This window comes from Streptomyces sp. 796.1 (assembly GCF_047525675.1).
Classification (GTDB): Bacteria; Actinomycetota; Actinomycetes; order Streptomycetales; family Streptomycetaceae; genus Streptomyces.
Map to the genome: position 1 here is coordinate 1 of NZ_JBLIWA010000027.1, position 57,671 is coordinate 57,671.

Here is a 57,671-nt window from a genome sequence, read left to right on the forward strand (position 1 = left end):
CGGATCAGCACGGGAACGTGGTGGTGGTTTCCACGCGTGACTGCTCGCTCCAGCGGCGGCATCAGAAGCTCGTGGAGGAGGCTCCGGCGCCGTTTTTGACGGAGGCGCAGAACGCGGAGCTCTACCGTGCTTCGAAGGCGATTTTGCGTGAGGCGGGGTATGTGGGGGCGGGGACGTGTGAGTTCCTGGTGGGTCAGGACGGCACGATTTCCTTCCTTGAGGTGAACACCCGGCTTCAGGTGGAGCACCCGGTGACCGAGGAGGTCACCGGCATCGACCTGGTCCGGGAGATGTTCCGTATCGCCGATGGTGAGGAGCTGGGTTACGAGGATCCGGCGGTGCGTGGGCATTCGTTGGAGTTTCGGATCAATGGTGAGGATCCGGGGCGTGGGTTCTTGCCGGCGCCGGGGACGGTGACGCGGTTTGCTGGGCCGTCGGGGCCTGGGGTGCGGTTGGATGCGGGCGTTGAGTCGGGGTCGGTGATCGGTCCGGCGTGGGACTCGTTGTTGGCGAAGTTGGTCGTGACGGGTGCGACGCGGCAGCAGGCGTTGGAGCGGGCTGCGCGGGCGTTGGGTGAGTTTGAGGTGGAGGGGATGGCGACGGCGATTCCGTTCCATCGTGCGGTGGTGCAGGATGCGGCGTTCGCTCCGGAGCGGCATGGTCAGGCTGGTCCGTTTGCGGTGCACACGCGGTGGATCGAGACCGAGTTCGTGAATGAGATTCCGCCGTTCACCGCGGGTGAGGTGGCGGACGAGGACGGCGAGGGCGGGGCGCGGGAGACCGTGGTCGTCGAGGTCGGCGGCAAGCGCCTCGAAGTCTCCCTCCCGGCGACGCTCGGCTTCGCCGCCGCCCCCGCGGCCGGCGGCCAGGCCAAGAAGCCCAAGCGCAAGGCGTCCAAGAAGTCCGGCTCCGCCGCGTCGGGCGACGCGCTGGCCTCGCCGATGCAGGGCACCATCGTCAAGGTCGCCGTCGAGGAGGGCCAGGTCGTCGAGGAAGGCGAACTGGTCGTCGTCCTTGAGGCGATGAAGATGGAACAGCCGCTCAACGCGCACCGCGCCGGCACCGTCAAGGACCTCGCGGCCGAGGTGGGCGCCTCCGTCTCGTCCGGCGCCGTCATCTGCGAGATCAAGGACTGACGCAGGTCCTCCCCAGCACCGCTGGGCAGCACCGGAACACCACTGGGGCGCGCGCCCGAGCGCGCCCACGGGGGAGATCCTCCCAGCACGCAAAGGGGCGGGCCCCGGCCGAACGACGGCCGGGGCCCGCCCCTTTGCCCCTTCCCCCGTGCTCTCCCCCCATCGGCCACACCAACGCCACGCCTCCCCCGCGCCACACCGGCACCGCGTACGCACCCGCCCCGTCAGCCACCCCCGTCACGGCGTTCGACCACCCGAACCGGTGGCCCCCCGACCCCGCAAACATCCGGCAACGTCCGGCCGACGCGCTCGCGAATGCGATGCTGGTGGTGGGTCCGCGCCCATTGGTGCGCGGACCCACGCACACCGTCGACACCGGTCCGTACGACGACGCGGCAGCACGTCCGCGCGCCGACCGCACCGGTGCGGCGCCGGCCCGGCGCCATGGCGGGCAGTACGACGACGTACGGACGACACCGGTGCCGCCGGGCACGGCGCGCACGGTGGCCACGGGTGGGAGGACCATGATGGCGAGCGGTACGGCGGGGGTCGCCGAGGGGCGGCCGATGCGTGCTGACGCGCGCCGCAACTACGAACGGCTGCTGGCCGAGGCGCGGACGGCGTTCACCGAGCGCGGCACCGACGCCTCGCTTGAGGAGATCGCACGGCGGGCGGGGGTGGGCATCGGCACCCTCTACCGCCACTTCCCGCACCGCACGGCCCTGATGAGCGCGGTCTTCAAGGACGAGGTCGAAGCGCTGCTGGCCCGCTCCCGCGAACTGCTCGCCGCGCCCCAGCCGTGCACGGCCCTGCTGGAGTGGCTGCGCGCGATCGTCACCCACGCCAGCACCTACCGCGGCCTGTCCCGGGCGCTGATGGCCGCCCAGAGCGACGACGGCTCGGCGCTCTCCCGGTGCAGCATGCCGATGCTCGCGGCCGGCAGCCAACTGCTCGACCGGGCGCAGCGGGCCGGGGTCGTACGGGCCGGGGTCGACATCGGCGACCTGATGCAACTCACCAACGCCATCGCGCTGGCCGTCGAACAGTCCCCCGACGACCCCGAGTTGGCGGACCGGCTGCTCACCCTCACGCTGCGCGGCATCAGGGCGCACCCCGCCGACCCCGGCACCACGCGGCCGGCCGGCCCGACGGCCCCGGCGTAACCGGAGCACCCGGCCGCGGGCGCCCCGTCGGGCTGCCCGCGGCCGGCCACGCCGTGCGCTCCCTGGCGCCCGGCCACCGCACTGGGCGCCCCCAGGCATCCGCACGCCCCCACGGCACTTCCAGCGCCGCCGGCCACCCCACTGCTCCCACCCGGCCCCGGCGCCGCCCAGCGCTCCCGCGACACGGCTCCCGTACGCCGTTCCGCTCGACCGCCCGCCCGGCAGAGGCACTTCGGCGCCTGCGGGCACCCGCTCCCCGGCGCGTACCGGCATCACGAACCACCCGCTCAGGCGACGCCCCAGGCACCGAAACCCGCCCCGCTCGCCCACGGCGCTCACCCGAACTCCCGTCAGAACCCTTACGGAGGAGAGACCAGCGGTAAGGCCAGGACCAGCCGCATCACGCCCGGTCAGAGCGGCGGTTCGGGCATGGTGCCGTCCCGTGGGCGTCGTGTCGCCCACGGGTCGGTGGCCCGCCCCGGGCGGTCGCCCGGGGCAGGGGTCAGCGTCGGCGCGGTGCCAGGTCGGCGACCCGGCCGCCGATCTGCTGGTCGGACAGGGAGACCGGGCCGCGCAGGCCCGGGCCGCCGGGGGCGGTGGGCGGATGCGTACGGCGCGGCCCCGGCAACGGCATGTCGCGTCGGGGCGGCCGTCCCGCGGGGCCCGGGCCCTCGGGTCGGCCCGGCCCCGGGCCGGCAGCCGCCGCGCCCTGCCCCGGCGCGGGCGCCTGTTGGCCCACCCCGGCGACCGTGATCTGCACGCCCTGATCGGCGAGGGCCTGGAGCTCGATGGCGGAGCGGTCCTCACGGCTCGGCGGCTCGTCCGTCACCAGCCGGGTGATGACGTCCGTGGGCACGGTCTGGAACATCGTGTCCGTACCCAGCTTCGAGTGGTCGGCGAGCACCACCACCTCGGCCGCCGCCTGCACCAACGCCCGATCCACGCTCGCGGAGAGCATGTTGGACGTGGACAGGCCGCGCTCGGCGGTGAGCCCGCTGCCCGACAGGAAGGCGCGGGAGACGCGCAGGCCCTGGAGGGACTGCTCGGCACCGCTGCCCACCAGGGCGTAGTTGGACCCGCGGAGGGTGCCGCCGGTCATCACGACCTCGACCCGGTTGGCATGGGCCAGGGCCTGGGCGACGAGCAGGGAGTTGGTGACCACGGTCAGACCGGGGACGCGGGCGAGCCGGCGGGCCAGCTCCTGCGTCGTCGTCCCCGCGCCGACCACCACGGCCTCGCCCTCTTCGACGAGACCGGCGGCGACGTCGGCGATGGCCGTCTTCTCCGCGGTTGCTAGATGGGACTTTTGCGGAAAGCCGGACTCCCTGGTGAAACCACCCGGCAATACCGCACCGCCGTGCCGGCGGTCGAGCAGTCCTTCCGCCTCCAGCGCCCGCACGTCCCGCCGTACGGTCACTTCGGAGGTCTGGACGACACGGGCGAGCTCACGGAGCGAGACGGCTCCGTTCGCGCGCACCATTTCAAGGATCAATTGGCGACGTTCTGCAGCGAACACGAAACTGACAGTAACGCCAACGACCGTCTGCTTTCAGCCGGTTGCGCCAATTAGCAGAAGTTGTTCGCTGAGGGGTGTCGCAAGTGATATAGGAGCGCGTTAGAGCTCGTTTTGGGTCTTGCGGGTCTGGAGCTGCCGGGCGACCTCGGCGATCGAACCCGAGAGCGACGGGTAGACCGTGAAGGTGTTCGCGATCTGTGCGACGGTCAGATTGTTGTCCACGGCGACCGAGATCGGGTGGATCAGCTCGCTGGCGCGCGGGGCGACGACCACGCCGCCGACCACGATGCCGGTGCCCGGCCGGCAGAAGAGCTTCACGAAGCCGTCCCTGATGCCCTGCATCTTCGCCCGCGCGTTCCGCAGCAGCGGCAGCTTCACCACCCGGGCGTCGATCTTGCCGCTGTCCACGTCGGCCTGGGTGTAGCCGACGGTGGCGATCTCCGGGTCGGTGAAGACGTTCGCGGAGACCGCCTTCAGGTTCAGCGGGGCCACCGCGTCGCCGAGGAAGTGGTACATCGCGATGCGCCCCTGCATGGCGGCGACCGAGGCCAGCGCGAAGACGCCGGTGCAGTCACCGGCCGCGTACACGCCGGGCGCGCTGGTCCGGGAGACCTTGTCGGTCCAGATGTGCCCGGACTCCTGGAGCCTGACCCCGGCCTCCTCCAGACCCATCCGGGCGGTGTTGGGGATCGAGCCGACCGCCATCAGGCAGTGCGTGCCGGAGATGACGCGGCCGTCGGCGAGCGTGACCTCCACCCGGTCGCCGACCCGCTTGGCGGACTGGGCACGCGAGCGAGCCATCACATGCATGCCACGGCGGCGGAAGACGTCTTCCAGTACGGCCGCCGCGTCCGGGTCCTCGCCCGGCAGCACCCGGTCCCGCGAGGAGACGAGGGTGACCTTGGAGCCCAGCGCCTGGTACGCGCCGGCGAACTCGGCGCCGGTGACGCCCGAGCCGACCACGATCAGCTCGGCCGGCAGCTCGTCGAGGTCGTAGACCTGGGTCCAGTTCAGGATGCGTTCGCCGTCCGGCAGCGCGTCCGGGATCTCCCGGGGGTGGGCGCCGGTGGCGATCAGCACCGCGTCCGCCGCCAGCGTCTCCTCCGTACCGTCGGCCGCCTGCACGGTGACGGTGCGCGAGCCGTCCGGCGACTGGGCCGGCTCGATGCGTCCTCGGCCGCGCATCACCCGGGCACCCGCACGGGTGACGGAGGCGGTGATGTCGTGCGACTGGGCCAGCGCGAGCCGCTTCACCCTGCGGTTGACCTTGCCGAGGTCCACGCCGACCACGCGGGCCGCCTGCTCCAGGGGCGGCGTGTCGTCGGCGACGATGATCCCCAGCTCCTCGTACGAGGAGTCGAAGGTCGTCATCACCTCCGCCGTCGCGATCAGGGTCTTCGACGGTACGCAGTCGGTCAGCACCGAGGCGCCGCCGAGGCCGTCACAGTCCACGACGGTCACTTCCGCGCCGAGCTGCGCTGCGACCAGCGCCGCCTCGTAGCCGCCAGGTCCGCCGCCAATGATCACGATTCGGGTCACTGAAGTTCGCCTCGCGTATTCGTCTCGGTCGGCCCGGGATGCCCGACCGCGCCGCGGAGGCGGCCGGTTGCCACCGCCGGCCGGTCCGGGGGTCGCCCCCAGGGGGATGCAGTACGTGCCCCATTGTCCCGCACCCATCAAAACCGCCGCCTCTTGGGTCCCTCCGCACGGCCCCGCGCACGGCGCCGCCCCCGCCGCACCACCCTGCGCCGCCCCCGCCGCACCGCCCCGCCCCCGCCGCACCGCCCCGCCCCCGCGGGCCGTCGCCCGGCGCCCGCTCGCCCCAGACGGCCGCACGCTGCACTCCCGTACCCTCGGAGCCATGTCGCTCTACGCCGCGTACGCCGGCAACCTCGACGCGCGGCTGATGTCCCGCCGCGCCCCGCACTCGCCGCTGCGCGGCACCGGCTGGCTCTCCGGCTGGCGGCTGACCTTCGGCGGCGAGCAGATGGGGTGGGAGGGCGCGCTGGCCACGCTGGCCGAGGCGCCCGGCTCGCAGGTCTTCGTCGCGCTGTACGACATCGCCCCGATGGACGAGGCCGGGATGGACGGCTGGGAGGGCGTGGGGCTCGGCATCTACCGGCGCACGCGGATGCGGGTGCACACCCTGGACGGCGACGTGACCGCGTGGCTGTACGTGCTCAACGGATACGAGGGCGGGCTGCCGTCGGCCCGCTACCTCGGTGAGGTGGCCGACGCCGCCGAGTCCGCCGGCGCCCCGCACGACTACGTGATGGAACTGCGCAAGCGGCCCTGCTGAGGCCCCGGACACGACGCCGCTGAGGCCCTGGACACCACACCAGCACGGGCGCTTGTAAGGACCGCAATGCGCCATGGGCCCACACATCGTCGCAAACGCATCTACGCGCGTAGGGGATTACCGGTTACCCTCGTCCGCGTGAACGCATCTGCTTCTTCGGACATCCAGGGCGGCCCGCTCCACGCCGGCGGCCGAAGCCCCTACGACGCCGCCGACGGCGCCGCCGCCCGGCTGCGCGAGCTCACCGGCGCCGAGACCCACGACGTGGCGCTCGTGATGGGCTCCGGCTGGGTGCCCGCCACCGACGCGCTCGGCACCCCGGAGTGTGAGTTCCCGGTCACCGAGCTGCCCGGCTTCCCCGCCCCGGCGGTCGCAGGACATGCGGGCACCGTGCGCTCGTACCGCATCGGCAGCAAGCGCGCGCTGGTCTTCCTCGGGCGTACGCACTACTACGAGAACCGCGACGTGGCGGCCGTGGCGCACGGGGTGCGCACTGCCGTCGCCGCCGGCTGCAAGACCGTGGTGCTCACCAACGGCTGCGGCGGGCTGCGGGTGGGGATGCGGGTGGGGCAGCCGGTGCTCATCAGCGACCACATCAACCTCACGGCCACCTCGCCGATCGTGGGCCCCAACTTCGTGGACCTCACCGATCTGTACTCGCCGCGGCTGCGCGCGCTGTGCCAGCAGGTGGACGCGAGCCTGGAGGAGGGCGTGTACGCCCAGTTCCCCGGGCCGCACTACGAGACGCCCGCCGAGATCGCGATGATCCGCACCATGGGCGCCGACCTGGTCGGCATGTCCACCACGCTGGAGGCGATCGCCGCCCGCGAGGCCGGTGCCGAGGTGCTCGGCATCTCGCTGGTGACCAACCTGGCCGCCGGCATGACCGGTGAACCCCTCAACCACGAAGAGGTCCTCCAGGCCGGCCGCGACTCGGCGGCCCGGATGGGCAGCCTGTTGAGCCAGGTGTTGGGCAAGCTCTGATCGGTGCCCCGGGCCGGGCCCGCCCGGCCCCGGTCCCCACGGCGCCGGAGCCGCCCGTCGGCGCCGGCGTCGGCACCGCGCAGTACGCGACCCCCACGCGAGAGGCAGAACCACCGTGCAGCAGGACCAGCAGGACGCGCAGCAGGAACTGATCGCCCGGGCCAGGGCCTGGCTCGCGGACGACCCCGACCCGCAGACGCGTGCGGAGCTCGCAGCGCTCGTCGACACCGCGGCGGCCGACCCCAGCACCGACAAGGGAGCTGCGGCCCTCGACGAGCTGGCCGCGCGCTTCGCCGGCACCCTCCAGTTCGGCACCGCGGGGCTCCGCGCCGAACTGGGCGCGGGCCCCATGCGGATGAACCGCGCGGTGGTCATCAAGACCGCCGCCGGCCTCGCCAGCTACCTCACCCGACGGCACCAGCCGGCCGGCGCCGGGCAGCGGCCCGGCCTGGTGGTCATCGGCTACGACGCCCGGCACCGCAGCGCCGACTTCGCCCGCGACACCGCGGCCGTCATGACCGGCGCCGGACTGCGCGCGGTGCTGCTGCCGCGCCCGCTACCGACCCCGGTGCTGGCCTTCGCCATACGGCACCTGGGCGCGATCGCCGGCGTCGAGGTCACCGCGAGCCACAACCCGCCGCGCGACAACGGCTACAAGGTGTACCTGGGCGACGGCGTCGCCGGCACCGCATCGCGCGGCGGCGCCCAGATCGTGCCGCCGGCGGACGCCGAGATCGCCGCCGAGATCGCCGCGGTGGCCGGCGTGCGCGAGGTGCCGCGGCCGGAGTCCGGTTGGGAGATCGCCGGCGAAGAGGTCATCGACGCGTACCTGGAGCGCGCCACCGGCGTCCTCGCGCCCGACTCGGCCCGCGCGGTGCAGGTGGTCTACACGCCGCTGCACGGCGTCGGCCTGGCCACGGTCAGTGCCGCCTTCGCCCGCGCCGGCTTCCCGGCCCCGCTCGTCGTCACCGAGCAGGCCGAGCCCGACCCGGACTTCCCCACGGTCGCCTTCCCCAACCCGGAGGAACCGGGCGCGATGGACCTGGCGTTCGCCACCGCCCGCGCCGCGGCAGCCGCCACGACGGGCACCGCCGCCCCCGGCGCCCCGGCCAACGCCCCGACCAGCCCGGACATCGTCCTCGCCAACGACCCGGACGCCGACCGCTGTGCCGTGGCCGTGCCCGACCCGGCGGCGCCGGCCGGCTGGCGGATGCTGCGCGGCGACGAGGTCGGCGCGCTGCTCGCGGCGCACCTGGTGCGCTCCGGCCGGGTCGGCCAGGGCAGCGCCGGCACGTTCGCCACCACCATCGTCTCCTCCTCGCTGCTGTCCCAGATCGCGGCCACCGCGGGCGTCCCGTACGCGGAGACGCTGACCGGCTTCAAGTGGCTGGCCCGGGTGGACGGCCTGCGCTACGCGTACGAGGAGGCCCTCGGCTACTGCACGGACCCGGCCGGCGTGCGCGACAAGGACGGCATCACCGCCGCACTGCTCATCGCGGAACTCGCGGCCGGGCTGAAGGCCGACGGCAGCTCGCTGCCCGCGCTCCTGGGCGAACTCGCGGTGGCGCACGGGCTGCACGCGACCGACCAGCTCTCGGTACGGGTCGACGACCTGTCGGTGATCGCGGCGGCCATGCAGCGGCTGCGCGCCCAGCCGCCCACCGCGCTGGCCGGTCTGCCGGTGACCTCGGCCCAGGACCTGTCGCTCGGCTCCGACGCGCTGCCGCCCACCGACGGGCTGCGCTACCACCTGGCGGGCGACGCCACCTCCGGCGTCCGGTCGGCCCGCGTCATCGTGCGCCCCAGCGGCACCGAGCCCAAGCTCAAGTGCTACCTGGAGGTCGTGCTGCCAGTCGAGGCGCCCGACGCGCTGCCGGCGGCCCGCACCAGGGCGGCCGACGTGCTCACCGCCGTCAAGCACGACCTGGCGGACGCAGCCGGCATCTGAGCGCCGAACGGCCCGTGACACGACGGCGGGGGCTGGCGCGTACCGGACGTACGGCACGCACCAGCCCCCGCTCGGCCCTGGGCGCTAGCACTCGACCAGTGCCGGCCAGCGCTCGTACTCAACCAGTGCCGGCCAGCGCTAGCGCTCAACCAGTGCTGGCCAGCACGGTGAGTAGCACCACTCCCACCGCAGACGGCGCCAGCACCTCCCACGCCCAGCGCACCACCGGCGCGCCCTGGGCGCCCTCCCGCTTCGCGTACCGCTCGGCGAGCTCGCGGATGTCGTCGATGGCCTGGTCGGACGGGGCGCGGCCGGCCTCGCCAAGAGGTTCGGGGCGGCGGCTGCGCTGCTGGAAGCGGGCGGGGGCCTCGTCGGCCGCCGCGGCCTGCGACTGCCGCCGTGAGGCGCGCTTGCGCTGGCGCAGCGACACCGGGATGGCCCAGAGCTGGTACGTGCGCCCGCCGGCCAGCACCTCGCTGCTGTAGCCGGCGCGGGCCCCGTCGACCGAGGCCCAGGGCAGCGTGATCGTACGGAACGGGTTGCGCACCAGGAGTCGGTCGGCCCCCGCGAACACCGCGGGCCGCACCGTGAACGCCACCACCAGGGGCACCACGGCGAGCAGCCCGGCCAGCGCCAGCCACGGGGTGCGCCCCTCGCCGCGGACCAGCGCGTCGCCGCCGAGCCAGGCGCCGAGCGCGAACAGCAGCACGCCGGTGGCCATCGCGCCGGTGGAGCGGTAGACGCGGTCCTGGTACAGCTCCTCGTCGCCGGCGGCGTCCCGGGCCGGGTCGATGGGCCGGGCTCCGGCGCCGCCCGCCGGCCGCCGGCCCGCGGCACGGTTCGCCTTCGTACCGGCGCCGTCCGCAGCGCCCGCGCCCGCGGCGGGCTCGGTGGCCCCGGCCGACTCGGCGGACCCAGCGGCCCCGTCCGTCCCCGAAGCCTTCGTCGCGCCCGCCCGGGCCCGCTTGGTCAGCTCGGTGCGCCGGCCGGCAGCGGCGGAGCCGGCCCGGCCCGCGGCGGCGTCGGAGGCGGCCCCGGCGGACTCGGCAGCCCCACCGGTTCCAGCGGCCCCGGCCTCCTCGGCTCCTCCATCAGGCGCAGCGGCCTCGGCAGCCCCACCGGGCCCAGCCGCCCCATCGGCCTCGGCAGCCCCCACGGCCTCACCGGTCTCAGCGGCCAGCGCGGCCGAATCGCCCCGCTCACCCTGGTCAGCGGCCTGCTCGGCCCGATCAGCCTGCTCGGCCTGCTCTACCTGGTCGGCCGCGTCGCCCCGGCCGTTCTGCTCGGGCGACGGCTGCTGCGGCTGCTGCCGCGCCGGCGACTGCGCGCGGGAGGAGGAGGGGTCCGGACTCGTCATGGGCCCGATTGTGCCCGACGCTCCGCATTCCGGACGTTGCGGTACGGCATCGAAAAACCGCACTGCTTCCCGGGGGTGACATGCTGCTACGCGCGTAGATATGCTCGCCTTGTGACCATGCCCACCACAGTTCCCGCATACGGCAACGAGGCCGCCGAGCGACTGGCCTCGCTGGCGGACGTGACCGCGAGCGAGGGCGCGCTGCGCCGCTTCCTGCACGGCCTGCCCGGCGTCGACGCGGTCGGCCTCGACGCCCGCGCCGCGACCCTCGGCACCCGTTCGATCAAGACGACGGCCAAGGCGTACGCCATCGACCTGGCCATCTCGATGGTCGACCTGACGACGCTGGAAGGCGCGGACACCCCCGGCAAGGTCCGGGCGCTGTCCGCCAAGGGGGTGCAGCCGGGCGACGGCGCGCCGCCGGTCGCCGCCATCTGCGTCTACCCGGACATGGTCGCCACCGCCCGCGCGGCCGTCGCCGGCTCCACGGTGCGCGTGGCCTCGGTCGCCACCGCCTTCCCGGCCGGCCGGGCCGCGCTGCCCGTCAAGCTGGCCGACACCCGGGACGCGGTCGCCGCCGGCGCGGACGAGATCGACATGGTGATCGACCGCGGCGCCTTCCTCTCCGGCCGCTACCTGTCGGTCTTCGAGGAGATCCGGGCCGTCAAGGAAGCGTGCGCACGGCCGGCCGGCGACCCGCGCGGCGGCGCCGCCCACCTCAAGGTCATCTTCGAGACCGGCGAGCTCCAGACGTACGACAACGTGCGCCGCGCCTCCTGGCTGGCGATGCTCGCCGGCGCGGACTTCATCAAGACCTCGACCGGCAAGGTCGCGGTCAACGCCACGCCCCCGGTCACCCTGCTGATGCTGGAGGCGGTGCGCGACTTCCACGCCAGCACCGGCGTGCAGGTCGGCGTGAAGCCGGCGGGCGGCATCCGCACCACCAAGGACGCGATCAAGTACCTGGTGATGGTCAACGAGACGCTGGGCGAGGACTGGCTGTCCGCCCACTGGTTCCGCTTCGGCGCCTCCAGCCTCCTCAACGACCTGCTGATGCAGCGCCAGAAGCTGACCACCGGGCGTTACTCCGGCCCCGACTACGTGAGCGTGGACTGAGACAGATGGCATTCGACTACGCACCGGCCCCCGAGTCCCGCGCGGTGGTGGACATCGCGCCGTCCTACGGGCTCTTCATCGACGGCGAGTTCCGCGAGGCCGCGGACGGCGCCGTCTTCAAGACGCTCTCGCCCGCATCCGAAGAGGTGCTCTCCGAGGTCGCGCAGGCCAGCGCCGAGGACGTGGACCAGGCCGTACGGGCGGCCCGCAAGGCGTTCGCGAGCTGGTCGGCGCTGCCGGGCGGCGAGCGCGCCAAGTACCTGTTCCGCATCGCTCGCATCATCCAGGAGCGCTCGCGCGAGCTGGCCGTCCTGGAGTCGCTGGACAACGGCAAGCCCATCCGCGAGTCCAGGGACGCGGACCTGCCGCAGGTCGCCGCGCACTTCTTCTACTACGCGGGCTGGGCCGACAAGCTCGACCACGCGGGCTTCGGCCCGGCGCCCCGCCCGCTCGGCGTGGCCGGCCAGGTCATCCCGTGGAACTTCCCGCTGCTGATGCTCGCCTGGAAGGTCGCCCCGGCGCTGGCCACCGGCAACACGGTGGTGCTCAAGCCGGCCGAGACGACGCCGCTGTCCGCGCTGTTCTTCGCGGACATCTGCCGGCAGGCGGGGCTGCCGCGCGGCGTGGTGAACATCCTCACCGGCGACGGCTCCACCGGCGCCGCGCTGGTCGCCCACCCGGACGTGGACAAGGTCGCCTTCACCGGCTCCACCGAGGTCGGCAAGGCCATCGCCCGCGCGGTGGCCGGCACCGACAAGCGCCTCACGCTCGAACTCGGCGGCAAGGCGGCCAACATCGTCTTCGACGACGCCCCGCTGGACCAGGCCGTGGAGGGCGTGGTCAACGGCATCTTCTTCAACCAGGGCCACGTCTGCTGCGCCGGCTCGCGGCTGCTGGTCCAGGAGTCGATCGCGGACGAGCTGCTGGCCGCGCTCAAGCGCCGGATGGCCACGCTGCGGGTCGGCGACCCGCTGGACAAGAACACCGACATCGGCGCCATCAACTCGGCCGAACAGCTCGCCCGGATCACGGCCCTGGCCGACGCCGGCGACGCGGAAGGCGCCGAGCGCTGGTCCCCGGCGTGCGAACTGCCCACGGCCGGCTACTGGTTCGCGCCCACCCTGTTCACCGGCGTCACCCAGGCGCACCGCATCGCGCGCGAGGAGATCTTCGGCCCGGTGCTGTCCGTACTGACCTTCCGCACCCCCGGCGAGGCGGTCGAGAAGGCCAACAACACGCCGTACGGGCTCTCGGCCGGCATCTGGACCGAGAAGGGCAGCCGCAGCCTGTGGATGGCGAGCAAGCTGCGCGCGGGCGTCGTCTGGTCCAACACGTTCAACAAGTTCGACCCGACGTCGCCGTTCGGCGGCTACCAGGAGTCGGGGTACGGGCGCGAGGGCGGCCGGCACGGCCTGGCCGCCTACCTGACCCCCGCGAGCCCGCAGCAGGCAGCACCGACGAGCCCGAAGGGCGAGCGCGCATGACCACCGTTGACCGCTTGAGCGTGCTCAAGACCTACAAGCTGTTCGTCGGGGGCGCCTTCCCCCGGTCCGAGAGCGGGCGGGTGTACGAGGTGACCGACGCACAGGGCGCATGGCTGGCGAACGCCCCGCTCTCCTCCCGCAAGGACGCCAGGGACGCGGTGGTCGCGGCCCGCAAGGCGTTCCCGCGCTGGTCGGGCGCCACCGCGTACAACCGCGGCCAGGTCCTCTACCGCATCGCCGAGATGCTGGAGGGCCGCCGCGAGCAGTTCGCCGCCGAGGTCGCCGCGGCCCAGGGCCTGCCGGCGAAGAAGGCGGCGGCCCAGGTGGACGCCGCGATCGACCGCTGGGTGTGGTACGCGGGCTGGTCCGACAAGGTGGCCCAGGTGGCCGGCGCCGCGAACCCGGTCGCCGGGCCGTACTTCAACCTCTCCACGCCCGAACCGACCGGCGTGGTCGCGGTGCTGGCACCGACCGACTCGGCCTTCCTCGGGTTGGTCTCGGTGATCGCCCCGGCGATCACCACGGGCAACACGGTGGTGGTGGTCGCCAGCGAGCAGGCGCCGCTGCCCGCGCTCTCCCTGGGCGAGGTGCTGGCCACCTCCGACCTGCCGGGCGGCGTGGTCAACGTCCTCTCCGGCCGGGCCGCCGAACTCGGCCCGCCGCTCGCCGCCCACCAGGACGTCAACGCCATCGACCTGACGGGCAGCACGGGGGAGCTCGCGGTGGAGTTGGAACGCGCCGCGGCCGACAACCTCAAGCGGGTGCTCCGTCCACAGCCTGGGGACAAGTCCAAGGGCGCCCACTGGACGGCCGACCCCGGCACCGGCCGCATGCTGGCCCTCCTGGAGACCAAGACCGTCTGGCACCCGATGGGCAGCTAGCTCCCGCACCACCTCTCGTACGGGCCCGGGCGCGGCCCGGGGACCCGCCGAAGCGCCCGGACGACTAGCCCGAGCGCAGGCGCTGGCAACCGGCACGGCACCGCGCCACGACGACGGCAACGGCAACACGGCGGACCGTACGGACGAGGGCGGGGCCGGGGACATCCCCCGGCCCCGCCCTCCTGCGCGTACGACCAGCTCGGCGTACGACCGACTGCACATGCGACCGGCTTTGCGCACGACCGACCGCGCGTACGGCCGGCTCAGCCGGCGCCGGGTCAGCCCGGCAGCGCGCCCAGCACCTGGCTTGCCAGCGGCAGTTCCCCGATCGAGTCGCCGCGGGTCAGCGGCGCGGTCAGGTCCGCGGTGCTGACCGCGGGGAAGTCGGCGATCTGGGTGCCGATGGCGTTGGCCAGCGGGTCGGCGCCGGTGCCCGCGAACGGGTCGACCTGGAGGTGCTTGACCGGCCCCACCACCCCGCCGACGACGGCGGGCAGCGTCTTCGCCATCGCCTCCTGCGGGCTGGGGCCCCGACCGGCCTCGGTCTCGGCCGCAAGGTCCTGCGCGTTCGTCAGGGCGTGGTTGACGAGGTCGTCCGCCGGCGCCGCCTGCGCGCCGGCCGCGCCGCCCGCCGCCAGGGCCGCACCGGCCGCCGACACCACCAGCCCCGCGCGCAGCAGCGCACGCGCGGCGAAGGGCTGCTTGTTACCCGGGCGTGAGGCCATGAGCACCTACCAGATTCCTAGAAATGGGTCACCGATCGGACACGCACGGTAGTTGACGGGGCCGGTGGCCAACCACTCTCCCGCCCAGGGGGTCCCTCATTCGGCGCAATGCCGCAGACTGGTGTCCCGTGACAGCGCCTCCCCCTTCCGCCCGCGTGATCCTGTTGACCGGCCCTTCGGGTTCGGGCAAGTCCTCCCTCGCGGCCCGCACCGGGCTGCCCGTCCTCAACCTGGACGACTTCTACAAGGAGGCCACCGACCCGTCGCTGCCCGCCCTCGCCGACGGCGGCGGCACCGACTGGGACTCGCCGCTGTCCTGGGACGCGGAGGTGGCGGTCGCGGCCATCGACACGCTGTGCCGCACCGGCCGCACCGAGGTGCCGCTGTACGACATCCCCACCAGCGCGCGCACCGGCACCACCAGCCTCGCCCTGGACGGCGCTCCGCTCGTGGTGGCCGAGGGCATCTTCGCCGCGGAGATCGTCGACCGCTGCCGGGAACTCGGCCTGCTGGCCGACGCGCTGTGCCTGGCCGGCCGCCCGCTGACCACCTTCCGCCGCCGGCTCGTACGCGACCTGCGCGAGGCCCGCAAGCCGGTGCCCTACCTGCTGCGCCGCGGGCTGCGGCTGCTGCGGGCCGAGCGCGGCATCGTGGCCCGGCAGACCGGCCTCGGCGCGTACCGCTGCGACGGCGCCACGGCCCTGCGCCGGATCTCCACCGCGACGACCGCCGCCGGAACCGAACTGGTCGCCTGACCGGCCCTCACCCGGCCAGTCCGACCTGACCTGGCCCAACCGGGCCCACCGGTCCGGTGCGGTGCGGCCCGGTGCGGTGCGGTCCGGCCAGCTCCTCCGGTCTTCGCCCACCCGCCGCGTCCGACGCCGGACGCGCCGCGGCCACGCCGCCCGATGGACGACGTGGCCGCGGTGGTGCGGGATGCGCAGCGGGGCGGGACCGACGCACCCCCCGCGCGCCGCTCCCGCCCCGCTGCTTCCCCCGTACACCCCGGCGGTCAACCCGGCCTCCCCCCAGAGACCGGCCGCCGAGGCTCCCCCCTCAGGTGCTTCCCGTCTTCCCCCCAGAAGACGGCCCCCGTGCTTTCCCCCCGTGCTTCCGGGTGCCGTCCCTCCCCCGAGGAGACGGCCCCGTGTTCCCCCAGCCTTCAGGCCACCAGCTCGCCGAAGGACTCCTCTTCGTCCCGCCCGAAGGCGAGCGTGTCGTCGCTGCGCAGGCGGCGCAGCGAACGCCAGATGCTGGACTTCACGGTGCCGACGCTGATGTCGAGTATGTCGGCGATCTCCGGGTCGGTCCGGCCCTCGTAGTAGCGCAGCACCAGCATGGTGCGCTGGATCTCGGGCAGCCGGGCGAGCGCCTGCCACAGCACGGCGCGCAGCTCGGTGCCGCGCATCGCGTCGTGGTCGCCGACGGTCTCCGGCAACTCCTCGGTCGGGTATTCGTTCAGCTTGCGTCGGCGCCAGGCACTGATGTGCAGATTGGTCATGGTGCGGCGGAGGTAACCGCCGACCGCCGCCTTGTCACTGATGCGGTCCCAGGCACGGTAGGTGGAGAACAGTGCGCTCTGGAGCAGGTCCTCCGCCTCGTAACGGTCCCCCGTCAGGTGGTAGGCGGTGGCGAACAGGGAGGCGCGGCGCTCCTGGACGTAGGCGGTGAACTCCGCCTCGGCCCGACTGCCGCGCTGCTCCTCCCCACCCGCTTCTCCCCCGTATTCCTGCTGGCCTACGGCGACCGCGGTGCCCCCGCGGGCTTCCGTGGCCGCGTCAACGGCTGCCACGTACATGATCGACGGCCGCTGACGTCCGGTGCTGCGAGCGCACCCCCGCCCGCTCACAGCACCGGACTTCTCTCCCCCAGACTCGGTCTGGGAGCCTGTCCGACTCCAACCGGCGTGTAGGCGCGTTCGAATACCTGCGCTGGTTGCCGTGCCGTGCAAGGTGTTCATGCCGCGCCCCCCGTCTTGGAGCCTGCTGAGTCCGTTGCCACCGGGTGGGTTCCGCCCGGTGACCAAAAGATTGGCAAGCCAGTTTCATCACGTTGTCCGTCGACTGTCACAGCCCTGTCACAGGGGCCGGGGGGTCGGCGAGCCGTCCGGCTATCGGACGCTCGGAGTCCGACGGGCCGGCCGCACGGCCCCGGAGGTCGAACTCCAGCCCACCTGTAGGCCAGAATGACCAATGTGCCTTTCCTGTTGCTGATCGAGGACGACGACGCCATCCGCACGGCCCTCGAACTCTCTCTGTCCCGCCAGGGCCACCGTGTGGCGACCGCGGCGTCGGGAGAGGACGGCCTGCAACTGCTGCGCGAGCAGCGGCCAGATCTGATCGTGCTGGATGTGATGCTGCCCGGTATCGACGGCTTTGAGGTGTGTCGCCGCATCAGGCGCACCGATCAGCTACCGATCATCTTGTTGACCGCGCGCAACGACGACATCGACGTCGTGGTGGGCCTTGAGTCCGGCGCGGACGACTACGTGGTCAAACCGGTGCAGGGGCGAGTGCTCGACGCCCGCATCCGTGCCGTGCTGCGCCGCGGTGAGCGGGAGGCGAACGACTCGGCGTCCTTCGGTTCGCTGGTGATCGACCGCTCCGCGATGACCGTCACCAAGAACGGCGAGGACCTCCAGCTCACCCCCACCGAACTGCGGCTCCTGCTGGAGCTCAGCCGCCGCCCGGGGCAGGCGCTGTCCCGGCAGCAGTTGCTGCGCCTGGTGTGGGAGCACGACTACCTCGGTGACTCGCGGCTGGTCGACGCCTGTGTGCAGCGGCTGCGCGCCAAGGTCGAGGACGTGCCGTCGTCGCCGACGCTGATCCGCACGGTGCGTGGGGTCGGGTACCGACTGGATGCTCCCCAGTGACGGATGAGCCCAGTCGAGTACGGGGCTGGGCTGCGGGGCTGTTGCGCTGGATGAGCCTGCGGGTGCGGCTGATGCTGGTGTTCGCCGTGGTGGCCCTGGTCGCCGCCGCGTCCGCGTCCGGCATCGCGTACTGGCTCAACCGCGACGCCGTGCTGAACCGGACGCAGAACGCCGCGCTCGACGACTTCAACAAGTCCCTCGAAGACATCACCCGTACCCTGCCGCGCCAACCTGACTGTCATGACCTGGACGTGGCCGCCCAGCAGATGGCGAGCAGTTCGCAGAAGTACGAGGTACTGCTGCTGACCGACCGGAACGGCCGGCCCGGCTGCGCCGCGTACTCCGACGAGAAGACGTTCCACCGCGGGATCGTGCCGGAGGCGCTGGAGAAGGCGGTCAACAAGCGGCGCGAGCTCGACAGCTCCAACGCGTACGAGTACCACCTGTACTGGCAGCGGATCTCGCTGGACGGCGAGCCCTACCTGGTGGGCGGCGCCAAGGTGATCGGCGGCGGGCCGACCGGCTACATGCTCAAGTCGCTCGACACCGAGCGGATGGACCTCAACTCGCTGGCCTGGTCGCTGGGGATCGCCACCGGGCTCGCGCTGATCGGCTCCGCGCTGCTGGCGCAGGCCGCGGCGGCCACGGTGCTGCGTCCGGTGCGAAGGCTCGCGGACGCCGCGCGCAAGCTGGGCGAGGGCAAGTTGGACACCCGGCTGCGCGTCTCGGGCACGGACGAGTTGGCCGATCTGTCCCGTACGTTCAACCGCACCGCCGAGTCGTTGCAGAAGCGGGTCGAGGACCTGAGCTCGCGGGAGGCGTCCAGCCGGCGGTTCGTCGCCGACATGTCGCACGAGTTGCGGACGCCGCTGACCGCGATCACCGCCGTGACGGAGGTGCTCGAAGAAGAGGTGGACTCGCTCGACCCGATGATCGCGCCCGCCGTGCAGCTCGTGGTCTCCGAGACCCGGCGGCTGAACGACCTGGTGGAGAACCTGATGGAGGTGACCCGCTTCGACGCGGGCACCGCCCGGCTGGTCCTGGACGACGTGGACGTGGCCGACCAGGTGACCGCCTGCATCGACGCCAGGGCGTGGCTGGACGCGGTGGAGCTGGACGCCGAGCGGGGCATCGTGGCCCGGCTCGACCCCCGACGGCTCGACGTGATCCTGGCCAACCTGATCGGCAACGCGCTCAAGCACGGCGGCTCGCCGGTCCGGGTGTCGATCCGGCCCGCCGCCGACGACCTGCTGATCGAGGTGCACGACCACGGCCCCGGCATCCCCGAAGAGGTGCTGCCGCACGTCTTCGACCGCTTCTACAAGGCCAGCGCCTCCCGACCGCGCTCGGAGGGCAGCGGGCTCGGCCTGTCCATCGCGCTGGAGAACGCGCACATCCACGGCGGCGAGATCACCGCGGCCAACTCGTCCGAGGGCGGCGCCGTCTTCACGCTGCGGCTGCCGATGGACGCCTCCCGGGTGATCGAGGGCGCGGACAAGGCGGAGCGGGCCGGCAAGAAGGACTGCAAGAAGGACCGCGACCGCAAGGACAAGAGGAGCGAGCGATGAACCCCCAGGCCGCGGGGGCGTCTTCAGGGGCGCGATCGGTGGCGCTGCCGATGGTGGCGGGGTCCGGTGGCGGGCCTGGCCGGCGGGCGGCGGGCGGGCGGCGCGCCCGGACGGCCACGCTCGGGGCCTTCGGACTGGTGGCCGCACTCCTGGTGGCCGGGTGTGGCATCCGCGGCACCTCGGTACCGGTGGACGCGGGCGGCGCGCCCTCGCAGGCCTCCTGCGACACCCAGGCCAGCAGCGCGCCCGCCCGGCCGCGTACCGACGTCGCCGTCACCGTGCAGTTGCTGTGCGCCGCGCGCCTGGAGCCCGTACCGCGGGCGCTGCAACTGCCCAAGGGCGACGAGAACCCGCGCCCGGCCGAGTTCGCGAAGGCGCTGCTCGGCCAGTTGCAGCGGCAGCCCTCGCAGCCCGAGCGGGAGGCGGGCTTCAGCACCGCGGTCCCGTCGAGCGTGCAGGTCGCCGCGGCAGCCGCGGGCGATCCAGCCGGCACGCTGCGGCTGAACCAGGAGCCGGCCGAACTGCCCCCGGAGGCGCTCGCCCAGGTCGTGTGCACCTTCGCGCAGACCGCCGCGGTACGCGGGGCGCGCACGGTGGTGCTCGGCGGCCCGGCCGCGGCGGGCGACGAGGCGGCGGCTGGCCGGGGCCGCCTCATGCGCTACGAGTGCGGGACGGACCTGCGGGAGCACCCCGCGAGCGCACAGAGCTCGGGCACGTTGCTGGCCGAGTGAGCGGGGCCCCTGCTGAGCGTGCCTGGGTGGTCGTGTGGGGTGGCCGTGTGGGGTGGGTGGTGGCTGAGGTGGGTGGGTGGCTGTTGGGGTGGGGGCTGGGTGGGGCGGGAGTGCCGGTTGAGTGCGGGTGGCCGTGGGGCGGGGAGCGTGAGGGTCGTCACCGTGGGGGGTGCGGAACCGGGACGCCGGGGGGCCGCGTCCTGACTTGCGTGCAGGGACATGGTTCCGGCCGCACGGCCGACATCCGCTTCCGCGTCGCGGGCATCCTCCTCCTCGTGGCGCAGCTCGCCTTCATCGGCTGGGTTTCCCTGCGCCCGCTGACCGCCCCATGGGTGACGGCCGGCAATCTGGAGCCGCTGGCGTCGATCCGCGGCGACCTGGAGATCGGCTTCGCGGAGGCCGCCCGCCGCATCGGGCGCGAGCTGCTGCTCTACGCCCCGCTCGGCGTACTGTTCCCGCTGGTCGGGGGCCGGATCGACGCCCACAAGTTGGCCTCGCTGGTACGCACCGTACTGGCCAGCGCCCTGATCTCCTGCCTGGTCGAACTGGCACAGGGCAGCATCGCGGGCCAGGTCATGGACGTGGACACGGTCCTGATCAACACCGCCGGGGTCGCGCTGGCGCACCTCGCCGTGGTCCCCGCCGTACGCGGTCACCTCCGCCGCAGGGCGGGGCGCGCGCACGCGCCGGCACCGCCGCGGGAGGACGCGGCCTCGGGGTTGACCCCGACGCTGCCAAGGGTCGGGATCGCACCGTAGGCCGAGGCCACCTGCGGCGGGCGCGCCTAGCGTGGAGTCATGGCTGGTCCCCGGTCCGACCGGGGACGCCACGACGACTCCCAGGAGGCCCCCATGTCCACGCCGCTCGTACGCCGCCAGGACAACAAGATGATCGCCGGTGTCTGTGCGGGACTGGCCGACCGGTTCGGAACGTCCGCACGCACCATGCGGCTGATCTTCCTCGCCTCGTGCCTGCTGCCCGGGCCGCAGTTCCTGCTCTACCTCGCGCTGTGGGTGCTCCTACCTGCCGACGACAAGTACCGGCGGCACGCCTGGTGACGCCCGCGGCGACCACTCGGCGGCCGGGCCCGCGCCGGGACAGGTGGGTGAAGGTACGGGACGCGCGGGGTGCTGGGTTACGGGACGCGCGGGGCGCTGAGGTACGGCCCGCGCCTGGGGCGGGGCGGCTGCGGTGGGGAAACGCTGATGGGCCGCACCCCCGTCTCCGGTGGTGCGGCCCATCCTGGACTGCGCGGTGCGGCCCGCCCGAACCGTGCACGGGCCGCGCGGCTGCCCCGTGGCCGGGCCGGACCCGCCCGGTGTGACCCGGTCGGTCCGGTCCGGCCGTGGTGGTGCGGGGTCAGCCCCCGATCGGGAGCCCGCCGAGCAGCGCCTGCACCGGGTCCTGGCCCTCCGCGGCCGTGGGCTGCGGGAGGGTCTTGGTGTCCTTCGGCAGCGTCTTGACCGCGTTCTTGGCGGGGCCGGTCAGCGGCTCCAGGCCGGAACCGGCGGCCGATGCCGTACCGGCGGCGGTGGCGGCGAAGGCGATGCCCACGGCGGCGACGCCGAGGGTCTTGATCGTTCCCTGCTTCATGAGAAATCTTCCCTTGGTACGGGGTTCTTGAGCGGCACTGCAACGTAGCCAGCCGCTCCGACGGCCCGCAAACACCAGACATGAGGCGGGATGTCGGTTGTGCCGGAAGTGATCCGCGCTGCCGCCACACCCCCGACCGCACCCGGACAGCAGGGCAGCGGTGCAGGTCAGGGCCTAGCCGACGGTGGACTGACGGAACAGCCACTCCGCCTTCAACTCGGCGTAACCGGGCTTGATCACATCATTGATCATCGCCAGACGTTCATCGAAAGGGATGAACGCCGACTTCATCGCATTGACGGTGAACCACTGCATGTCGTCGAGCGTGTACCGGAAGGTCGACACGAGGTGCTCGAACTCGCGGCTCATGCTCGTACCGCTCATCAGCCTGTTGTCCGTGTTCACCGTGGCCCGGAAGTGCAGCCTGCGCAGCAGGCCGATGGGGTGCTCGGCGTACGAAGAGGCGGCGCCGGTCTGGAGGTTGGAGGTCGGGCAGAGCTCCAGCGGGATGCGCTTGTCACGTACGTAACTGGCGAGCCGACCGAGCCTGACGGTGCCGTCGTCGGCGATCTGGATGTCGTCGATGATGCGCACGCCGTGGCCGAGCCGGTCGGCGCCGCACCACTGGAGCGCCTGCCAGATCGACGGCAGCCCGAACGCCTCGCCGGCGTGGATGGTGAAGTGGTTGTTCTCGCGCTTGAGGTACTCGAAGGCGTCCAGGTGCCGGGTGGGTGGGAAACCCGCTTCGGCGCCCGCGATGTCGAAGCCGACGACGCCCAGGTCGCGGTAGCGGTTGGCGAGTTCGGCGATCTCCAGGGAGCGGGCCGCGTGCCGCATCGCGGTGAGCAGGGCGCCCACCCGGATGCGGTGGCCGGCGGCGCGCGCCCGGCGCTCGCCCTCGCGGAAGCCGTCGTTCACCGCCTCGACCACCTGCTCCAGCGTCAGGCCGCGCTCCAGGTGCTGTTCGGGGGCGTAGCGCACCTCGGCGTAGACGACACCGTCGGCCGCCAGGTCCTCGGCACACTCGGCCGCCACCCGGCGCAGCGCGTCAGCGGTCTGCATGACGGCACAGGTGTGCGCGAAGGTCTCCAGGTAACGTTCGAGCGAACCGGAATCGGCCGCCTCGCGGAACCAGGTGCCGAGCGCGGCGGACTCGGTCTCGGGCAGGCCCTCGTATCCGATGTCCCCGGCCAGTTCGACGACGGTGGCCGGGCGGAGCCCACCGTCGAGGTGGTCGTGCAGCAGTGCCTTGGGCGCGCGCCGGATCTGCTCCGGGGTCGGTTGCTGGATGTTCTCGCTCGTCATCTGCGCACCATAGCCCCTACGCGCGTAGAACACCTGGGGTGACCGCGCGGATAGATACGGAACAGTGACCAGCCCGCGTAGTGGAGTACACCGTTGCTTCTGCCATCGTTCTGGCATGGCTCAGCAATCGTTGCCGGAGCGACCGGACCGAAGCGCCCGACTGGGGCGACCCGTGGGGGCGACGGCGGCGGGGAAGACCGCCTGCGGCGTGGTGTTGCTGCTGCCGGACGGCGTGCCAACCGGAACCCGCCGTCCGACCTCGCGTTCGGCCGCCGCGATGTGGTCCCTGGCGCACGGGCTGGCCAAGGCCGGCCGGCCCGAGGGGCTGACGGCACACGTGGTGCGCTACCGCTATCGCGGCTGGAACGGCCCCGCCGCCGACCCCGCCCAGGACGCGGAGTGGGCCGTGGAGGAAGTGGTGCGGCGCTACGGGGACGTACCGATCTGTCTGGTCGGGCGGGGCATGGGGGCGCGGGCCGCGCTGCGGGCCGGCGGGCACCCGGCGGTCGGTTCCGTACTCGCGCTGGCACCGTGGCTGCCGAGCCAGGAGGCGAAGCTCAACCCGGACCCCGTCAAGCACCTGATCGGCCGGCGGGTCCTGGTCGTCCACGGCACCAACGACGCCCACACCCATCCCGAGCTCTCCTACCGGCTGGTGGAACGGGCCAAGAAGATCAACAGCTCCGTCTGCCGCTTCGAGGTGCACACCGACGGCCATCGGCTGCACCAACACCGGACCGAGGTGTACGCGCTCGCCGCCGACTTCGCCCTGGGCTCCCTCTTCGACCAGGACTACGCGCGTCCACTTGCAGATGCGCTGGCCGCCCCGCCCCCACTGGGCCTCCGCATGCCCCTGGCAGCGGGTTTCGGCGCCTCGCTCCGGCGCTGACCGGCGGCGAACCCGCCGGCCGCGACCGACTGCACCCGACGCACGGGGCGGCGCGCACGGCGTACGGGTTGGCCTGACGTGCGTGCGGGTTGGCCTGCCCGCCGTACGTACCGGGGCCGAGCCGCCAGGGGCGGCCGATCCGCAAGGCGGTGAGGCGGGGCGGGCTCGGGGTGGGGGTGGGGTTGGGCGTGCGAGGTCTCGGCGGGGTGGTGTGGGGTGCGCGGGTGGCCTGGAGTCGGCCATGGAAGACTTGTGCGCATGCCTCTTCGTCGGCCGGTCCGCCCCGCTGGTATCCGCAGTCGTACGCACCGTCGCGGGAGTCGGCCCGCGGTCGCCGGCGCGGCGGCCGGTGTGCTCGCCGCCACTGTGGCGCTCACCGGCTGTAGCGGCGACGGTCAGGGCAAGGGCGACGCCGCCTTCACCCGGCAGGGCTCCAGCGTCATCGAGACCGTGGCCAAGGACGGGCGCAGGGCCGCACCCGAACTCTCCGGGGTCACCTTGGACGGCAAGCAACTCCGCCTCGCCGACTACCGGGGCAAGGTCATCGCGATCAACCTCTGGGCATCCTGGTGCCCGCCATGCCGCGCCGAGACCCCGGAACTGGTGAAGGTCGCCGGCGAGACCCGGAACGACGTCGCCTTCATCGGTCTCAACAGCGACCACGACAAGGTCCCGGCCACCAAGTTCGAGAAGGAATTCGGGGTGCGCTACCCGAGTTGGCACGACCCGTCGGGCAAGCTCGCGCTGCGTTTCCCCAAGGGCAGCTTCAACCCGCAGGGCATCCCCTCCACCCTGTTCATCGACCGCGACGGCAAGATCGCGGCCCGTGCGCTGAGTCCGATCGGCGAAGACGACCTCCGCAAGGCGCTCGCCCCACTGGTCGCCGAGAAGGTCTGACCCCGGAACTCCGGACGCCACTCTCGCCGCTGCCCACAGGCGCGTGCCCCGGGCGCGGCCCTGAGCTCCGCCCCGGGCCCGGTCAGGGGTTCGGGCTGGGGCTGACGTCCGGGCTCGGGCCTGGGCTTGGGCACGGGCCTGGGCTTGGGCACGGGCTTGGAGGACGGTACCGAGGGACACCCGTGGATCGGGGTCGTGTGCCCCGCGGCAGGTGCGGGGCGTACGGAAGCTGTCCGCCAGGTCTGTCGGGTGGTCCGGTGGGTCCGTCGGTCCTCGTACGGTGCTGCGCGGCACCGCACCATGGCGCTGTCGCGGGCGCGGGCGCCCAGCGGGTGGAGACGGTGCGGACATGGGGCGGGCTCCTTTCGTCGAGGGGCGGGGTGGTGGTCCCGGTGTGGTGGGTCAGCGGGGTAGGAGTTGGCCGCGGCGGCTCAGCAGGAACCGCTTGAAGGCCGCTACCGGTGCGGTGTCCACATGGCCGTCGAGCCAGGCCACGCCGATCTCGCGCACCGCGCGCGGCGCCGTGACCGTCAGCTCCACCACGCCGGGCCGTGGGACCGCGGGCGGCGGCAGCAGGGCGACGCCGAGGCCGGCCGCGACCAGACCGCGCAACGTCTCGGCCTCCTCCCCTTCGAAGGCGACCTTCGGGGTGAACCCGGCCTCGGCGCACACCGCATCGGTGATCCGGCGCAGCCCGTAGCCCGGTTCGAGGGTGACGAAGAGTTCGGCGGACGCCTCGGCGAGGCGGACGCGCTTGCGGTGGGCCAGCCGGTGGTCGTCGGGGACGACCAGCCTCAGCTTCTGCTCGTCCAGCCGGCGGGCGACCAGGTCGGGGGCGTCGGGAACGGGTGAGGTCAGACAGAGGTCCAGATCGCCCGCGCGGAGGCGTTCGATCATGGCTTCGCCGTAGTTCTGGACGAGTTGGAAGCGCACCCGCGGGTGGTCGGCGCGGAAGGTGCGCAGGAGGCCGGGGACGGTCTCCGAGCCGAGCGTGTGCAGGAAGCCGAAGGCGACCTTGCCCGCGGCCGGGTCGGCGTCGGCGCGAACCGACTCGGCGGCCCGCTCCACCTCGGCCAGCGCCCGCTGTGTCGAGGCGTGGAAGGTGCGCCCGGCCGGGGTGAGCGAGAGCGTGCGGCCGTGCCGGGCGAACAGGGCCACGCCCAGGTCCTGTTCGAGCCGCACCATGGCCCGGCTGAGGGTGGACTGGGGCACGCCGAGTTGCTGTGCGGCCCGGGTGACGTGCTCGTACCTGGCCACGGCCGCGAACTGGACCAGCCTCGGTGCCAGCGCCGCACCCCACGAGGCGGCCAGGGTGCCGGGCCCACCGCTCGGCACTCCGGCCGGCCTCGGCGCCCGCGGCCCGGCGACCGCCGCACCCGGCGTACGCGCCGACACCGCCGGGCCCCGGGACGAGGCCGCCGCCGCACGGGCCGCCCCTATCCGGGCCCTCTCTCCCGCTCCACGAGCCACCTCCTCGCCGCCCGCCTCCTCGCCGCCTCCCTCAACGCGCCCACGCGACGCTCGCACCGCAGCCCTCGACCCGGCACCAGATGAAGCCCCGGCCTCGGGCCCAGCCCCGGACTCAGGTTCAACCCCAGCCCCAGCCGTAGCCCCAGATGCAGACTCAGACTCAGCCGTCCGTGCTGCCGTTGGCGTGCGTGGGACACCCGGCGTGCCTGAGGTGTTCGACGCTCCCGTTGGGGACTGCGGCGCGGTGGAAGCTTCGGGTTGGTGCGGCGCTCCACCGGTGGACGTCCAACCGCCACCGCCCCCAACGGGGTCCGTGCCAGCAGAGGCTGAGGCTCCTTCGGTGACGGGGTGCGCTGGGACGGACGAAGGGGCGGGCGTGTCGGGTGGGGGTGGGGCGGAAGGGGTTGCCGCAGGGGCGGGTGCTCGGGGTGGGGTCGAGGGGGGTTGCCGCATGGCGCCCGATGTGGTCGACGTGACTTTTTCCTTACCCTGGCGTGACACGGAACCTCCTGACCTGCACTAATGCGCTGATGGATTGATTATGGACGTGTTGTGCATTGGACGCATGAGGGGGCCTTGCCTACCGTCGTGGACATGCCTCCTGCTGATACCGAGGCGTCCACCGACTCCAGAGTGGGCGCCTCCACCGCGCCGTCCTCCACCCACGCGACGACCACGCCCGCGCCGTCGAGCCGTTCGGGCCGCATGACGGCCCCCGGCAGTGCGTGCCCCGGTGCCACCAGCGCCGCCCAGCACCGCACCACGGCGCCCCGCACCACCGGCTCCACCAACCGAGCCGACCGGATGGTGCACACCGACTGTGTCGACGGCCCCCACCGCGCCCCGCGCGGCGAGCGCGCCCACCAGACGGTGGCCCCCATGGCCCGCCCCTGCGGCACCCGCGGTGCGGAGGACACTCCGCCTTCGCCGTCCAAATCCGTTGCCACTCAGGTGAGTTCAGTGGCCGGACGCAGCTCCAGCCGGGTGGTGGCCAGCGGCGGTGCCGGCAACGGCACGGGGCGGGGGCCCGTCGGGACGGGAGAGACGGATGCCGAGGGCGGCAAGCTGCGTCCCGGCGGGCCGGGATATCGGCGGATGAGCCTGGGGCTCTTCGCGGCAGGCATCTCCACCTTCGCGCTGCTGTACTCCACGCAGGCGCTGCTGCCCGCGATCTCCGGCGACCTCGGGGTGACGCCAGGCCAGGCGAGCTGGACCGTATCGGCCGCCACCGGCGCGCTCGCGCTCGCCGTGCTGCCGCTCAGTGCGCTCTCCGAACGGTTCGGCCGGCGCACCCTGATGACCGTGTCGCTGGGCATTGCCGCGGTCGTCGCGCTGCTCACCCCGTTCGCGCCCAACCTGGGTTGGCTGATCGCGCTGCGGGCGGTGCAGGGCGCGGCGCTGGCCGGGGTGCCGGCATCCGCGATGGCCTACCTCGCGGAAGAGGTCCGGGCCAAGGCGCTGGTCGGCGCGATCGGTCTGTTCGTCGCCGGCAACAGCATCGGCGGCATGACCGGGCGCATTCTCACCGGCTGGGTGGCCCAGGCCTGGGGCTGGCGCGCCGCGCTGGCCGCGGTCGGACTGCTCACCGCGGCGTGCGTGGTGGTGTTCCGGTTGCTGGTGCCGCCGGCCCGGCACTTCGCCGCGCAGCCGGCCGGGCCGCGGGCGCTGGCCCGCACCATCGGTGGCCACCTGGCAGATCCGCTGCTGCGGCGCCTGTACGCGATCGGGGCGCTGTTCATGACCGTGTTCGGCGCGGTCTACACCGTCATCGGCTACCGACTGGTCGCCGAGCCGTTCGGGCTGCCGCAGGGCGTGGTCGGTTCGATCTTCCTGGTCTACCTGGTGGGCACCCTCTCCTCGGCCGCGGCGGGTCGGCTGGTCGGCCGACTGGGGCGGCGCGGTGCGCTCTACCTGGCGGTGGGGACCACGACGCTCGGGCTGCTGCTGTCGCTGGCGGATTCGCTGCTCGCGGTGGTGCTGGGGCTGGTGTTGATCACCGCGGGATTCTTCGCCGGGCACGCGGTGGCCTCCTCGTCGGTCAGCCGCACCGCGACCACCGGGCGCGCCCAGGCGTCCGCGCTCTACCAGTCCGCGTACTACCTCGGCAGCAGTGCGGGCGGCACGTTGGGCGCCATGGCCTTCCATACGGCGGGGTGGGAGGGCACCGTGGTCCTCGGGCTCGTGGCCATGGTCGGCGCGGCGGGCATCACGCTCTACGCGACGCGCCGGGCGCTGGCCGAGCGGCGGGCCCTGGCGACGGCACGCTGACCGGCGACGCCACCACCTCCCCGCATTCGCCGCGCCCGTGACCCGGCAACCCTGCCGGGCCACGGGCGGCGGCCGTACGCCGAGAGTCCCATCGGCGAGGCCCGGACGGGGGTCACGTGCCACCCTCCCAGCCGCCCAACTACGGTGCGAACAAGCCCAGTTGGCGATCCAAGCCCACAGAAGACATGCCAGACGCCCGCTCATGACGGCCCCTCCCTGCGGATGCCGCCCCGTTGCGGCATCCGTCCGACGTGCCATCCATCGCACCACGCCTCCACCGGCCCCGAACAGGCCCGCCGCCACCCACCACTCGAACGTGTGAGCGTTTTTCGTGGCGGCCCCGGTTCCTCCACAGGGCAGGCCCGGACCCACCACTCCCCGTGCTAGCGGATGGCGTCCAGCCCCACGGTTCGTACCGCCCGCGCCCCTCCCGGCCGCTAGCCGATCCGGTCGAGCACCACCGGCTGCGGGGTGAACTCGGTGTCCGCCGGGGCGATCAGGACGCCGCCGTTGAGCGCCTCCAGCGCGTAGCCGAACTTCTCCGGGGTGTCCGTGTGCAGGGTCAGAAGCGGCTGACCTGCGGTGATCTTGTCGCCGGGCTTGGCGTGCAGTTCGATGCCGGCGCCCGCCTGGACCGGGTCTTCACGGCGGGCCCGCCCGGCGCCAAGACGCCAGGCCGCCACGCCGACCGCGTACGCGTCCAGCGTGGTGAGCACGCCGTCGCCGGACGCGTTCACCACGTGCTGTTCGCGGGCGACGGGCAGTGCCGCGTCCGGGTCGCCGCCCTGGGCGAGGATCATCCGGCGCCAGTGGTCCATGGCCGAGCCGTCGGCCAGCGCGCGCTCCGGATCGGCGTCCGGCAGGCCGGCCGCCGTCAGCATCTCCCTGGCCAGCGCCACCGTCAGTTCCACCACGTCGGCCGGGCCGCCGCCGGCCAGCACCTCGACCGACTCGCGCACTTCGAGCGCGTTGCCCGCGGTCAGGCCGAGCGGCGTGGACATGTCGGTCAGCAGCGCGACGGTGCGCACCCCGTGGTCGGTGCCCAGGCCCACCATGGTGGCGGCCAGTTCGCGGGCCGCCTCGATGTCCTTCATGAAGGCGCCCGAGCCGACCTTGACGTCGAGCACCAGCGCGCCGGTGCCCTCGGCGATCTTCTTGGACATGATGGAGGAGGCGATGAGCGGGATCGACTCGACCGTGCCGGTGACGTCGCGCAGCGCGTACAGCTTCTTGTCGGCCGGCGCCAGGCCGTCACCGGCGGCACAGATGACCGAGCCGACGTCGGCCAGTACGGCCATCATCTCCTCGTTGCTGAGCGCGGCCCGCCAGCCGGGGATCGACTCCAGCTTGTCCAGGGTGCCGCCGGTGTGGCCGAGGCCGCGGCCGGAGAGTTGGGGAACGGCCGCGCCGCAGGCCGCGACGAGCGGCGCGAGGGGCAGCGTGATCTTGTCGCCGACGCCGCCGGTGGAGTGCTTGTCGGTGGTGGGCCTGGGCAGCGCGGCGAAGTCCATCCGCTCGCCCGAGGCGATCATGGCCGCGGTCCAGCGGGCGATCTCGGCGCGGTCCATGCCGTTCAGGTAGATCGCCATGGCCAGCGCGGACATCTGCTCGTGAGCGACCTCGCCGCGGGTGTACGCGTCGATGACCCAGTCGATCTGGGCGTCGGTGAGGCGGTCGCCGTCGCGCTTGGCACGGATGACGGAAATGGCGTCCATGGGCGTGCGGGCCTTTCTGTACGTCGGATGCGTCGGGTGCGTTCGATGCGCCGGGTGTGCTGGATGCGGGGGATGCGCCGAATGACTCGGTGGTGCTGATGGGCACTGGGGCGCCGGCGTGCGCCGCTGGTGGCACGAAGCTCCCGGACCGCCGGGCGAGCCGCCGACCCGCCCCGCGCCTACCCGCCCCTGCCCCGCGCCCCGGCCCACGCCCACGCCCACCAGGCTCGGGCCGGCGCGGACGGAAGCGACAGGGCCGACTGGGGCGACAGGCCCCGGCCCGACCGGCCGTATCCCGACCGGCCGGATAAGGCGCCGGCACGCCCACCACACCGCAGTACGACCCCGTACGCCCCGGGTACCCGCCATCCGGCCGGTGCCCGGGGCGCACGGCTAGCGTTCGAGGTCGGCGGCGCCGAACGCGTCCGGGAGGAGTTCGGCGAGCGGGCGGATGCCACGGGCGGTGTCCACCTGGAGGCCGGGGCCGCCGTGCTCCCACAGCAACTGCCGGCACCTGCCGCACGGCATCAGCACCCGGCCCTCCCCGTCGCAGCAGGTGAAGGCGGTGAGCCGGCCGCCACCGCCGGCGACCAGGGCGGAGACAAGACCGCACTCGGCGCACAGCGCCACCCCGTACGCGGCGTTCTCCACGTTGCAGCCGGTGACCGTGCGCCCGTCGGAGACCAGGGCAGCCGCCCCGACCGGGAAGCCGGAGTACGGCGCGTAGGCGCGGGTCATCGCCGACCTGGCCCGGTCCCGCAACTCCTGCCAGCCGGCCTCGTCGAGCACGCCACGCGCCGCGTCACCGGCCGCGTCACCGGCCCCGTCGCGAGGCGCGTCACCAGCCGCACCGTGCGGTGCGTCCCGGCCCGTCATGTGCCCTGCCCCCGTCGATAGGGCTTGTTGTTGGCCTTGGGCATCCGCAGGCGTTGCGCGGCCAGCGCCATGACCAGCAGGGTCACGATGTACGGCGTGGCGCCGACCAGTTCGTTCGGTACGGAGTCGGTCATGGCGTACCAGAGGATCAGGAGGGCGGCGGCCAGGCCGCTCAGCGTGGCCGCGACGTGCTCCTTGCGGGTGAGTCGCCATACCGCCAGGGCGAGCAGGCCGAGCGCGAGCAGCAGCAACAGGGCGTGCACGGTGGTGCCGCCGCTGCGCAGTTGCAGCGCGTCGGAGTAGCCGAACAGGCCGGCGCCCATGGCCAGCCCGCCGGGCCGCCAGTTGCCGAACAGCATGGCCGCGAGTCCGATGTAGCCCCGGCCGCCGGTCTGCCCCTCGTTGTAGATGTGCGAGCGGACCAGGGCCAGGAAGACGCCGCCGAGGCCGGCGAGCGCACCGGAGGTGACGACGGCCGCGTACTTGTAGAAGTAGACGTTGACGCCGAGCGACTCGGCGGCGATCGGGTTCTCGCCGCAGGAGCGCAGGCGCAGCCCGAAGGACGTCCGCCACAGCACGAAGAAGGTCCCGGCGAACAGGGCGATGGCCACGATCGTCAGCGCCGAGATGTCGGTGACCAGGCCGCCGAGGATGCCCGCGAGGTCGGACAGCAGGAACCAGTGGTGCTTCTCCAGGTCGGCCAGCCAGTCGGACAGGCCGGGCACCGTGAACTGCTGGATGTCGTCCACCTGCGGCGACTGCTTGGGGCTGCCGCCCTCCTCGGACAGCGGCTCGAACCAGCGCTTGGCCAGGTACGTGGTGGCGCCGAGCGCCAGGATGTTGATCGCGACGCCGGAGATGATGTGGTCCACGCCGAAGGTGACCGTGGCCACCGCGTGCACCAGGCCGCCGACCGCGCCGCCGAGCACACCGGCCAGCACGCCCACCCACGGGCCCCACTGGAAGCCGGCCCAGGCGCCGAAGAACGTACCGAGGATCATCATCCCCTCAAGGCCGATGTTGACCACGCCGGCCCGCTCGGCCCACAGGCCGCCGAGGCCGGCCAGGCCGATCGGGACGGCCATCGAGAGGCCGGCGGCGATCTGCCCGGAGGAGGTGATGTTGTTGAACGCCGGGGTCTGACCGCTGGCGACCTGGTCGACGATCTCGCGCACCACCGACAGCGTGAGCAGCGCGCCCGCGATGATCAGCAGCACCTTGGCGAAGGAGAGCCGGCCGCGCGCGGTCCGGCTGGCGCCGCCGGGCTCCTGGTCCTTGGGGGTCTTCTGGAGGGTCGGGGTGCCGCTCACTGGGCCACCTCCCGCTTGCTGAGATCGATGGCCTGGGCGGCGAGTTCGGCGCCCACCCGCTGCTGCTGGCGCTTGATGCCGTAGCGGCGCACCAGTTCGTACGAGATGACGACGCACAGCACGATGACGCCCTGCATCACGCCGACGATCTCCTTGTCGTAGCCCTCGAACTCCAGGCGGTTGGCGCCGCGTTCGAGGAAGCCCCACAGCAGTGCGCCGAGCGCGATGCCGACGGGGTTGTTGCGGCCGAGCAGGGCCACCGCGATGCCGGTGAAGCCGACGCCGAGCGGGAAGTCCGAGGTGAACTGGTGGGTGTCGTTGAGCAGGGTCGGCATGCCGACCAGGCCCGCCATCGCGCCGGAGAGCACCATGCTGGTGACGATCATGCGCTTGACGCCGACGCCGCTGGCCTGCGCCGCGGGCTCGGAGCGGCCCACCGAGCGCAGGTCGAAGCCGAACCTGGTGCGGCCCAGCACGAACCAGAACCCGAAGCCGGCCAGGACCGCCACCACCAGGAAGCCCCAGATCGGGTCGAGGTCGCCGCCGGCCGGGATGGTGAAGAAGTGGCTGGATGAGGGGAGCGGTTCGGTGGAGACGATGTTGGTGTCCTTGTCCAACACGCCGAGCCGGCCGTCCACGAGCAGATAGCTGATCAGCGCGGTGGCCAGCGAGTTCAGCATGATGGTGCTGATCACCTCGCTGACGCCGCGGTAGACCTTGAGGAGTCCCGCGATCGACGCCCACATGGCGCCGACCAGCATGGCCACCAGGATGATCAGCGGGATCTGCACCAGGCCCGGCAGGTTCAGCGCCCCGCCGACGGCCGCCGCGAGGAAGGCGGAGAGCCGGTACTGGCCGTCCACGCCGATGTTGAACAGGTTCATCCGGAAGCCGATGGCGACGGCGAGTCCGGCCAGGTAGTACGTGGTGGCCTTGTTGAGGATGTAGACCTGGCTGTCGGACTTGGTGCCGTACTCGAACATCACGCTGAACGCGTTGAACGGCTCCTTGCCGGTGGCCAGCAGCACCAGCGCGGTCAGGGCGAACGCGGCGACCAGGGCGAGGGCGGGTGCGGCGATCGCCAGCAGCACCCGTTCCTTGTCGATCTTCTTCATCGGCCCTCTCCCGGCCCGTCGGTGGGGTGCTCCAAGTGGCCGCCGGCCGCGCCGGTCATCGCCGAGCCCAGCTCTTCGGGGGTGATGGTGGCCGGGTCGGCGTCGGCGACGAGCCGCCCGCGGTACATCACCCGCAGCGTGTCGGACAGGCCGATCAGCTCGTCCAGGTCGGCCGAGATCAGCAGCACCGCCAGGCCCTCGCTGCGTGCGGCCCTGATCTGGTCCCAGATCTGGGCCTGCGCGCCGACGTCGACGCCGCGCGTGGGGTGGGCCGCGATGAGCAGCTTGGGCTGGTGGCTCATCTCGCGGCCGACGATGAGCTTCTGTTGGTTGCCGCCGGACAGCGAGGCCGCGGTGACCTCGATGCCGGGGGTGCGCACGTCGTACTCGGCCACGATCCGCTCGGTGTCGCGCCGGGCGGCGCCCGGGTCGAGCAGCCAGCCGCGGCTGTTGGGCGGTTCGGTGACGTGCCCCAGGATGCGGTTCTCCCACAGCGGCGCGTCCAGGAGCAGCGCGTGCCGGTGCCGGTCCTCGGGGATGTAGCCGATGCCGCCCTCGCGGCGGGCGCGGGTGGGGGCGTGCGAGATGTCCTGCCCGTCCAGGGTGATCACCCCGCCGTCCGGGTTCCGCATGCCCATGATGGCCTCGACCAGTTCGGCCTGTCCGTTGCCCTCGACGCCGGCGATGCCGAGCACCTCGCCCTTGCGGATGGTGAGGTCGATGCCGTCGAGTACGGGCCGGTCCACGCCGTCCACGTCGGTGGCGGTGAGCCGCAACTCCCGCACGGTGAGCAGCTCGACGTCGGTGACAGTGGAGCCACTGGTCTGCGGGGACGGCAGTTCGGAGCCCACCATCAGCTCGGCGAGCTGCTTGGCGGTGGTCTCGGCCGGGGCGACCGATGCGACCGTGGTGCCGCGCCGGATGACGGTGATGTCGTCGGCGACCGAGAGCACCTCGCCCAGCTTGTGCGAGATGAAGATGACGGTCAGGCCCTCGGACTTGAGCTCGCGCAGGTTGTCGAAGAGCGCGTCGACCTCCTGCGGCACCAGCACCGCGGTCGGCTCGTCCAGGATCAGGATGCGGGCGCCGCGGTAGAGCACCTTCAGGATCTCCACGCGCTGCCGGTCGGCGACGCCGAGGTGCTCCACCAGCGCGTCGGGCCGCACGCCGAGCCCGTACGCGTCGGAGATCTCCCGCACCTTCGCGCGCGCCCTGGCACCGATGCCGTGCAGCTTCTCGGCGCCCAGGACGATGTTCTCCAGGACGGTGAGGTAGTCGGCGAGCATGAAGTGCTGGTGCACCATGCCCACGCCGCGGGCGATGGCGTCGCCCGGCGAGTGCAGGTCGGCCCGCTGGCCATCGATGGCGATGGTGCCCTCGTCGGGGCGCTGCATGCCGTAGAGGATCTTCATCAGCGTGGACTTGCCCGCGCCGTTCTCGCCGACGAGGGCGTGCACGGTGCCGCGGCGTACCTCGATGTCGATGTCGTGGTTGGCGACGACACCGGGGAACCGCTTGGTGATTCCGTGGAGTTCGACGGCGAGGGGGTGGCCGTCGCCTGCGGGTGGCTCGCCCGGGCGGGCGCTGGCGGCTTTGATGGCGACTCCTGAGGGTGGGGCGGGACGGCCCGGTGCGGGCTGGGTGAACTCAGGGGAAGGGCCCGGAAGCAGCGGTTGCGCGGCTGCCTCCAGGCCCGGTGCGACGGCCGTACGGGCCGGCGCGCAGGTCAGCCCGCGTAGGTCGACTTCACCTTGATGTCGCCGGCGATGATCTTCTGCTTGGCCTCTTCCAGCTTCGGCTTGATGTCGTCGAGGAAGCCGCCGGAGTAGGAGAGGGAGACGCCGCCCTGCTTGAGGTCGTACGTCTGGACGCCGGTCATCGGCTTCTTGTCCTTCAGCACGCTGGCGATGAAGTCGTAGACGGAGCCGTCGACGTTCTTGACCACCGAGGTCAGGATGGAGTTCTTGTAGTCCGCCAGGCCCTTCTCGTGGTACTGGTCGCCGTCGACGCCGATCGACCAGGCGCCCTTCTTCTTGGCGGTGGCCTCGATGGCGCCGGCGCCCGAGCCGCCCGCCGCCGAGTAGATGACGTCGATGTTCTTGTCGAGCATGCCCTCGGCGATGTCCTTGCCGCGGTCGGGCAAGCCGAAGCCGTCGGTGCTGCCGGGGGTCACCCACTGGACGTCGACGGTGGCGCTGGGCTTGGTGTCCTTGACGCCCTGCACGTAGCCGGCGGCGAACTTCTTGATCAGCGCGCTGTTGGTGCCGCCGATGAAGCCGACCTTGCCGGACTTGCTCTTCAGGGCCGCGGCGACGCCGGCCAGGTAGGAGCCCTCGTGCTCGGCGGAGACCAGGCTGGCGACGTTCTTCTCCTCGACGACCGAGTCGACGATCGCGAAGTGCGTGTCCGGGTACTTCTTCGCGGCCTTGGCCAGCGAGGGTGTGTACGCGTAGCCGACGCCGATGACCGGGTCGTAGCCGGCGTCGGCGAGGTCGGCCAGCTTCTGGTAGCGGTCGGCCTCGGTGTCGGTGTTCTTGGCGGTCATCTCCTTGCCGCCGACCTTGAGGTCCTTCTTCGCCTTGTCGAAGCCCTTGGCCGCGGAGTCGTTGAAGGAGTGGTCGCCCCGGCCGCCGACGTCGTACGCCAGGCCGATGCCCTTGTCCTTGCCTCCTTCGTCCGAACTGCTGCCACACGCAGTGGCGGAGAAGGCGAGAGCCGCGGTAGCAATGCCCGCGACGGCGATCTTGGATGCCCGGCGCACGAGGGACCCCTTCACTCGAAGCGCCACCTACGGCGCTGATTCCGCCGCATCGTAACGCGCGTAGAACCGCAGAAAAGGGGTGTCTGCAAGCCGTTATCGGATCGTCGCGAACCCGCCGTGACCGTGCCCCCTACGGAAGGTTGCGATCCAGCAAAGCAGCGGCCGTGAACAGTTCGACGCCCACCTGGATCGCCTCCTCGTCCACGTCGAAGTCGCCGCAGTGCAGATCCCGCCGCGCGGTGTCACCCACCCGGCGCACACCGAGCCTGGCCATCGCGCCCGGTACGTGTTCCAGATACCAGGAAAAGTCCTCGCCGCCAAGGCTCTGCTCGGTGTCCTCCACGGAATCGGTGCCCCGCCGGGCCACCATCGCACGCCGCAGCAGCTCGGTGACCTCCGGCCGGTTGACGACCGGCGGCACCCCGCGGACGTAGTTGATCTCGAACTTGGCCCGGTGCAGGGCGGCCACCTCCTCGACCGCTGCGTGCACCAGGTCGGGCGCCGCCCGCCAGCCCGGCAGGTCCAGGCAGCGCACCGTACCGGCCAGCTCGGCCTGCTGCGGGATCACGTTGCAGGCGTGGCCCGAGGCGACACGGCCCCAGGTCAGAGCCAGTCCGGAGCGGGTGTCCACGCGCCGGCCGAGCAGCGCGGGCACCTCGGTCACCACCTTCGCGGCGGCGGTGACCAGGTCGGTGGTCAGATGGGGGCGCGCGGTGTGGCCGCCCGCGCCGTTCAAGGTGATCTCCAGCCGGTCGCAGGCGGAGGTGATGGGGCCGACCCGCAGTCCGAGGCGACCGACGTCCACCCGCGGGTCACAGTGCACGGCGATGATCCGCCCCACCCCGTCGAGCACGCCGTCCTCGATGGCGTCGGGGGCGCCGCCGGGCAGCACCTCCTCGGCGGGCTGGAAGATCAGCCGCACCGGGTACGGCAGCCGCCCCTCGCGGGCCAGCTCGGCCAGCACCAGGCCGGCGCCCAACACGGCCGTGGTGTGCACGTCGTGGCCGCAGGCGTGCGCCCGGTCCGGCACGGTCGAGCGGTACGCGACGGTCTTGGTGTCCGGGATCGGCAGCGCGTCGATGTCGGCGCGCAGCGCCAGGAAGGGGCGCCCGGCGTCACGGTGGATCGCCAGACCGGGGGCCGGCACGCCGGGGGTGGCCGCGCCCGGGAAGCCGTCACCGTGGGTCGCCGCGCCCGGGAAGCCGTCACCGTACGCGGCGCGTGCGTCCCGCCCGTCCGCTCCGGCGTCGCCGGCCGCGGGGCCCGCCACGCCGATGTCACACACCAGCCCGGTGCCACCGCTCAGCACGCGCGGGGTCAGACCGGCCTGCTCAAGGCGGGCCTTGAGCGCCGCGGTGGTGCGGAACTCGCGGTTGCCCAGCTCGGGGTGCATGTGCAAGTCCCGCCGGAACGCGATGAGTTCGTCGCGCAGCGCGGCGGGCAGCCGGCCTGGCAACTCGGCCTCGGCCGCCGCTGCGGGCAGCTCCACGTCGGGGGTGGTGTCGGGTTCACGGTCGCGGGACGTCACAGGGTTCACGTCGTGCAGCGTAAGGCGACCCGGGGGACAACTGCGCGCCGATCAACAAAAGTTCAGCCCGTTAGGGGAAGAAAAACAGGCCGCAATCCGCATGAGTGGAGGCCGCAACGGGTATGGGGCATGTTTATGCCCTGGCCCCGAAAACGGCCGGTCCGCTCACCGACGGTGAGCGGACCGAAACGCTAGGGCTGGCTCGGCGAAGCCGGTGCGTACGGCAATCGCTGCACGTCACGCGCGGTGCCGGTGACCCCGGACAGAAAGCCCTGGGCGCGCGGCGACGCCTTGTCGGTCAACCACGCCGGATCGACGTCACAGACGGCGACCTTGATTCCGGTGCCCGCGAGGGCAAGCGGAAGCGTGTGCACCACCGTGGAAGGAAAACTCAAGATCGTCCGCCCTATGGGACCGCGCCGGGCGATCAGCTCCAACGGGAGGTCGGGACGGACGATCTCCAACCCCACCTCCACGCTGATCCGGTGCAGCTTGTCGGGGCTCTCCTTGCGGTGCGCGAAGTACCGCGTCGCCCCGTGCTCCCTGGCCAGCCCCGTGACCGCCTCCAGATAGCGCTCCGGGTCCACCACACCGGTCTCCACCAGCGAGGTACCCACCAGGTCGGTGCCACCGGTCAGCCGGGGCGGGCCGAACGTCGCCCGGGTCCAGGCGAAGGTGTTGGCCGTGACGACGACACCGGACGGCGGCTCCACCGGCATCGAACTGAACACCTCGACCCGGCGCCGCTGCCCCGGCGTGAGCCGGCGCCGGGCGTTGGCCGAGACCGGCGCGAAGACCAGGTCCCGGGGGCCGCGGCTGCCGCGCCGGTGCCAGCGCTCAAGCCGCTCGCCACGCGCCAGTTGGGAGATGAACTCCATGGTGGCGGTGCCGTCGTCCACCACGATCAGATCGCGGGCCTTGGCCATCGTCAGCAGGAGTTGTACGTAGCGCGAGAACGGATCGCCGATCACGATCCGCCGCGCGGCGCGCAACATCGCGGCCAGGCCGCCGATGGTGCGGAACGGTGCACCCGCACCGCCGCGCGCCTCTTCCCAACGGACCGTCACGCCCTCTTCCCTGGCCAGCTCCGCCATCCGACGGAGTTGACCACGGGTCATCGGGTCGTGCGGCGACAACACGATCACGGTCAGGTCGTCCGGCGCCCCCGCACCGGCACCCGCCGCGGCCAGGACCCCACGCGGCGGCTCAACGGTCGAACCGTCCGCCGTGGGGCCCGTCATGCCCGCGCCGTCGGCACTACCCGTGCCGGTCGCACCGTACGTGCCGGCCCTGTCGTACGCGCTGCCCGCGCCGAACCCGCCGGGCGTGCCGTCCGCCGCGGCCAAGACGCCCGCCGGGCCGCCCTGACCTGCGGTGTACGGCCCCGACTGCGGGGCGGGATGCGGAGCGGAGTCGTACGGAACCAAGTCCTCCGACGCACGGAGCGAGGCCCCACCCTCGCCTTCCGCACCCTCCGACGCACGGAGCGCGACTGCGTCTTCCGACGCGCGGAGCGCGTCGGCGTAAGCCCACTCCAGCACATTCAACAGTTGCACCGGGCTCTCCACGAAGGCCAGCGTGCGGCCCGTGGATGCGGCCCGGTGGGGCGCGCCGTGTTCGGGCTCTGCCCGGACGTGGCGCTCGGAGGCGGCCCCACCTGTGGTGGGGGCCGCCTCCGGGACAGGGCCGACCGGCCCTGTGGTTGAGCTCACTGAGGTCTACCTCACGCTCTCGGCGGGCCCGCCGGACAGCAGGACCGCTCGGCCTACGGGAGTTGCCGGGCAGCCGGCCGCCCACGAGGCGGCGCGGCGTGCCCACGACCCGTGGACACGGGTCAGACAGCGGCGGGCTCGCGCTCCTCGGACTCCGCCACGACGCCGGCCACCCGACGCAGCTTCTTCATCGGGCCGAGCTCGCTCTCGTACACCTTCTTGACGCCGTCACCGAGCGACTCCTCGATGGTGCGGATGTCGCGCACCAGGCGCTGGAGGCCCTGCGGCTCCACCGAAGCGGCCTGGTCCGAGCCCCACATGGCGCGGTCGAGGGTGATGTGGCGCTCCACGAAGGTGGCGCCGAGCGCGACCGCGGCGAGCGTGGTCTGGAGGCCCGTCTCGTGGCCGGAGTAGCCGATCGGCACGTTGGGGTACTCGGCCTGGAGGGTGTTGATCACCCGCAGGTTGAGCTCCTCGGCCTTGGCCGGGTAGGTGGAGGTGGCGTGGCAGAGCAGGATGTTCTCGCTGCCCAGCACCTCGACCGCGTGCCGGATCTGCTTCGGCGTCGACATGCCCGTGGAGAGGATGATCGTGCGGCCGGTGGCGCGCAGCGACCGCAGCAGCTCGTCATCGGTCAGCGACGCGGAAGCAACCTTGTGCGCCGGGACGTTGAACTTCTCCAGGAAGGCGACGGCCTCGGTGTCCCACGGGGAGGCGAACCAGTCGATGCCCCGCTTCTTGCAGTGCTCGTCGATCTGCCGGTACTCGTCCTCGCCGAACTCGACGCGGTGCCGGTAGTCGATGTACGTCATCCGGCCCCAGGGGGTGTCGCGCTCAATGTCCCACTGGTCCCGCGGGGTGCAGATCTCCGGGGTGCGCTTCTGGAACTTGACCGCGTCACAGCCGGCGTCGGCGGCGACGTCGATCAGCTTGAACGCGTTCTCCAGGTCACCGTTGTGGTTGATGCCGATCTCACCGGTGACGTAGACCGGCTGGCCGGGCCCCGCGGTCTTGGCGCCGAGGGTGCGGAGGCGGGTGGAGCTCATGAAGACAGTTCCTTTCCAAGAATCCACGAGGCGATCTCGCGGATCGCACCGTCTCCTCCGGGAGTGGAGGTGACCGCGCGTGCGGCGCCACGTACGACGTCGTGCGCACCTGCGACCGCCACGGGCCAGCCGACGAGGCCGAAACACGGGAGGTCGTTGACGTCGTTGCCGACATAGAGCACGCGCTCGGGCGCGATGCCCTGCTCCTCGCACCACTGCTTCAGTGCGAGGTCCTTGCGGTCGATGCCGTGGAGTACGGGCACCTGCAACTTGCGGGCCCGTGCGGCGACGACCGGGTTTTGCTCCGTGGACAGGATCAGCAGCGGGATGCCCGCTCGGCGCATCGCCGCGATCCCGAGCCCGTCGCCGCGGTGTACGGCGACGAGTTCGCGTCCTTCGGAGTCGATCAGCACCCTGTCGTCCGTCTGGGTGCCGTCGAAGTCGATGACCACCGCGTCGATGTCGTCGCGGGTGGGCAGGTGGGTGGGGAGGTACCCGGTGCGGCCCTGCGCGCCGGGCCCGTCCAGGAGCGGCGCGAGGGCGCGGGCCCGCTCCAGGTCGTGCGGGTCGTCGATCTCCAGGACCCGCGCGGCGTCGGTCCGCACCAGCGCGGTGTGGCCGAAGAACCGGTGCTTGTGGTCGCGGAAGCCGGCCGCGCGCATCGCGTACGCGGCGCCGGTCTCCAGCAGGTCCTGCGGCCGGTCCTGGCGGCGCGGGCGGAACGACTTGTCGTGGTTGACGCCGAAGCCGCCGCTGGCCCCGCCGGTGGCGGCGTCGACGGCCGCGCCGTCGGCCGGCTCCTCGTCCGCGTCGCGCCAGATGAAGCCGTGGAAGGGGGCGACGGTCAGCGCGCTGTCGGCACCGCCGTCGACGATCGCGCCGACCACGCCGTCGATGTCCTCGCGGGTGATGAACGGGCTGGTGCACTGCACGAGGAGGACGACCTCGGTGCTGCCGGGCCCGTCGTGCTCCGCCTCGTGCTGGTCCATGGCGTGCAGCACGGCCGCCTCGCTGGTGGCGGTGTCGCCGGCGATGGCCGTGGGGCGCTGGATGACGTCGGCGCCGGCGCCGCGGGCCGCGGCGGCGATGCCCGGGTCGTCGGTGGAGACCACCACGTCGGTGACGAGCCGGCTGGCACGGCACTCGCGGACCGCCCGGGCCACCAGCGGCACCCCGCCGACGGCCGCCAGGTTCTTGGCGGGCACGCCCTTGGAGCCACCGCGGGCGGGGATCACCGCGAGCACCCGGCCGCCGGCGGGCCGATCCGCGCCGCGGCCCTCGGTCGTCGTGCTTGCGCCCGGCGCGCTGGCGCGTCCTACGGGCTCCGAGGTGGACATGGCGGCTCCTGACTCGTGGCGCTGCGCGCCTGGTGGTTCGTGGCGCTGGGCGCCTGAGTGGGTGGGGCTCGTCTCCGGCGCGGCCGGCCGGTCCCGCGGCGGCCCTGCCGAGACGGTGGCGGGCTCTGCCGGCCCGGCGACCGGGGCGGCTGCCCCGGCGGACGCCTGCTGGTCGGGCCCGGACGTCACAGTTCCCCCATGCGGCGGATGACGGGGGCGACCCGCTGCACGCCGTGCCGGTAGGCGCCGCGCGCCGCCTCGCGCATCGTGTTGCGCACCACGCGCTTGAGCCCGGAGGCGTCCTCGGGTTCGACGGTGACGCCGGGGCGCGGGCTGCCGTCGGGCTGGAAGCCGTAGCGGTTCAGGATGCGCGGCAGGTAGCCGGGCGCGGTGACGGCCGTGTAGTACGGGGTGACCGGCGGCAGCGGCGGGCCGGTGATGAGGTCCGTGAGCCGCTCGCGGACGGCGTCGAAGGCGTGCTCGTACGCGCCGTCCGCGGCGGCCACGCCCTGCCGGGCCACCCACTGCGGGTCGGCGGTGGGGCGGTAGCCGGTGTCGAGCTGGTCCCAGGAGGCCAGGCAGCCCGAGCCGATGAAGTGGTGGTTGCCGAGCACCTCGCGCACGCCGAGGTCGGTGAGGACGGCGGTGGGGATGCCGCGGTGCAGCGATTCGAGGGCGGCCGTCGAACTGACGGTCACCAGCAGGTCGGCCCCGTCGAGCACCTCGCCCATGTGCCCGTAGACCAGCCGGAAGTTGCTGGGCAGCGCGCCCGCGTGCTTCTCGGCGAGCTTCTGGTAGGGCAGCTCTTCGATGTGCGTGGTGTGCTCGCCCGGCTTGCTGCGGAGCTTGACCAGCACCTCGCGGTCGGCGTGCTTGCGGGCGTGCTCGACGGCGCGGCGCAGCAGGTACGCGCGGTCGGCGCGGTTATCGGGCACCGAAGGCTGGACGGCGAAGACGACGGTGCCGCCGGTGTAGGGCCGCCGGGTGCGGGCGGTCTCGTCGTAGCTGTCGCCGCCCAGGAAGGGCAGCGCGCATTCGACGACCACGTCCGGGTCGGCGCCCACGCCGCGGTAGACCTCGCGGAACCGCTCGGCGTCGTAGCGGCTGTTGGCCAGCACGATGTCGGCGCCGTTGCGCAGCAGCAGGCCGTCGGCGAGCTTCTCGTAGACCACGCCCACGTAGCCGGTGATGAGGACGGGGCGGTGCGGCGCGTTGCGCAGGGCGTGGCCGATGCCGTGCAGTACGGCCTGGACGCCGCCGCCCACGCAGGAGAGCACCACGGCGTCGTAGTGCTCGCGCTCTATCGCGTGGATGAACTCGATGCCCGTGACCTCACGCATCGCGTCCGCGTGCACGCCGACCTCGGACAGTTGCCGGGCGGTGGGGGTCGCGCGTCCTCGCAGCAGGTAGCCGTCCAGACGGTGGTCGGGGGCTACGCGATGTGCGGTGAGCGCGCCCCACTTCCACCGGGTGTCGGAATCTGCGAGCACGGCCACGCGGGGCTGGGAATTGGTACGGGTGGGCACGTCGCTGACGCTAGGAAGGGTTTGCGAGTCACGGCCCAACTCCGGCGCAACAAACGGTTAACAGCATGTCGACGGTTGGCGAACCCGATCGCCGGAGCAGCGGGTTAACCATTCCGACTTCCTTCGTTCACCTTCTCGTATGCCATAGGTCAAGACGAATGCCGGGCGGACACCTACCGTCACCCGAGTGGTTAAGCTCTCCGTCATCGTGCCGTTCTACAACGTGCAGACCTACGCACCAGACACCTTGAGAAGTCTGCGCGCCAACGCGCGGGAGGACTTCGAATTCATTCTCGTCGACGACTGTTCACAGGACGGGACCCCGGAACTCCTGGAACGCGCCGAGCGCGACCTGCCGGGCGCGGTCCTCATCCGGCACGAACAGAACGGCGGGCTCGCCACCGCACGTAATACCGGGCTGGACGCGGCCCGCGGCGAGTACATCACCTTCCTGGACGGTGACGACTGGCTCGCGCACGGCTACTTCGAGCAAGTCCTCTCCGCCATGGAGGAGTTGGGCTGCGACTTCGTCCGCACCGACCACGTCCAGGTCACCAACCGGTCGCGCTCCATCCACCGGGTGCCGGTCGGCATGCGCAACACGGTCCTCAACCCGCGGGACGTGATCCTGCCCTCCGACCGGTCCACCTCCGTGGACTACGCATTCGCCTGGGCCGGGATGTACCACCGCAGGCTGCTGGACGACGGCCTGCTGCATTTCACGCACGGACTGCGGACCGCGGAGGACCGCCCGTGGATCTGGAAACTGCACCGCGAGGCGAAGACCTTTGCGGTACTCGGCCTGCTCGGCGTCTTCTACCGGCGCGGCGTCGCCTCCTCGCTCACCCAGATCGGCGATGTGCGACAGCTCGATTTCATTCGCGCATTCGACCAGGTCATCGAGGAAACCGCGCGGGACAGGGAAGCCGCCAGGCTTCTCCCGAAGGCCGTCCGCACGTATTGTGCGATTATTTCCCATCACCTTGGTGGCATCGAAAGGTTTGAACCGGCCGTGGCACGTAAGTTGCGCACCATGAGCGCGGCGGCGATGAAGCGGATGCCGCAGCAGGTGCTGGACGAGGCGCTGGACGCCATGGACTACGACCGCGCCGCGCGGCTGCGCAAGCTGCGCCGCCGCCCCGTCGGCCCGGAGGTCGCGGCCTGATGAGCATCCGGAACCGCACCCAGATCTTCTTCGCGTCCACGCTGTACGGCGCCGCGACGCTGGCCGCCGCCATCGACGCGGACTGCTTCGACGAGGCCGACCGCAGGCTGCTCCTGGTGAGCAACAACGCCGGCATCCCGGAGACCACGCCCGGCCTGGACGAGATGCCCGGCTTCGAGGTGCTGCGCTCGCGCTTCGACGGCGTCCTGTCGTGGAACGAGACGATCCGCCCGTTCCACCCCGGCGGCTGGTCCCCGCGCGGCGACGACGCCCCGCTGTGGGAGCGCCACCTGCGGCTGCTGTGGGGGCTGGGCGACGACGACGTCGAGATCGTCCTCGAATCGATCCAGGTCAACCCGGCCCTCGCGCTCGCCAGGCTGTTCCCCAACTCTCCGCTGGACGTGTACGCGGACGGCCTGATGAGCTACGGGCCCACCCGCAACAAGCTCTCCCCCCTGGTCGGCACCCGGGTGCGCCGGTTGCTCCACCTGGACCTGGTGCCGGGGCTCAAGCCGCTGTTGCTGACCGAGTTCGGGGTACCGTCCGAAATCGTGCCCACCGACCGGTTCACCAAGGTGCTCGCCGAGATCGCCGGGGTCTCCCCGGAGGTCACGGTGCCGGACGCGACGCCCGGCACCGCAGGTCCCGCGCTGCTCCTTGGCCAGTACCTGTCGGCGCTGGACATCCTCACCCCGCAAGAGGAAGAGGAACTGCACGTCCGGATGTTGCGCGGGGTGGTCAGGCTCGGGCACCGCGAGGTGGTCTTCAAGCCGCACCCGACCGCCCCGGCCCGCTGGTCGCACCTGCTCGAACAGGAGGCGAGCACCCTCGGCGCCGAGCTGACCGTGGTGGACTCGCCGGTGCTGGCCGAGGTGCTCTACCAGCGCACCCGCCCGGCCCTGGTCGTCGGCTGCTTCTCCACCGCGCTGATCACCGCGAGCGCCCTGTACGGCCTGCCCGTCGCCCGTACCGGCACCGATCTGCTGCTTGAGCGGCTGACCCCGTACCAGAACAGCAACCGCATGCCGGTGACCATCGTCGACGCGCTGCTGCCCGACCTGGAGGACCGTGCGGCGGTCCAGGCCTGGACGGCGCCGCCCGGAGACCGCGCCGGCAAGGAGCTGACCGGTCTGGTCACGGCCGTCGGCTTCGCCATGCAGGCGAAGATCTACCCGAACCTGCGGCCCGCGGCCGAGCGCTACCTGTCCGCCAAGCTCAACGCCCACACCTGGCGCTACTTCAAGCGCCGCCGGCTCACCGCGCTCGGCCTGCCCGGGGCGGTGCCGTCGCACCTGTCGTTCCTGCCGCGCAACCCGACGGTGCGCAAGGTGGCCCGCCGGGCCCGCGCCGTCCAGCGCCAGATCAAGAAAAGGGCAGCCTTCGGATGACGGTCCCGAGTACGGCACCGGGGCCGCTCCCCGATGCCGTGACCTCCACACCCCCGGCCGACGCGCCGGGGGTGCCCGACGCTCCGCCCGCGCTTGAGGGCAAGCCGCCCGGCCAGCGCCCGCCCTCCCGGCTGCGCGCGCTGGACGGGCTGCGGCTCGTGGCGGCGCTCATGGTCGCCTGCTACCACTACGGCGGGCGCGACGGCGAGATCGCCAAGGCCTGGGGCACCTCCCCGTCGAACCACTTCCCGACCATGTCGGAGTGGTTCGCGTACGGCTGCCTCGGCGTGCAGATCTTCTTCGTGATCAGCGGTTTCGTGATCTGCATGAGCGGCTGGGGCCGTCCGCTGAAGGACTTCTTCGCCTCCCGCGTCTCGCGTCTGTTCCCCGCCTACTGGGCGGCGATCATCCTGGTCACGCTGGTCTTCGCGCTGCCGGCGGTGGCGTTCGCGACCGTCTCGCCCAGTGACACGCTGGTCAACTTCACCATGTTGCAGCAGCCGCTGGGCGCCGATCGGGTGCTCGGCGTGTGCTGGACGCTCTGGGCCGAGCTGCGGTTCTACGCGCTGTTCGCGCTGTTCGTGGTGTTGCCCGGGGCGAGCCGGCACCGGGTGGTGCTGTTCTGCGCGGTGTGGACGCTGGCCGCCGCCATGGCGGACGCGGCCGACCAGCCGCTGCTCGACGTCGTGCTGATGCCGGAGTACGCGCCGTTCTTCATCGGTGGCATCGGCCTCTATCTGGTGCATCGTTTCGGCAGTGACGCACTGGCCTGGGGGATCGTCGGAGTCAGCTTCCTGATAGGACAGCGGTACGCGGTGGACGAGCTCTGGCACCCCCAGAACCCGGACTTCTTCTCGTACCGCCACACCTCGGTCATCATCGGCATCGTCGCGCTGGGCTACCTGGCCGTCGCGCTGGTCGCCCTGGGCAAGCTGAACTGGGCCAACTGGCGCTGGCTGACCGTCGCCGGCGCGCTGACCTACCCCTTCTACCTGGTCCACGAGCACCTGGGCTGGGTCGTGGTGGACACGCTGCACCAGGATCTGGACGTCCCGGCCCACGCGACGTTCGCCCTCACCATCGTGGCCATGCTGATACTGGCCTGGCTGCTGAACAAACTGGTCGAGAACCCACTGACCCCGGTCCTCAAGCGGTCCGTCACCGGCAAGCGAAAGCGGTAGCGGACGGCGGGGGCCGGGGCTGTCGTTTTCCCCGGTTGGCGACTCGCCTTCCCCGGTGAGCGACTCGCCCGCGGTGGGCGGCCCCGGCACACGGCGGGTGGTTCCCACTCGGTGAGTGGCTCCGCGGTGGGTGGCTCCGCGCGGTAGGCAGGGCCCGTACGGGCTGCGGCAGACGAAGCCGATGAACGGCCCGGGACGCATCATGCGTCCCGGGCCGTTTCTGTGTCGGGGCGCTTGTGGGGTGGACGTGCGGGTGGGCGTACGGGGTGGAGTGGCGGGCGTTGGGGTGGTCCTGCGGCGGGGTGGGTGGGCCGACGGCCGGCTAGGGCCGGGCGGCGGGGGGCTTGGCCGTCAATTCCAGCCCAGCAAGTAGGTGACTCCGGTGTCCGAGGTTTCGGTGATTTTGACCGGGCGGGCCCCGGTGCGCAGTGGCTGGCGGTAGACCTCGACCTTGCCGGCCCGTTCCGTGAGAAAGGCGATCTGCTTCTTGTCGGGTGACGGGATCGCGCCGTAGGCCGGTGCGCCGGCGCCGGTCGGCAGGGGCTCGACGTCTCGTACGATCTCCAGGTCGGCGGTGAATCTCACCCGTAAGATGCCCGCTTTTTCCTTTCCGGCGCCGGAGCAGATCAGATCGCGGTTGCTGAGCCAGAATTCCGGTGCGCAGTCGGGCACTTCCGCACTGCCGCGGGGAATCTTCGGGCCCTCGCCGCCATAGTCCGCGCTCCGGCTCAGCGGAGTTCCCACGGTGTGTTTGGCGCCGTGTTCGCGGAGTTGGAGCTGGTTCCAAATGGGGTTGTGCTCAGCGATGTACCCGCCCGTGGGATGCAGGGCCGACTCGTCCATGTCGGAGTCCTTGTCACGCCAGGCGACGCCCCCGCCGAAGGACACCTCGCTCAGCGGCCCGCCGTCGGCGTCGACGGCCGGGCCGCGGTCCCTGGCGTCCTGGGCGGGGCCGAGCGGAGGCCGGCTCCGCAGCCGGCCCCGACCGTCGACGTACCAGAGGTCGCCGTCGTGGAAGACCGGATAGCTGTCCCGCGGCGGGCCGGGCAGGTGCTGGTCGTCGGCGCCCGGGCCGACGGGAAGCCCGGTGCGCACGTCGAAGGCGACCGCCTGTCGGCCGGTGTTCGCCGGGCCGGCCATCCGCCCGGCCATCAGGCTGTAGTCCTCGTTGAACATCTGCCGGAGCGCCGACGACGAGGGGTAGCCGTCGCCGCCGTCGTGGCAGGCGTAGGAGCCGCCCGGGTTCGCGTCCGCGGGCATGTCGCCCGAAGCGGAGGTGACCAGGCTGCCGTCGCGGACGGAGACCGCGCTGAGGGAAATACCGGTTCTGGCGGCGCAATTGAGGAGAAGAACGGTATCCGGGACCCGAAAGTCTTCCGGTTTCCCCTGGGTCTGTGGCTTTTGCTGCTCGGGGCCGGCCGCCGGGGAATTCGATGAGCTGTCGCAGCCCACTTGGCAGGAGAGTGCGACGAGGGCGAGAAGAGCGGTGCAGAGGGAGGGAGTTCGTCGTCGGAGAATGAGCCCCATGGGTTCTCCTAGCGTCGCCGACCGGGCGTTGCCGTACCTCGGGTGTCGTACCTCGGATTCGTACGAGAGAGCGCCACTGTAGCCGCCCTAACCCCGGTCAACCAGGCGGCAGTTGGCCGCTGGGCTGACGCCGGGTACGCCGAATCCTTTCCGCTGGGGTGCGGCCCTATTCGGCAATGCGATCCGCGCGGTACACCGATGTCGCGCTACGGACACCTTCCCCGCACGTTCCTTTCCCTCCGTCCCCATTTCGTACGATCCGGCGCCGGGTTCGCACGTTCTGCTACCGGATTCGCGCGATCCGACGCCCGGTTCGCGTGATCGGTGCCGGGTTCGCGTGATCGGTGCCGGGTTCGCATGATCCGGTGCCGGGTGCCGTCCCGTATCGCCGTATTCTCCGCGAGGGCGGCGGGTCAGACGGAGGGGTGGGGCCCGCGGCCGATTCGGGCGTGCCAGTCGTGTTCGAGGATGGCGTACTGCACGATGTCGTGCCAGGTGCCGTTCGCGTACCCGTGGTGCCGCAGCAGGCCCTCCCGGGTCATGCCGACCGTCGCCGCGATGCGCTGGCCTGTCGTGTTGGTCGGCAGGAAACCCGCCCACATGCGGTGCAGGCCGAGCCGGCCGAACCCCAACAGGCCCAGCAGGTAGCCGACGTCCATGCCGTGGCCGATGCTGGCCTGGTCGGCGCGGAAGGCCACCCCGACCTCGGCGCTGCGGTGCCCGGTGCGGACCAGCGGGTCCGGCGTCGACCGGTCGAGCACCAGCTTGGCCGTGCCGATCAACTCGCCCGTGTCGACCCTGCTGATGCCGAGCCGGTAGTGGGTGCGGGGGCGTTGCCGGGAGGTGGCGACGGCGTGCTCGATGAGCGCCACCGCGTCGAAGCGTTGCAGGGGGCGCGTTCCGAAGGCGTGGCTGGTCCCGGGGTCGCCGAAGACGGCGAGCACCGCGTTCACGTCGGTCGGGTGCAGTTCGCGCAGCCGGAACCTGTTGCCCTCGACCAGGACCGCGCGCGGTCCTCGGGGTGGCGGCTCGCTCGGGGCGCGCGGCGCGCGATGGGTGCCCGCCTGTTCGGGTACGGGCAGCGGGCGTACGCCGTCGGGGACGGCGGCGTGTTCCGGGTCGGCGGCGCGCGCCGGCGGCACGATGCCTGCGGCGCCGGCGCCTGGGAGGTGGGACGCGCCCCATGCGGCGCCCGTCGCCGGCGTACCGGGGGTGTCGATGCTGGGGGTGCCTGTGCTGGGGGCAGTGGCGCCGGAGGTGGCGGGGGCGGCGGTGCCGGAGGTGCCCGCGGTGGGGGTGCTCGGGGTGGGGGTGCCCGCGGTGGGGGTGTTCGTGCTCGCTGCTCCCGTGCTCGGGGTGGGGGCGCCCGCGCCCGGGGCTCCCGCGGTCGTGCCCGGGGCTCCCGCGGTCGGGTCGCTGGGGCCTGGGGCAGGCGCGCTGATGCCCGGGGCGGGCTGGTCGTCGGGGCGGTGCTCGCGTGGTCGGTCCTGGCTTTGGCCCGAGCTCTGTCCCCACACCTGGCCGTGGGCGTGGCCCTCCGCCCGGCCGCTGCCGTCATCCGCGGCGCGGGCGTGCTCGGGGTCGTGCTCGGGGTGGGGGTGGGGGTCGCGGGACTTGGCGAGGTCGCGGCCGGGGCTCGGGGCCCGGCCCTGGTCGCGGTCCTGGCCGTGGTCCTGGCCGTGGTCGTGCTCGGGGCGCTGGTCGCGGTGTGCGTCGCGGTCGGAGCGCTGGCCGTGGCTCTGGTCAGGGCCGTGGTCGCGGCGCTGGTGGCGGTGCGCGTCCCGGCTCCGGTCGCGGCCCTGGTCCGCGCCGTGCGCGCGTTCCTCTCGTTCACTCATCGCCGGCCTCCCGCACGGCGCCCGGCCGCGGCCCAGCGGCTGCGGGTCGCCCTCGGCCGGCCGGGCGGCCCGTACGCGAGGGAGGTCCGGCCGGGGCCGGGTCGGCGCGTACGCCGGATGGGGTGGGGGGTTCCGCGGTGGGGTGCGGGGCATTCGGGGGTGGGGTGCGGTGGCGTGGTCGGTCGGTGCCCGGGGGCGCCGCGGCGCGTGCCGCGCGGCGCCGGGGGCGGCATCGGCCGTGGCGCCGCCGGTCGCGCGGCGGGCACGGGCCCCTGCTCCCGTACGTCCCGCTCGTGTGCCTGCATCCGGCGAGCGTGGCGCAGCGCCGGTGGGTGCACCAAGGTCCGTCACTCGGCCGCGCGCAAAGCCCACTCGTCCGACTGAGAGTCGGCCGTCGCGGCGCATCCAGGGTTGACCGGTTCCTCCCTGCATCGACCGCCTCGTACCGAACCGTCCCGGCGGCCCGGGGCCGGCCTCGGCCCCGGCCCCGGCCCCCGTCACAGGATCAGCGAGAGAAGCAGAACCAGGCCGCCCGCCACGACCGAGATGATCGTCTCCATCAGCGACCAGGTCTTGATCGTCTGGCCGACGTCCATGCCGAAGTACTCCTTGACCATCCAGAAGCCGGCGTCGTTGACGTGGCTGAAGAACAGCGAGCCGGCACCGACGGCGAGCACCAGGAGGGCCTGGTGGGTGGTGGACATGTCCGCGGCCAGCGGGGCGACGAGGCCGGCCGCGGAGATGGTGGCCACCGTGGCGGAGCCGGTGGCCAGCCGGATGCCGACGGCGATCAGCCAGGCGAGCAGCAGCGGCGAAACGTTCCAGTCATCGGAGAAGTCCAGGATCATCTGGCCGACGCCGATGTCGATCAGGGTCTGTTTGAAGCCGCCGCCGGCACCGACGATGAGCAGGATGCCGGCGATGGGCACCAGCGAGGACTCCACCGTGGACGCCAGCCGCTCCTTGCCGAAGCCCGCCGCCCGACCGAGCGTGAACATGGCCACCAGCACGGCGGCGAGCAGCGCGATCAGCGGCGAGCCGATGACGTCGGTGACCCGCTGCACGTGCTGCTGCGGGTCGTCGACCACGATGTCCACCAGCGCCTTGGCCAGCATCAGGACGACCGGGAGCAGCACCGTGGCGACGGTGGCGGCGAAGCTGGGGCGGCGTTCGAGGGCCTCGGAAGGGCGCTGCGGAATCAGCCCCTCCGGCGGTTCGACGTCCACCCAGCGCGCGGCGTAACGGGCGAACAGCGGGCCGGCGACGACGGCGGTCGGGACGCCGACGAGGACGCCGAGGGCGAGCGTGACGCCGAGGTTGGCGTCGATCGCGTCGATGGCGGCGAGCGGTCCCGGGTGCGGCGGCACCAGGCCGTGCATGACGGAGAGGCCGGCGAGGGCCGGGATGCCGATGCGCATCAGGGCGTGGTTGCCGCGCTTGGCGACCAGCAGCACCACCGGGATCAGCAGCACGATGCCGACCTCGAAGAAGAGCGGCAGCCCGATGATGCCGGCGATCAGGACCATCGCCCAGGGCATGGTGCGCTGGTTCGCGCGGGCCAGGATGGTGTCGACGATCTGGTCCGCGCCGCCGGAGTCGGCGAGCAGCTTGCCCAGGACGGCGCCGAGCGCGATGAGGACGCCCACCCCGCCGACCGTGGCGCCGAGCCCCGTCGTGAAGCTGGCGATGGTCTTGTCCAGCGGCGCCGCCGCGACCGCCCCGAGCACCAGCGAACCGATGGTCAGGGAGAGGAAGGCGTGCAGCTTGAACTTGGTGATCAGCAGGACGATGACGGCGATGCCGACCAGGACGGCGCTACCGAGCTGTGCGTGACCTGCCGAGGTGATGGGTTCGGCGGCGTCCGCTGCCAGCATCTCGACGCTGAGAGTGCTCACGGGGCGGTTCCTTACGTGTACGGGGTGGGGCGCCGCTAGGCGGAGCGGTCCGGGGCCGGCGGATCGAGGCGGGCGAGTCCTTCGATCGCGCGTTGCGTGATCACCGCGGGGGCGGGCGTGACGTCGACGGCGACGCCCCGTTCGTCGGCCTGGAGCGGTTCGAGGTCGGCGAACTGCGAATCGAGCAGCGTGCCGGGCATGAAGTGGTCCTTGCGGGCGCGCAGCCGCTCGGCGATCAGCGCGCGGTCGCCGGTGAGGTGGAGGAAGACGATGCCGGGCGCGGCGGCGCGCAGCCGGTCGCGGTAGCTGCGCTTGAGCGCCGAGCAGCTCACGACGCCGCCCTGCCCCTGCTGGCCGTGGGCCCAGGCGCCGATGGCGTCCAGCCAGGGCGCCCGGTCGGCGTCGTCGAGCGGGGTGCCGGCCGACATCTTGGCGATGTTCCGGGCCGGGTGGAAGGCGTCGGCTTCGGCGTACGGGACGTCGAGCAGCGCGGCCAGCGACTCGCCGATGGTGGACTTGCCCGTTCCGGACACGCCCATGACGACCACGACGTGGGCAGTTTGCATGGACAACCTCGCTGTCTTCATCGACCTCGACGACGCCCCACACCTTCACCTATGGGTACGACGTATTCAAGTGACTGTGACCTAAAAGTCATACTTAATTGCCAGTGTGAGCGCCCCGTACGCTGAGCCCCATGGGAATCGAGGGGCAGGGGCTGCACGCCCGCGTCTTGGCGTCGCTCGGACCGGCGATCACCGCGGGTGAGTACCCGCCGGGGACGGTGTTGCGCACGGACGAGCTCGAACGGCGCTTCGCGGTGTCCCGCACCGTGATCCGCGAGGCGGTGCGGGTGCTGGAGTCCATGGACCTGGTGGCGTCCCGGCGCCGGGTCGGCGTCACGGTCCGCCCCCGTCACGAATGGAACGTCTTCGCCCCACAGGTGATCCGCTGGCGGCTGGCCGGCAGCGACCGGCCGCGGCAGCTCCGCTCCCTGACGGTGCTGCGCTCGGCCGTCGAACCGGTCGCGGCCGGACTCGCCGCGACCCTGGCCACCCCCGAGCAGTGCGCCGAACTCACCGAGCACGCGCTGGGCATGGTGGCCACCTCACGCGGCCAGCAGCTCGCTGCGTATCTGGTGCATGACATGGCCTTTCACCGCACGGTGCTGAACGCGTCGGGCAACGAGATGTTCGCCCGGCTCGGCGACGTGGTCGCCGAGGTGCTGGCCGGACGGACCGAGCACCACATCATGTTCCCCGACCCCGACCCGGCTGCGGTCACCTTGCACGTACGCGTCGCCGAGGCGGTCCGCGAACGGGACGCGGCCCGCGCCGAGGCACTGACCCGGGAGATCACGGCGGGCGCGATGGCCGAACTTGATGTGCTTGACGTGCCGGAGGCACTCGACGCGCCTGCCGTTCCCGGCGTGCCTGACGTGCCTGACGGTCCCGATGCGTCTGACGGTCCTCGTGCGTCTGATGTGCTGGACGTGTCCGCGCCGTAGGGCGGGGTGCGCGGCGGGCGGATCGCGCTTGCGGTAGGCGCGCGGCGGATACGCCGGCGCGCTGCGCCCCACAGACCACGGCGGGCGCCCCCGTGAGCATCCGGGGCGCCCGTCCGGTGCGGCTACAACCGGTCCGACTACAACCAGTCCAGCGGCGTCACCTCGGGGACCCAGGCCAGTACGTCGCACCAGTCGGTGAGCCGGCCGCCGGTCAGGTGGTAGTCGGCGTCGCGGGCGGCCTCGTAGAACGGGCCGATGAGGCGCACGGTGGCCGGGGCGTCGAACCAGCCGTGCACCGCCACCGGTTGCGGCGCGTGCAGGTCCAGCAGGTACGCGTCGGGGCGGGCGGTGCTGAGGACCGCATCGGCGAGGGCGGGTGACGGCGGGGCAACCGCGTGGATAGCCCGGCCGTGGCCGAACATCAGGCCCACCGAGGCGTAGCCGGCGCCGAAGTGCCGGCGCAGCGCGCCGCCCTCGCTCCAGCGGGTGGCGGGCGAGGCCGGCGCCGGCGGAAAGGAGGCGGTGAGCGGCGCACCGACCGCGGTGTGGCCGAGCCCGCTCCAGAAGATGACCTTTTGGCCGGTGTGGTGGTGCCACCAGATGGCGTTCTCGGCCATGAGCGGAAGGGTCCCGTCCGGACCACCGACGGCGTCCGCGTCGGTGGTGGCGGTGGTGCTGGTGCTGGTGGCGGTGGTGGCGGCCCGGTTGGAACCGGTCGGTTCGCCTGTGACCCGCTCTGCGCCGGCCCGCTCGGCCCCGGTCTGTTCGGCCCTGGCTGGTCCGGGGCCAGTTGGCCCGCCTCCGGTCAGTCCTTCGCGCCCGTGGTATGCGTAGAAGCCCTCGATCACGCGTGCCTGGCGCAGCGCGAGCGCCTGCTCGGGGCCGGCGGGCAGGCTCGCCACCCGCTCCCTGGCACGTCGCGCCCGCGCGTACACGGGGCGTTGGTCCGGCAGGTCGGCGTACCAGCGGACGTGTTCGGCGACCGGCCCTGAAGGGCGCAACCCGGCGTACAGGTCGCGGAGTTCGGCCAGGTGCTCGGGAGCGGTGGCGGCGACGTGGTCGAGCACCGCGTCGTAGGTGTGCGCCTGCACGGCCCCGTAGTCCAGGCCCACGATGCGCACCGGGTCGTCGGGGTGACGTTGGTTGTGGGCGCGTATCCAGAGCAGTACGGCCAGGAACTCGGCGCTGCGGTGCGGGGCCCAGGCGTCGGCGAGCAGATCGCGCGGGTCGACGGGGCCCGGGGCTGTGCGGCCGGGGACGGGGGCGCCGGTGACGTACGCGTCGTACTGCTGGCCCTTCGACCAGTCCTCGTCCAGGGCCAGCGAACGGAAGCCGAGCTCGGTCACCAGGTGCCGGATCAGTTGGTGGGCCAGCGTGGTCAGTTCTGCGGCCCCGCGGGTGGCGGCGCCGATGCCGACGACCTGTGCCGAACCGACGGCGGCGGTCAACGGCGCGAGGTAGTGCAGGGGGGCGCGGGCGCCGAGGTCGGGGAGCGGATGGGCATGGCTGGCGATCCAGTGCCGTACGGCAGCAGCGGCCGAACCGCCGTCGTCGACGTCCGCCGCCCGGACCGCGCGCCCGCCCCGGGGCTGGGGTTGCGGCCCGGGCACCGTGGCCGGGGCGGGCCGCGGGCCGGCCGCAAGTCCGGCTCTCGGGCCTGCGGCGGGGCCGGCGGCCTGGCCTGCGGCGGCCGGTGCGGGGCCGGGCGCGGGCTCGGACGGATCGGTGGGCGCGTGCATGGCGTGCTCCTCGGTAGCGGCGGCGGGCCGAGCCGACCGACGGGGCCGCCCGCGCCGCGGACGAGCCCGCCGCGCCCCGACCCAGACGTCCGGTCCTGCGGTGGAACGACGTGCGTACGCCCCCAGCCTCCGGCCTCAACCTCGGTCCAGGTCAAGGGGGCCTCGGTGGCGGGACGCACCGCGGGACGAGGCCAGTCGGGGGCCGGCGGGGCCAGTCGGGGGGCCGGGCGAAGCGTCGGCGTGGGCCGTGCACCGGCACGCGGCCTGCGTCTGCGCAGGTGACGGGCCGATGCGCCGGCGGGGGCGGCCGGGCCGGTGGGTGAGTGGGGGCCCACCGGCTGCCGCGGGCCGCCACATGCCACGGGTCCGCACGGCGGGCCGCCGACGATCGCACGGTGATCGGTCCCGGTCATCTGGTGGCCATCCCTGACTGGTCGGCTACGACGCCCGTGGTGGCAGCGGGCGACGGCGGGCAACAGGCAACGAAACGACGAGCCGCTCCCCGCCCGAGGCTGGCCCGCCCCGCGCCCGTACGCACGCGTCCGTGCGGCCCGCCGCCGCAAACCCCTAGTCGATGCCGAAGAACGGAAGGCATGGCTCCAGGCCGCTGATGGTGATCGGCAGGTCCCGCGGCGGGCGCCAGTCGGTGTGGGAGAGGCGGAGGCGTTGCAGCGTCGCCGGGCGGCCCCGGGAGACGACGCGCTGCACGCCGTCCGGCTGGTAGCCGAGCTTGTGGGAGACCCGGTAGGAGTCGGCGTTGTCGGTGAACGCGGCGGACACCGCCTCGCGGGCGCCGAGCGCGGTGAAGGCGAAGTGCAGCACGGCGGCGCGCATTTCGGTGCCCACGCCCCGACCCTGGTGGCGCAGCCCGAGCCAGGAACCGGTGCTCACGGTGCGCAGCACGCCGAAGTCCCGCGCCGACAACTCCTGCACGCCCAGCGGCCGGCCCGCCTCGAACACGGTCAGCCCCAGGCTCCAGTCCGCGGGGTCCCACTCGCCCCGGCTCCGCCAGTGGTACTGGACCACCGAACGCGCCCGCTCGGCCGCGGGGACGTCGGTCCACTCCACCGTGAACGGCATCCGGTCCGGGGCGTGCACGCCGTCGGCCGCGAGGTCGGCCAGCGCGGCCAGGTCCGTTTCGTCAGGAAGCCTCAGTTCCAGGCGCGGCGTCGTGATCCGCAGCCCGACCAGTGGCCAGTGCGAGGTCAACATGGCTCATTGTGGTCCCGCCGCACGACCGCAGGCACCCGGATTTTCCCGGCCCGCCCGGGCTCGTACGGCCCCCGCCCACCCCGCGAAGACGCGCCAAGGTACGGGCAAGGAGGTTCGGTGCCGCACGACCACGGGCATAGGTGGAAGGGGAAAATCACCGTGCTGTGATCGCTGTGCTGTGACCGCCGTGATGTGGGGGGCAAGAGATGCGCCGGATATCCGGACCCGTGCTGCGGGGTGCGCTCGCCGCGCTCGCCGCAGCGGCCGTGACCACGGCCGCAACGGGGTGCGAGCCGGAGACCATACGGGCCGACGGCACGCGGAGCCCGTCCGCCGCCGAGCACCGCGAGTCGCCCTCGCCGCACAAGCACCGCGAACACCGCACCCCGAAGCGCACCCACACGCCCGAGCCGGCGCGCACCACCCCCCGTACGCACCGCCCCAGCCCGCCACCCCGCACCCACCGCCCCACGCCACCCGCGCACCGCACCTGGCCCACGCGTCCCGCCAAGCCGGCGCAGCCACCGGTGCTCGCGGCCGGCGCCAGCGGCGCGAAGGTACGGGAACTCCAGGCCCGACTGCGCCAGTTGGGTCACTTCCAGCTCCAGCCGACCGGCTACTACGGGACGGTGACCAGCCGCGCGGTCGCCGCGTTCCAGCGTGGTCACGCCCGGCCGGTGACCGGCACCCTGGACACCAAGTCCTGGTCCAAACTGCGTGACTTGACGGACGAGCCGAGCCGGGCCGCGATGTACCCGCCGACGACCCGCCCGGTGGCCAAGCCGGACGCGCGCTGCATGACCGGCCGGACGCTGTGCATCAGCAAGTCGAGCCGGACGCTGTCGTGGATGATCAACGGCAAGGTGATCGCGTCCATGGACGTCCGTTTCGGCTCGCAGTACACGCCGACGCGCGAGGGCACGTTCAAGGTCGATTTCAAGAGCCGTGACCACGTCTCGACGATCTACGACTCCCCGATGCCGTACGCGATGTTCTTCAGCGGCGGCCAGGCCGTGCACTACTCGTCGGACTTCGCCGCCCGCGGCTACAACGGTGCCTCCCACGGCTGCGTCAACGTCCGCGACAAGAAG

The 57,671-nt window shown here is 72.7% G+C and carries 47 protein-coding genes (1 of these 47 running past the window's edge); 22 read left to right on the top strand and 25 right to left on the bottom strand.

The annotated features are described in order from the left end of the window. Window positions 1-1,136: biotin/lipoyl-containing protein (locus ACMA1D_RS19115; RefSeq protein ID WP_414725215.1), on the top strand; the 1,136-nt coding region annotated here is incomplete at its 5' end. A 566-nt stretch (window positions 1,137-1,702) separates the two neighbouring features. Beyond that, on the top strand, window positions 1,703-2,299 hold the full coding sequence (locus ACMA1D_RS19120) for a TetR/AcrR family transcriptional regulator (protein WP_414725281.1): 597 nt from the start codon (window positions 1,703-1,705) through the stop codon (window positions 2,297-2,299). A 502-nt stretch (window positions 2,300-2,801) separates the two neighbouring features. On the opposite strand, the gene ACMA1D_RS19125 is transcribed toward ACMA1D_RS19120, so the two are convergent. Continuing rightward, a complete protein-coding gene (locus ACMA1D_RS19125; RefSeq protein ID WP_414725282.1) occupies window positions 2,802-3,779 on the bottom strand; it encodes a DeoR/GlpR family DNA-binding transcription regulator in 978 nt (325 codons plus the stop codon). A gap of 135 nt (window positions 3,780-3,914) precedes the next feature. After that, a complete protein-coding gene (locus ACMA1D_RS19130; RefSeq protein WP_414725216.1) occupies window positions 3,915-5,354 on the bottom strand; it encodes an NAD(P)H-quinone dehydrogenase in 1,440 nt (479 codons plus the stop codon). Window positions 5,355-5,676: 322 nt separating this feature from the next. Between ACMA1D_RS19130 and ACMA1D_RS19135 the strand changes: the two genes are divergently transcribed. From ACMA1D_RS19135 to ACMA1D_RS19145, 3 genes are all read left to right on the top strand, one after another. Then, a complete protein-coding gene (locus ACMA1D_RS19135; protein ID WP_349995985.1) occupies window positions 5,677-6,114 on the top strand; it encodes a gamma-glutamylcyclotransferase in 438 nt (145 codons plus the stop codon). A gap of 138 nt (window positions 6,115-6,252) precedes the next feature. Beyond that, window positions 6,253-7,098: a purine-nucleoside phosphorylase gene (locus ACMA1D_RS19140; RefSeq protein ID WP_414725217.1), complete on the top strand. Its 846-nt coding sequence runs from the start codon at window positions 6,253-6,255 to the stop codon at window positions 7,096-7,098. Between the two features lie 115 nt (window positions 7,099-7,213). Beyond that, the gene (locus ACMA1D_RS19145; protein WP_414725218.1) at window positions 7,214-9,046 is read left to right on the top strand and encodes a phospho-sugar mutase; all 1,833 of its coding nucleotides are present in this window, start codon (window positions 7,214-7,216) and stop codon (window positions 9,044-9,046) included. Window positions 9,047-9,191: 145 nt separating this feature from the next. On the opposite strand, the gene ACMA1D_RS19150 is transcribed toward ACMA1D_RS19145, so the two are convergent. Further along, on the bottom strand, window positions 9,192-9,767 hold the full coding sequence (locus ACMA1D_RS19150; RefSeq protein WP_414725283.1) for a PH domain-containing protein: 576 nt from the start codon (window positions 9,765-9,767) through the stop codon (window positions 9,192-9,194). A 753-nt stretch (window positions 9,768-10,520) separates the two neighbouring features. Here ACMA1D_RS19150 and deoC point away from each other — a divergent pair. From deoC to ACMA1D_RS19165, 3 genes are read left to right on the top strand one after another with little or no spacing between them, the layout of a single operon-like run. Beyond that, window positions 10,521-11,519, top strand: a complete 999-nt coding sequence (gene deoC, locus ACMA1D_RS19155; protein ID WP_414725219.1) for a deoxyribose-phosphate aldolase — start codon at window positions 10,521-10,523, stop codon at window positions 11,517-11,519. A gap of 5 nt (window positions 11,520-11,524) precedes the next feature. After that, window positions 11,525-13,003: an aldehyde dehydrogenase family protein gene (locus ACMA1D_RS19160; RefSeq protein WP_414725220.1), complete on the top strand. Its 1,479-nt coding sequence runs from the start codon at window positions 11,525-11,527 to the stop codon at window positions 13,001-13,003. Next, complete coding sequence (locus tag ACMA1D_RS19165) at window positions 13,000-13,884, top strand: aldehyde dehydrogenase family protein (protein WP_414725221.1); 885 nt, start codon at window positions 13,000-13,002, stop codon at window positions 13,882-13,884. The genes ACMA1D_RS19160 and ACMA1D_RS19165 overlap by 4 nt, the downstream gene beginning before the upstream one ends. Before the next feature lie 278 nt (window positions 13,885-14,162). Here the strand turns inward: ACMA1D_RS19165 and ACMA1D_RS19170 are convergent, their stop codons facing one another. Beyond that, a complete protein-coding gene (locus ACMA1D_RS19170; RefSeq protein WP_414725222.1) occupies window positions 14,163-14,609 on the bottom strand; it encodes a hypothetical protein in 447 nt (148 codons plus the stop codon). A gap of 128 nt (window positions 14,610-14,737) precedes the next feature. Between ACMA1D_RS19170 and ACMA1D_RS19175 the strand changes: the two genes are divergently transcribed. Then, entirely contained in the window at window positions 14,738-15,364 is a 627-nt protein-coding gene (locus ACMA1D_RS19175) for a uridine kinase family protein (RefSeq protein ID WP_414725223.1), read from the top strand. Window positions 15,365-15,771: 407 nt separating this feature from the next. Here the strand turns inward: ACMA1D_RS19175 and ACMA1D_RS19180 are convergent, their stop codons facing one another. Beyond that, window positions 15,772-16,569, bottom strand: coding sequence for a SigE family RNA polymerase sigma factor (locus tag ACMA1D_RS19180; protein ID WP_414725224.1), 798 nt, complete (start codon window positions 16,567-16,569; stop codon window positions 15,772-15,774). Between the two features lie 234 nt (window positions 16,570-16,803). Here ACMA1D_RS19180 and afsQ1 point away from each other — a divergent pair, with 234 nt between their 5' ends. From afsQ1 to ACMA1D_RS19205, 5 genes are all read left to right on the top strand, one after another. Continuing rightward, window positions 16,804-17,481: a two-component system response regulator AfsQ1 gene (gene afsQ1 / locus ACMA1D_RS19185; RefSeq protein WP_349994260.1), complete on the top strand. Its 678-nt coding sequence runs from the start codon at window positions 16,804-16,806 to the stop codon at window positions 17,479-17,481. 50 nt (window positions 17,482-17,531) lie between these two features. Then, window positions 17,532-19,049: an ATP-binding protein gene (locus ACMA1D_RS19190; RefSeq protein ID WP_414725284.1), complete on the top strand. Its 1,518-nt coding sequence runs from the start codon at window positions 17,532-17,534 to the stop codon at window positions 19,047-19,049. Beyond that, window positions 19,046-19,780 (top strand): hypothetical protein, encoded by a 735-nt coding sequence (locus ACMA1D_RS19195; protein WP_414725225.1) that lies wholly within the window; start codon window positions 19,046-19,048, stop codon window positions 19,778-19,780. The genes ACMA1D_RS19190 and ACMA1D_RS19195 overlap by 4 nt, the downstream gene beginning before the upstream one ends. Before the next feature lie 209 nt (window positions 19,781-19,989). Continuing rightward, complete coding sequence (locus ACMA1D_RS19200) at window positions 19,990-20,538, top strand: VanZ family protein (protein ID WP_414725226.1); 549 nt, start codon at window positions 19,990-19,992, stop codon at window positions 20,536-20,538. Window positions 20,539-20,631: 93 nt separating this feature from the next. Further along, window positions 20,632-20,838 carry a PspC domain-containing protein gene (locus ACMA1D_RS19205; RefSeq protein ID WP_414725227.1) on the top strand — a complete coding sequence of 69 codons (207 nt, stop codon included), beginning with the start codon at window positions 20,632-20,634 and terminating at the stop codon, window positions 20,836-20,838. A 301-nt stretch (window positions 20,839-21,139) separates the two neighbouring features. Here the strand turns inward: ACMA1D_RS19205 and ACMA1D_RS19210 are convergent, their stop codons facing one another. Then, entirely contained in the window at window positions 21,140-21,373 is a 234-nt protein-coding gene (locus ACMA1D_RS19210; protein ID WP_414725228.1) for a hypothetical protein, read from the bottom strand. Between the two features lie 174 nt (window positions 21,374-21,547). Next, a complete protein-coding gene (locus ACMA1D_RS19215) occupies window positions 21,548-22,678 on the bottom strand; it encodes an adenosine deaminase (protein WP_414725229.1) in 1,131 nt (376 codons plus the stop codon). Window positions 22,679-22,793: 115 nt separating this feature from the next. Here ACMA1D_RS19215 and ACMA1D_RS19220 point away from each other — a divergent pair, with 115 nt between their 5' ends. Further along, window positions 22,794-23,567: an alpha/beta hydrolase gene (locus ACMA1D_RS19220; RefSeq protein WP_414725230.1), complete on the top strand. Its 774-nt coding sequence runs from the start codon at window positions 22,794-22,796 to the stop codon at window positions 23,565-23,567. Window positions 23,568-23,825: 258 nt separating this feature from the next. After that, the gene (locus tag ACMA1D_RS19225; protein ID WP_414725231.1) at window positions 23,826-24,464 is read left to right on the top strand and encodes a TlpA family protein disulfide reductase; all 639 of its coding nucleotides are present in this window, start codon (window positions 23,826-23,828) and stop codon (window positions 24,462-24,464) included. A 402-nt stretch (window positions 24,465-24,866) separates the two neighbouring features. Here ACMA1D_RS19225 and ACMA1D_RS19230 read toward each other — a convergent pair whose 3' ends face one another. Beyond that, the gene (locus ACMA1D_RS19230; RefSeq protein WP_414725232.1) at window positions 24,867-25,799 is read right to left on the bottom strand and encodes a LysR family transcriptional regulator; all 933 of its coding nucleotides are present in this window, start codon (window positions 25,797-25,799) and stop codon (window positions 24,867-24,869) included. A 1,230-nt stretch (window positions 25,800-27,029) separates the two neighbouring features. On the opposite strand from ACMA1D_RS19230, the gene ACMA1D_RS19235 reads away from it, so the two are divergent. Next, window positions 27,030-28,202, top strand: a complete 1,173-nt coding sequence (locus tag ACMA1D_RS19235; protein ID WP_414725285.1) for an MFS transporter — start codon at window positions 27,030-27,032, stop codon at window positions 28,200-28,202. Between the two features lie 437 nt (window positions 28,203-28,639). On the opposite strand, the gene ACMA1D_RS19240 is transcribed toward ACMA1D_RS19235, so the two are convergent. The 11 genes from ACMA1D_RS19240 to ACMA1D_RS19290 all read right to left on the bottom strand — a co-directional run bounded on the left by ACMA1D_RS19240 (window position 28,640) and on the right by ACMA1D_RS19290 (window position 43,128). Then, the gene (locus tag ACMA1D_RS19240) at window positions 28,640-29,917 is read right to left on the bottom strand and encodes a thymidine phosphorylase (RefSeq protein WP_414725233.1); all 1,278 of its coding nucleotides are present in this window, start codon (window positions 29,915-29,917) and stop codon (window positions 28,640-28,642) included. Between the two features lie 393 nt (window positions 29,918-30,310). Further along, window positions 30,311-30,793 carry a cytidine deaminase gene (locus ACMA1D_RS19245; RefSeq protein ID WP_414725234.1) on the bottom strand — a complete coding sequence of 161 codons (483 nt, stop codon included), beginning with the start codon at window positions 30,791-30,793 and terminating at the stop codon, window positions 30,311-30,313. Further along, a complete protein-coding gene (locus ACMA1D_RS19250) occupies window positions 30,790-32,103 on the bottom strand; it encodes an ABC transporter permease (RefSeq protein ID WP_414725235.1) in 1,314 nt (437 codons plus the stop codon). Before ACMA1D_RS19250 ends, ACMA1D_RS19245 begins: the two co-directional genes overlap by 4 nt. Beyond that, entirely contained in the window at window positions 32,100-33,218 is a 1,119-nt protein-coding gene (locus tag ACMA1D_RS19255) for an ABC transporter permease (protein ID WP_414725236.1), read from the bottom strand. The genes ACMA1D_RS19250 and ACMA1D_RS19255 overlap by 4 nt, the downstream gene beginning before the upstream one ends. Continuing rightward, window positions 33,215-34,816, bottom strand: a complete 1,602-nt coding sequence (locus tag ACMA1D_RS19260) for an ABC transporter ATP-binding protein (protein WP_414725286.1) — start codon at window positions 34,814-34,816, stop codon at window positions 33,215-33,217. The genes ACMA1D_RS19255 and ACMA1D_RS19260 overlap by 4 nt, the downstream gene beginning before the upstream one ends. Window positions 34,817-34,944: 128 nt before the next feature. Next, complete coding sequence (locus ACMA1D_RS19265) at window positions 34,945-35,979, bottom strand: BMP family lipoprotein (RefSeq protein WP_414725237.1); 1,035 nt, start codon at window positions 35,977-35,979, stop codon at window positions 34,945-34,947. Between the two features lie 130 nt (window positions 35,980-36,109). Then, window positions 36,110-37,516 carry an amidohydrolase gene (locus ACMA1D_RS19270; RefSeq protein ID WP_414725238.1) on the bottom strand — a complete coding sequence of 469 codons (1,407 nt, stop codon included), beginning with the start codon at window positions 37,514-37,516 and terminating at the stop codon, window positions 36,110-36,112. A 182-nt stretch (window positions 37,517-37,698) separates the two neighbouring features. Then, window positions 37,699-38,748 carry a hypothetical protein gene (locus ACMA1D_RS19275; RefSeq protein WP_414725287.1) on the bottom strand — a complete coding sequence of 350 codons (1,050 nt, stop codon included), beginning with the start codon at window positions 38,746-38,748 and terminating at the stop codon, window positions 37,699-37,701. A 593-nt stretch (window positions 38,749-39,341) separates the two neighbouring features. Next, a complete protein-coding gene (locus ACMA1D_RS19280; protein ID WP_349994141.1) occupies window positions 39,342-40,265 on the bottom strand; it encodes an N-acetylneuraminate synthase family protein in 924 nt (307 codons plus the stop codon). Next, complete coding sequence (locus tag ACMA1D_RS19285) at window positions 40,262-41,602, bottom strand: cytidylyltransferase domain-containing protein (protein WP_414725239.1); 1,341 nt, start codon at window positions 41,600-41,602, stop codon at window positions 40,262-40,264. Before ACMA1D_RS19285 ends, ACMA1D_RS19280 begins: the two co-directional genes overlap by 4 nt. Before the next feature lie 185 nt (window positions 41,603-41,787). Beyond that, window positions 41,788-43,128 (bottom strand): DUF6716 putative glycosyltransferase, encoded by a 1,341-nt coding sequence (locus ACMA1D_RS19290; RefSeq protein WP_414725240.1) that lies wholly within the window; start codon window positions 43,126-43,128, stop codon window positions 41,788-41,790. 187 nt (window positions 43,129-43,315) lie between these two features. Between ACMA1D_RS19290 and ACMA1D_RS19295 the strand changes: the two genes are divergently transcribed. Genes ACMA1D_RS19295 through ACMA1D_RS19305 form a run of 3 tightly spaced genes read left to right on the top strand, consistent with a single transcriptional unit; the run spans window position 43,316 to window position 46,862 of the window. After that, window positions 43,316-44,293 (top strand): glycosyltransferase family 2 protein, encoded by a 978-nt coding sequence (locus ACMA1D_RS19295; RefSeq protein ID WP_349994143.1) that lies wholly within the window; start codon window positions 43,316-43,318, stop codon window positions 44,291-44,293. Then, on the top strand, window positions 44,293-45,681 hold the full coding sequence (locus tag ACMA1D_RS19300; protein WP_414725241.1) for a polysialyltransferase family glycosyltransferase: 1,389 nt from the start codon (window positions 44,293-44,295) through the stop codon (window positions 45,679-45,681). The genes ACMA1D_RS19295 and ACMA1D_RS19300 overlap by 1 nt, the downstream gene beginning before the upstream one ends. After that, window positions 45,678-46,862 (top strand): acyltransferase family protein, encoded by a 1,185-nt coding sequence (locus ACMA1D_RS19305; RefSeq protein WP_414725242.1) that lies wholly within the window; start codon window positions 45,678-45,680, stop codon window positions 46,860-46,862. The genes ACMA1D_RS19300 and ACMA1D_RS19305 overlap by 4 nt, the downstream gene beginning before the upstream one ends. Window positions 46,863-47,213: 351 nt before the next feature. Here ACMA1D_RS19305 and ACMA1D_RS19310 read toward each other — a convergent pair whose 3' ends face one another. The 4 genes from ACMA1D_RS19310 to ACMA1D_RS19325 all read right to left on the bottom strand — a co-directional run bounded on the left by ACMA1D_RS19310 (window position 47,214) and on the right by ACMA1D_RS19325 (window position 52,688). Continuing rightward, a complete protein-coding gene (locus ACMA1D_RS19310; protein WP_414725243.1) occupies window positions 47,214-48,122 on the bottom strand; it encodes a hypothetical protein in 909 nt (302 codons plus the stop codon). A 680-nt stretch (window positions 48,123-48,802) separates the two neighbouring features. Further along, on the bottom strand, window positions 48,803-50,227 hold the full coding sequence (locus tag ACMA1D_RS19315; protein ID WP_414725244.1) for a GNAT family N-acetyltransferase: 1,425 nt from the start codon (window positions 50,225-50,227) through the stop codon (window positions 48,803-48,805). Window positions 50,228-50,724: 497 nt separating this feature from the next. After that, window positions 50,725-52,122 carry a GntP family permease gene (locus ACMA1D_RS19320; protein ID WP_414725245.1) on the bottom strand — a complete coding sequence of 466 codons (1,398 nt, stop codon included), beginning with the start codon at window positions 52,120-52,122 and terminating at the stop codon, window positions 50,725-50,727. A gap of 35 nt (window positions 52,123-52,157) precedes the next feature. Beyond that, on the bottom strand, window positions 52,158-52,688 hold the full coding sequence (locus ACMA1D_RS19325) for a gluconokinase (RefSeq protein ID WP_414725246.1): 531 nt from the start codon (window positions 52,686-52,688) through the stop codon (window positions 52,158-52,160). Window positions 52,689-52,819: 131 nt separating this feature from the next. Here ACMA1D_RS19325 and ACMA1D_RS19330 point away from each other — a divergent pair, with 131 nt between their 5' ends. Next, complete coding sequence (locus tag ACMA1D_RS19330; protein ID WP_414725247.1) at window positions 52,820-53,629, top strand: FadR/GntR family transcriptional regulator; 810 nt, start codon at window positions 52,820-52,822, stop codon at window positions 53,627-53,629. Window positions 53,630-53,766: 137 nt separating this feature from the next. On the opposite strand, the gene ACMA1D_RS19335 is transcribed toward ACMA1D_RS19330, so the two are convergent. Together ACMA1D_RS19335 and ACMA1D_RS19340 are read right to left on the bottom strand one after the other, a co-directional pair. After that, window positions 53,767-55,368, bottom strand: coding sequence for an erythromycin esterase family protein (locus ACMA1D_RS19335; protein WP_414725248.1), 1,602 nt, complete (start codon window positions 55,366-55,368; stop codon window positions 53,767-53,769). Window positions 55,369-55,935: 567 nt separating this feature from the next. Then, a complete protein-coding gene (locus ACMA1D_RS19340) occupies window positions 55,936-56,580 on the bottom strand; it encodes a GNAT family N-acetyltransferase (RefSeq protein ID WP_414725249.1) in 645 nt (214 codons plus the stop codon). Window positions 56,581-56,786: 206 nt separating this feature from the next. On the opposite strand from ACMA1D_RS19340, the gene ACMA1D_RS19345 reads away from it, so the two are divergent. Further along, window positions 56,787-57,671: the 5' portion of a L,D-transpeptidase family protein gene (locus tag ACMA1D_RS19345; protein WP_414725250.1), read on the top strand. The gene runs 60 nt beyond the window's last position; only the first 885 of its 945 coding nucleotides appear in the window; the start codon lies at window positions 56,787-56,789; its stop codon lies off the right edge, out of view.

Bases quoted from the DNA above. Each gene is read 5' to 3' on its own strand.
- ACMA1D_RS19120 (WP_414725281.1), top strand. From the start codon at position 1,703: ATGCGTGCTGACGCGCGCCGCAACTACGAACGGCTGCTGGCCGAGGCG.
- ACMA1D_RS19125 (WP_414725282.1), bottom strand. From the start codon at position 3,779: ATGGTGCGCGCGAACGGAGCCGTCTCGCTCCGTGAGCTCGCCCGTGTC.
- ACMA1D_RS19135 (WP_349995985.1), top strand. From the start codon at position 5,677: ATGTCGCTCTACGCCGCGTACGCCGGCAACCTCGACGCGCGGCTGATG.
- ACMA1D_RS19150 (WP_414725283.1), bottom strand. From the start codon at position 9,767: ATGGCCACCGGCGTGCTGCTGTTCGCGCTCGGCGCCTGGCTCGGCGGC.
- deoC (WP_414725219.1), top strand. From the start codon at position 10,521: ATGCCCACCACAGTTCCCGCATACGGCAACGAGGCCGCCGAGCGACTG.
- ACMA1D_RS19160 (WP_414725220.1), top strand. From the start codon at position 11,525: ATGGCATTCGACTACGCACCGGCCCCCGAGTCCCGCGCGGTGGTGGAC.
- ACMA1D_RS19165 (WP_414725221.1), top strand. From the start codon at position 13,000: ATGACCACCGTTGACCGCTTGAGCGTGCTCAAGACCTACAAGCTGTTC.
- ACMA1D_RS19170 (WP_414725222.1), bottom strand. From the start codon at position 14,609: ATGGCCTCACGCCCGGGTAACAAGCAGCCCTTCGCCGCGCGTGCGCTG.
- ACMA1D_RS19180 (WP_414725224.1), bottom strand. From the start codon at position 16,569: ATGAACACCTTGCACGGCACGGCAACCAGCGCAGGTATTCGAACGCGC.
- ACMA1D_RS19190 (WP_414725284.1), top strand. From the start codon at position 17,532: ATGAGCCTGCGGGTGCGGCTGATGCTGGTGTTCGCCGTGGTGGCCCTG.
- ACMA1D_RS19195 (WP_414725225.1), top strand. From the start codon at position 19,046: ATGAACCCCCAGGCCGCGGGGGCGTCTTCAGGGGCGCGATCGGTGGCG.
- ACMA1D_RS19205 (WP_414725227.1), top strand. From the start codon at position 20,632: ATGTCCACGCCGCTCGTACGCCGCCAGGACAACAAGATGATCGCCGGT.
- ACMA1D_RS19210 (WP_414725228.1), bottom strand. From the start codon at position 21,373: ATGAAGCAGGGAACGATCAAGACCCTCGGCGTCGCCGCCGTGGGCATC.
- ACMA1D_RS19215 (WP_414725229.1), bottom strand. From the start codon at position 22,678: ATGACGAGCGAGAACATCCAGCAACCGACCCCGGAGCAGATCCGGCGC.
- ACMA1D_RS19220 (WP_414725230.1), top strand. From the start codon at position 22,794: ATGGCTCAGCAATCGTTGCCGGAGCGACCGGACCGAAGCGCCCGACTG.
- ACMA1D_RS19225 (WP_414725231.1), top strand. From the start codon at position 23,826: ATGCCTCTTCGTCGGCCGGTCCGCCCCGCTGGTATCCGCAGTCGTACG.
- ACMA1D_RS19235 (WP_414725285.1), top strand. From the start codon at position 27,030: ATGAGCCTGGGGCTCTTCGCGGCAGGCATCTCCACCTTCGCGCTGCTG.
- ACMA1D_RS19240 (WP_414725233.1), bottom strand. From the start codon at position 29,917: ATGGACGCCATTTCCGTCATCCGTGCCAAGCGCGACGGCGACCGCCTC.
- ACMA1D_RS19245 (WP_414725234.1), bottom strand. From the start codon at position 30,793: ATGACGGGCCGGGACGCACCGCACGGTGCGGCTGGTGACGCGCCTCGC.
- ACMA1D_RS19255 (WP_414725236.1), bottom strand. From the start codon at position 33,218: ATGAAGAAGATCGACAAGGAACGGGTGCTGCTGGCGATCGCCGCACCC.
- ACMA1D_RS19275 (WP_414725287.1), bottom strand. From the start codon at position 38,748: ATGACGGGCCCCACGGCGGACGGTTCGACCGTTGAGCCGCCGCGTGGG.
- ACMA1D_RS19280 (WP_349994141.1), bottom strand. From the start codon at position 40,265: ATGAGCTCCACCCGCCTCCGCACCCTCGGCGCCAAGACCGCGGGGCCC.
- ACMA1D_RS19285 (WP_414725239.1), bottom strand. From the start codon at position 41,602: ATGTCCACCTCGGAGCCCGTAGGACGCGCCAGCGCGCCGGGCGCAAGC.
- ACMA1D_RS19300 (WP_414725241.1), top strand. From the start codon at position 44,293: ATGAGCATCCGGAACCGCACCCAGATCTTCTTCGCGTCCACGCTGTAC.
- ACMA1D_RS19305 (WP_414725242.1), top strand. From the start codon at position 45,678: ATGACGGTCCCGAGTACGGCACCGGGGCCGCTCCCCGATGCCGTGACC.
- ACMA1D_RS19310 (WP_414725243.1), bottom strand. From the start codon at position 48,122: ATGCCCGCGGACGCGAACCCGGGCGGCTCCTACGCCTGCCACGACGGC.
- ACMA1D_RS19315 (WP_414725244.1), bottom strand. From the start codon at position 50,227: ATGAGTGAACGAGAGGAACGCGCGCACGGCGCGGACCAGGGCCGCGAC.
- ACMA1D_RS19325 (WP_414725246.1), bottom strand. From the start codon at position 52,688: ATGCAAACTGCCCACGTCGTGGTCGTCATGGGCGTGTCCGGAACGGGC.
- ACMA1D_RS19330 (WP_414725247.1), top strand. From the start codon at position 52,820: ATGGGAATCGAGGGGCAGGGGCTGCACGCCCGCGTCTTGGCGTCGCTC.
- ACMA1D_RS19335 (WP_414725248.1), bottom strand. From the start codon at position 55,368: ATGCACGCGCCCACCGATCCGTCCGAGCCCGCGCCCGGCCCCGCACCG.
- ACMA1D_RS19340 (WP_414725249.1), bottom strand. From the start codon at position 56,580: ATGTTGACCTCGCACTGGCCACTGGTCGGGCTGCGGATCACGACGCCG.